Raw genomic sequence first — 55,631 nt, 5'->3', positions numbered from 1 at the left:
AGCCGTCCGCTGCTATCGCTGTGAAGTCGTCGAGGATCTGGGGGAGAGGGGTGGTTTTGAGAACGACGAACGATCGTGCGTGACAAGCCCCTTGCTTCGGAAGCCAGCCGTACGGTTTCAGGCGCTGCCAATAGCCATCGGCCACCACGCGCACAAGTCCGCCCTGAATATGCGGTGCGATGCCACGGGCAATCGTGGCGTCGCTTACGATGAGCTTGAGCTCCCGATCACGATAGTCGCGCAGGTAAAGGTGCGTGACTTCATCAGAGACAACGAGCCGTGTGACCACGCCGTCGACCTCGGCAGATGTGCGGATGTCGGGAAGCACATCGTCGGCGTATGGTGCTTCGGAAAGATTGGCGACCATTTTCTTATCAGGACCCATGTTCGAGTGAACGTGGCACCGATCGTCGCTGATTGCGTCGTTCATGCGACGCAGGGCCTTTCTCGACGTTGCGTAGGTCTTTGACGATTCTTGTGTAGGCGCGACGATCCGCGAGAATCTAGCTGCGCTCGTCGTTACGCAAGCGCGGCGGAATCGATTTCTGCTTGTGCTGGGCTTCGCACTCGCGCTCGGCCGCCTTGTGGCGACGCCACCACAGTATGCCGACGACGATCACGGCACCGGCGATCGCCAGCCAGAGTCCTGCCTGGCCGCGGTGGATCCACATGGCCAGCCATTCGTGGTTATGCGCGCCCAGGTAACCCAGGTACACCCAGATCGGCACGCTGATGGCGGCGGCCATGCCATCGAGCAGCAGGAAGCGGAGGAAGCCTACGCGGTGGGTGGCGCCGGCGGTGATGAAGACGGCGGTGCGCATGCCGGGCAGGAACCGGGCCACGAACATGAGCCGGTTGCCGTAACGCTCGAACTTTTCCTGGACCTTGGCGTAGCGCTCGGGGGTGAGCAGGCGGGCGACGAAGCGCCAGCGCATGATCCGCCCGCCAAAGTGGCGGCCGAGCAGGAACATGGTCGAATCGCCCACCAGTACGCCGGCCATGCCCACGCCCACCATGGTGTGCACATCGCCATAACCCAGCCCGGTGATGATGCCGCCGGCGACCAGGGTGATGTCCTCGGGCAGCGGCAAACCCGCGCCACAGAGCATCAGGGCGAGGAAGACGGCGATGTAGCCGTTCCGCCCGAAGACGTCGACGAGGCTATTGAGCAGTTCCATCAGGCTTTGGCACGTCCGGTCCGGGCCGGGTCCTTCGGGGTACGAAGACCGGATGATCCCATGGATCGCATGACATCGCAGGTGCAGCGCATCATTCGGCCGCCGCCTCGCCGGAAATCACGCGGGCGGCCAGCAGGACGCGCAGTTCCGCCTTTTCGGTGTCATCCAGCACGCCTTCACGGCTGCGGGCGATCAGGAACTCGCGGCGTTGTGTCGTGGCCTGGCGCTGCATCTGGCCCAGCGCATCAAGGAACTCCACCCGCTGCATGTCCGCCTCGCCGACCACATCGGCCTGCATGAGCTTCTGCAGCGAGGCGTACTCCGCACGCTCCATGAAGTGCTCGACCAGCACCGCCGGCCGGATATCCGGCCGCGAACGGACGATATCGATCAGTTCGGCGAGCAGGTCCACCCCCGGCCGGTCCAGGCGCAAGAACGGGTAGGGCGGCTCCACCTCCAGCGCCAGCGCGGGCTGGGCTAGCAGCAGGGTGATGGCGCTGCGGACCAGGCTGCGCTGCACGTTGGCGGGGCGGTTGGGCGAGGCGGCGCGCTGCGGGGGAGCCTCGGGCTCGAACGTCGCCCCGGCGCCCGTGCGGCGCTTCAGCTCGTCGGCCATCAGGTCACGGAAGGCGCCATCGGGCAGCTTGGCGATGAGCGGGCGGGCCCGTTCCGCCAGGCGTGCGCGGCCATCCAGGCGGGTGGTATCCACGTCGCGGCCCAGTTCCTCGAAGAAGTACTCGGACAGCGGCATGGCTTCCTTCATGCGCTTCTCGAAACCGTCCTTGCCCTCCTTGCGCACCAGGGTGTCCGGATCTTCCCCATCGGGCAGGAACAGGAAGTGCGCCTGGCGGCCATCGCGCATGCGCGGCAGGATCGATTCGACGGCGCGCCAGGCGGCCTGGCGGCCGGCACGGTCGCCGTCAAAGCAGAAGAAGACGTCGGGGGCGGCGCGGAACAGGACTTCCGCGTGGTCGGGCGTGGTGGCGGTACCGAGGGTGGCCACCGCGATGGGCAGGCCAGCCTGGTGCAGGGCGATCACATCCATATAGCCCTCGACCACCATGATCCGGGTGACGGTCTGGTGGGCCTGCTTCACCTGCCACAGGGCGAACAGCTCGCGCCCCTTGTGGAACAGGGGTGTTTCTGGCGAGTTGAGGTATTTCGGGCCCTGGTCGGACGAAAGTACCCGCCCGCCAAAGGCGATGACGCGGCCGCGGCGGTCCAGGATGGGGAACATGACCCGTTCGCGGAACCGGTCGTAGCGGTTGCCGCGCTCGTTGCTTGCGACCATGCCGGCATCGTTGAGCAGCTTGCGGCGGGCATCGCTCGTGCCGAGGGCCTTCAGGACGCCGTCGAAGCCAGCGGGCGCCCAGCCAATCCGGAAGCGTTTGAGAGTTTCCTCATCCAGGCCGCGCTTTTCGACGTAGGCCCGGGCCTCGTCGCTCGTGCCCAGTTCCCGCTGGTAGAAGCTCGCCGCCTCGTCCAGCAGGGTGTAAAGATCGGTGCGGTCTTCGCGCGGCTTGTCGTCACGGCCACCCTCGTAGGGCACCTTCATGCCAACGGACTGGGCCAGTTCCTCGATAGCGTCGGGGAATTCCAGTCGGTCGTAGTCCATGAGGAAGCGGACGGCGCTGCCGTGGGCCCCGCAGCCAAAGCAGTGGTAGAACTGCTTGGTGGGGCTCACATAGAACGAGGGCGAGCGCTCGTTGTGGAACGGGCAGCAGGCCGTCCACTCCCGTCCCGCCTTCTTCAGGGGCACACGCTTCTCGATCACGTCGACGATGTCGACACGAGTCAGGAGGTCGTCAATGAAGTTGTCGGGAATACGGCCGCGCATCAGTCGCCTAGGATGCCACGCAACCGTTTCCGCGAGGAGCTTGACGAAACGATCAGAACGCCAATTTGAACCCGATGACGAGCGCCAGGATGGCGAGAACGAACAGGATCAGGAAGATGGCGAAACAGACCTTGGCGATGGTGGCAGCCACGCCCGAGATCTTGCTGAAGCCCAGGGCGCCCGTGACCAGGGCGATGAGGCCAAAAATGATGGCGTACTTGAGCATGGGATTCCCTCCAAAAGAGCCGGAGGACGCTCCCCCTGCCGCGGCGGGAAGGATGCGGCGGGCCGTGTGGGCCGTTTGTGAAACCGGAAGGGGCGCGTTCGCGCCCCCTCCCATCAGGCCAGTTTGGCTTTGACCTTGCCTGCCACGGCGCCCATGTCGGCGCGGCCGGCAGCCTTTTCCTTCACCAGGGCCACGACCTTGCCCATGTCGCGGGCGGTGGTGGCGCCGGATTCGGCGATGGCGGCATCGACCAGGGCATCCAGCTCGGCATCGCTGAGCTTGGTCGGCAGGTAGGCGTCGATCACGGTCATCTCGTAGCGCTCGACCGATGCAAGGTCGTCACGCCCGGCCTTGTCATACTGCTCGATCGAGTCGCGGCGCTGCTTCTGCATCTTTTCGAGGACGGCCAGGACCTGGGTATCGTCCAGCTCAATGCGCTCATCCACCTCGCGCTGCTTGATCTGGGCCTGGATCAGGCGGATCACCGCCAGGCGGTCCTTCTCGCCGCCCTTCATGGCGGCCTTCATGTCGTCAGTGATCTTTGCCTTGAGGGTCATCGCATTTTCTCCAGAACGACGAAAAGCCGGCTCCACCTTTCGGCGGAGCCGGCTCGGGATTTCCGCCTGATTGCGGCGGCAGCGGGCGAACGCGCCAGCCGCGGGTCCAGCACCGGCCTTGACAGGCCGGCGAGGCAATCAGTACATGCGGGTCCGGCGCGTCGTGTCGCGGGACAGACGGCGCAGGTGGCGCTTCACCGCAGCAGCGCGCTTGCGCTTACGCTCCTGGGTCGGCTTTTCGTAAAATTCGCGCTTGCGCGTTTCGGCCAGCACGCCAGCCTTTTCGCACGTACGCTTGAAGCGGCGGAGGGCAAGCTCAAACGGCTCGTTCTCGCGGACTTTAACGCTCGGCATGGAAACTCCACTTGATTAAACTGCCCGGGCTACCCGGGTGAGCCGCGGATTATAACGTGATCGAAAAGCAAATTTCAAAGCCTGTGTTAGGCGTCGAGACCTCCTGTGATGAAACAGGGGTGGCCCTGCTGCGCTGGGACCCGGAAAATCCGGGCCGTGGCCTGCTTTCCCACGCCCTGTTCAGCCAGATCAAGCTGCACGCGGAATACGGCGGCGTGGTGCCCGAGCTGGCCAGCCGCGACCACGTGCGCAAGCTGGTACCCCTTGTGCGCCAAGCCCTGAAGGATGCCGGCCTGACCCCGGCCGACCTGGGCGGCGTGGCCTATACGGCGGGCCCAGGCCTGGTCGGCGCCCTTTTGGTGGGTGCCTCGGCGGCTCGCGCCATGGCCTGGGCCCTCGGGGTCCCGGCCATTGGCGTGCACCACATGGAGGGCCACCTGCTGGCGCCACTATTAGAAGATGACCCGCCGGAGCCGCCGTTCGTGGCCCTGTTGGTCTCGGGTGGCCACTCCATGCTGGTGGAAGTGAAGGCCATTGGTGACTACCGGATCCTGGGCGATACCCTGGATGACGCCGCGGGCGAGGCCTTCGACAAGACGGCCAAGCTGATGGGCCTGCCGTACCCCGGCGGTCCCGCCCTGGCGAAGCTGGCGGAGCAGGGCACGCCTGGCAAATTCCGCTTCTCCCGCCCCATGGTGGATAGGCCGGGCCTGGATTTCAGCTTCTCCGGCCTCAAGACCCAGGTGCTCCTGGCCTGGCAGGCCTCAGATAAGTCTGAGCAGACCCGGGCCGATATCGCCCGTGGGTTCGAAGAGGCGATCGTCGATACCCTGGCGATCAAGTGTCGCCGTGCCCTCGAGGCCACCGGGGCGAAGCGACTGGTGATCGCTGGCGGCGTTGGCGCCAACAAGCGCCTGCGCGAACAGCTCGCCGAAGCAGGGGCGAAGGACGGATTCCGCGTGTACTTCCCACGCTTGCAATTCTGCACCGACAACGGGGCCATGATCGCGCTCGCCGGCGCCATCCGCCTGGCTGCGGGCCAGCACCAGGACGACACCATTGAGGTGTTTCCGCGGTGGAGCCTCGAAACCCTCCCGCCAGCCGCGTAATCAAAGCAACGTAGGAGCGCCCAGGCGCGCTCCTACAAGAGCATGGCGGTAACGGGTACCCTGTAAGGCCCTCTTCTCGCACCACGGGCCTCATGGATATCGTCTTCATCGAAGACCTGCGCATCGAAGCGGTCATCGGCATTTACGACTGGGAGCGCCGGATCCGGCAGACCCTCTCGTTCGACCTGGAGATGGCGTTCGATAACCGCCGCCCGGCCGCCACCGACGACATCAACGACACCCTGAACTACAAGTCGATCTCCAAGCGGCTGCAGGCGTATGTCGAAGCCTCCAGTTTCGGCCTGGTCGAAACGCTGGCCGAACGCTGCGCCGAGATCATCCGCGATGAGTTCGGTGTCTCGTGGGTGCGCCTGAAACTTTCCAAGCCGGGTGCCGTGCGTGGCGCCCGCGCGGTCGGCGTGCGCATCGAACGCGGCACGAGGCCGGCCTGATGTACCCCCGGAGCAGTAACCACCATGGATGACATGTTCACCGTTATTGAATTGAAGCGGATCGGCGCGATCGCCGGCCTTTTCGTCGTTGCGTGGCTCGTTGGCCTCATCGGCCGCGTGTTCCTGCACCGCGTGGTGCGTGTCGCTACGCGCCACACCGCGTGGCGCTGGGACGATGCGTTATATGAGTTCGGCGCGTTCCGCTGGCTGGCACGCATGCTGCCGGCCATCGTCGTGTACTACGGCATTGCCTTGTTCCTTGAGGTGAAGGACGAGGACAGCCTCGCGGGGTTTATCCGCGATGTGGCCGTGTGCTGGATGATCGTCTGCGTCATCGCCGCCATTGGCCGCGCATTGATCGCCTTCGAATCGCTGTACAGTGCGACGCCCGCTGGTAAGCGCTCGATCAAGGGCGTGGTACAGCTGTTGCAGCTGGTGCTGTGGATCGTGGCCGTGGTGGTGGTCATCACCCGGCTTACCCATCAGAACGTCGCCCTGCTGCTCTCTGGCATCGGTGCCATGTCCGCGGTGTTGCTGCTGGTGTTCAAGGACACGATCCTCGGCTTCGTCGCAGGGATCCAGCTAAGCACCAACGACATGCTGCGCGTGGGCGACTGGATCACCATGAGCTCGGCGGGCGTGGATGGCGATGTCATCGATATCACGTTGCATACGGTGAAAGTGCGCAACTTCGATCGCACCATCGTTACCGTTCCCACGTGGCGCCTGATCTCCGAGTCGTTCCAGAACTGGCGTGGCATGTCGGATTCGGGTGGGCGCCGGATCAAGCGCGAGCTGTTCGTGGATGCCGCGTGCGTACGTTTCCTGGAAGAGGGCGAGATCGAGCGCTTCGCCAGGATCTACCTGCTGGCGGCCTACCTGAAGCAGAAACGCGAAGATATCCAGCGTTGGAATGATGCACTGGGCGAGCCGGGCAAACTCCCCGCGAACCGCCGGCGGCAGACGAACATCGGCGCTTACCGCGCGTACGCGGAGGCCTATATCAAGGCGCACCCCGATGTGCACGACACGATGACCCGCATGGTGCGCATGCGCGATCCCGGCCCGCAGGGCATTCCCCTTGAGGTCTACTGCTTCACCAACACCGTGGTGTGGCTGGATTACGAACGGATCCAGGCCGACATCTTCGATCACCTTATCGCCATCCTGCCGGAGTTCGGCCTGCGGCCGTTCCAGCAGCCCTCGGGCGGCGATGTGCGCGAAGGGTTCGGTGCGCTGCGTGGCATCCCCGCACTGGAGCACTGAATGGGCCGCGCTTACCTCAGCCTGGGTTCCAATATCGATGCGCCCCGCTGGCTGGCGGCGGCCGTGGCCGAGTTGCGCACCCGCTTCGGCGAACTGGCCGTATCGCCGGTGTATCGCAGTGCCGCCGTCGGCTTCGACGGCCCCGACTTCTTCAACCTGGCCGTTGGGCTGAATAGCGACCTTGGCCCGGAAGCACTCAACGACTGGCTCCATGCCCTGGAAGATCGCCACGGCCGGGTCCGCGGTTCCGATCGCTATGCCAGTCGCACGCTGGACGTGGATATCGTGCTTTACGACGACCTGGTGCTGAGCGGGAAGGGGCACCTCCAGCTTCCGCGCGGCGAACTGCGCCACGCCTTCGTGCTCAAGCCCATGGCCGATATTGCCCCGGAAACCCGCCATCCGGTGACCGGCCAGACCATGGCCGCCCTGTGGGCGGCGTTCCCGGCCGGCAAAGAACCCCTCACTGAGGAACCGATGCCCCTGTAGGAGCGGGGGGGGGGGGGGGGGGGGGGGGGGGGGGGCGCCCCCGCCCCCCCCCCCCCCCGCCCCCCCCCCCCCGCGGCGGGCGCGGGGGGGGCGGGGGGGCCCCCCCCCCCCCCCCCCCCCCCCCCCCCCCCGCTCCTACACCGGCCCTATTGCGTCAGCGACGACGGATCGGTGGGCGTGACCTATCGCGGTGGCGCCGGCCCCGCTCCGGGTGCTAAAACACCGCCACAAACGCCAACCCCAGGGGGTATGCAAGGACATGGGCAAGTTCGCACGCAGTTGGGCGCTGATGAAATCCAGCGCCAACATCCTCCGCCAGGACAAGGAGCTGATGCTGTTTCCGCTCTTTGCGGGCCTCGCATCGCTGATCGTCATCGCCTCGTTCGCGTGGCCGGTGTTCTCGCTGTACCACGGCCACCGCACTGGCCTGGAAGATGGCGGCCGCCACGTATCACCGGTGTTCCTCGCCGTGTCGTTCCTGTTCTATTTCGTACAGTACGGCGTGGTGATCTTCTTCAACACGGCGCTCGCCTCGGCCGCGTTCATTCGCCTGGATGGCGGTAATCCCACGCTCAATGACGGTCTGCGCTCGGCATGGAGCAAGCTCCCGGCGATCATCGGCTACGCGCTGATTTCGGCGACGGTCGGCATGATCCTCCGTGCGATCCAGGAACGCGCCGGCTTCATCGGCCGCATTGTCGCCGGCCTGCTTGGCGTGGGCTGGACGGTCGCCACGTTCCTCGTGGTCCCGGTACTCGCCGCGCAGAACGTCGGCCCCGTGGATGCCGTGAAGGACAGCGCCTCGCTGGTGAAACGCACCTGGGGTGAGAACATCATCGGTAACGCGGGTATCGGCCTTGCGGGCGGCATCCTCACCTTCTGCGTCATGCTGGTCAGCATCCTGCTCTTCGTCGGCGCGGCTTCCACCGGTTCGGTGGCGCTGATGGTTGCCGTAGGTGCCGTGGGCGTCATTGCCCTGGTCGCCCTGAGCCTGTTCCAGAACGCGATGCATGGCGTTTACGCCGCCGCCCTCTATCGCTACGCAGAGTACGGCGACCCGGGCGAAGGCTTCGATCGCGCGCTGCTCGAAAGCGCCTTCCGCCAGAAGAAGTAAAACCAGAAGACGTAAACACAAAGGCCCGGCAGACATGCCGGGCCTTTGTGGTTGCAGGATGCGTGTAGGAGCGCGCTTGCGCGCGATCCGCGCCTTTGGCGCGGCACGTGTCCTGACGGCATTAAATAGTCAGCACCCGCCCACCATCCACATGGATAACCTGCCCCGTGGTGTAGTGCGCATCGAGCATCAGCCATCGCACGGCCTCTGCCACATCGTCAGGCTCGCCTTTGCGCGCCAGCGGCGTCTTCGCGATCAACGCTTCCGCTGCTTCCTCCGGTTTGCCTGATTCAGGCCAGAGGATGGCGCCCGGCGCCACGGCGTTCACCCGCACTTCGGGCGCCAGTTCCTTCGCGAGCGACTGCGTAAGCATCGCCAGCGCCGCCTTGGCCATTACGTAAACCGTATGCCCCGCAAGCGGGCGCTCAGCGTAGATATCCACGATATTGACAATCGCGCCTTTCGCTTCGCGCAGTGCAGGCGCCGCAGCCTGCGACAGGAAAAACGGTGCACGTGCATTAGCCGCGAACAGGTCATCCCACTGTGCCTGCGTGGTCTGACCGATGGGCGTGGGATAGAACGCCGAGGCATTGTTCACCAGCCCACTTAGTCGCCCGAACACGGCAAGCACGTCACCGATCAGGTGATCGGGCGTGGCGGGGTTATCGAGCGCGCCAGAAAACAACGCCACACTGTCTGCTCGTGCGGCGTTCAGTTCCTTCGCCAGATTTTCGGCATCGTCGGCCGAGCTGCGGTAATGCAGCGCGATATTGCAACCCGCGGCATGCAGGCGCCGGCAGATGACGGCGCCGACGCGGCGTGCGCCGCCCGTGACGAGGATGACCGGTGGCTGGCTCATGGTTTATTCCCTTGGCGGTGCGCGGGCAGCTTGCCGGAAAGTGCGGCGGGCGTCACGTCGCGGAGGGGGATTTGCGGGTGGGCTTCTTCGTGGCGGGGCGGCGGGCGGTCGTCTTTTTGGTGGCTTTCTTCGGGGCGGCTTTCGCGGCGGCGGTCTTTCGCGCGGACGTCTTTTTCACCGTTGCGCGCTTGCGGGAGGCTGTCTTCTTCACCGCTTTTCGGGCCGCCGGCTTTGGCACCGGATCGCGCGAAAGGCGTGCCGCTACAGGGCCGTCAGCGGCCTTGGGCGCTTTCGTTGCGTTGCGCGCGGGCGCGGCCTCGACGTCCGGTTTCCTTGTTTTTGCGCCCTTCTTTCCAGGCGTGTCGCCGTCACCCTTACCGTCGTCGATGTGGATGTCGCCGCTGAAGAGGTCGATGGCGGTCTTCGCGACCTGGCCGGTGTCGTAGTAGGCGTAGGCGCCAACGCCGAGGGCACCCACCACCGGCAGCCAGCGCGAGATGCCTTTGCCGACGGCCCGCTTGGTGACACTGACGCCGATGCGGCCGGCCAGGCGCTGGAGCACGCTGGTAGCGGTGGTGCGGAAGACCAGGCGGTCGCCGACGCGGATGGCGATGTCGCGGAAGGCCTGGGCGGCGGTGTGCCGGAACAGGCACCACAGCATCTGTTCGCGGCCGAGCTTGGCTGTTTTGCCGTAAGCGGCGGCGATATCGCTGACCAGCTGGCCCTGGATACGCCAGATGGCGACCAGTTCGGGCAGCACCGTGAGCCAGCCCAGCGGACCCGGGGGCAGGGCGAGCGAGCCGGCGGTCAGCGCCGCCTTGTTGGCCGCCGCACTGGCCAGGCGACGGCATTCCTCGTCCGCAGAGCCCTTGGCCGCCTTGGGTACCTCGCTCTCGGGAATGCGGCTGACGAATTCCAGGATGGCTTTTGCCACCGGGCTCTCACCGCGTTCGATGCCTTCGGTGGGCACGATTTCTTTGGAGCTGGAGGCGGGGTCGCGTTTCGCCATCGTTTTCTCCCGGAAGGTTGGCGGAAAGGGTGAAGGCCCTATCGTGAAGCGCGCGTGGCCTTCCCCCTCTGGCAGCCCTAAGCCGGCTCCCACTGCCCGCCAGCGCGCCGCCCGCCACCTGAACGCCGGTGGGTGACTAACGGCACGGTCCCCTGCGATGAAAGTTTCCGGAAAGATTCGCGGTCGAGACTGTTGAAACAATATAACATTCTATGGCCCCGTCCCCATGAAGCCTGTGCGTCTTGCGATTGCTATCGCGTTTGCTCTTTCTGCCTTTGCCGCCCACGCCGCCGATGATGCGGATACCCCGCAAAAAGCTACGAACCTTGGTGCCGTCGATGTCACCGCCAAGCTGGACGAGGCGCGCAACAGCCTTTCCCCGGACACCGGCAGCAGCCAGTACGTGATGGATCGCCAGACGATCCAGGCCCTCCCCCTCGGCGACTCCACCCCGCTCAACCAGGTGATCCTGCAGGCGCCGGGCGTGGTCCAGGACAGCTTTGGCCAGTTACACGTGCGCGGCGACCACGCGAACTTGCAGTACCGTGTGAACGGCGTGGTGATCCCGGAAAGCATCGGCGGCTTCGGCCAGACCCTCGACGCGCGCATGATCGAGAACGTGAAGCTGCTGACCGGCGCGCTGCCGGCGCAGTACGGCGACCGCACCGCGGCCGTGGTGGATATCACCACGCGTTCGCAGAAGCAGGATGGCATCGGCGGCAGCGTCGGTATCACCGGCGGGCAGTTCGGCACGCTGAACCCGAATGCCACGCTGTTCGGGCGTGAAGGCAAGTGGAGCTTCTTCCTCACCGCCAATTACCTCGAGAACGATGTTGGCATCGAAAACCCGACCTCGAGCCGCAAGGCGATCCACGACCACACCAACCAGGTGAAGACGTTCGGCGACCTGTCGTACCTGATCAACGACGATACCCGCCTGAGCTTCATGTTCGGTGCCACGAACAACCGCTTCGAGATTCCGAATAACCCGGGCCAGGAGGCGCAGTTCGGTTACCTGGATGTCACCAACTTCGATTCGGCCCAGCTCAACGAACGCCAGCAGGAAAAGACCCGTTTCGGCATCCTGAGCCTGCAGGGCAAGGTGGGCAGCACGGCGTACCAGGTCTCGGCCGGCCAGCGTTACAGCGGCCTGGATTTCACCCCCGATGATATCGGCGACCTGATGTTCAACGGCGTGGCCTCGGACGTGCGCCGCTCCAACCGCGCCGATACGCTGCAGGCGGATTTCTCCACGCCGCTCGGTGATAACCACACGCTGCGCTACGGCATCTACGGCTCGTTCGAGCGCGCCAATGCCACCAATAATTCGCTGGTCTTCCCGGCCGATGCCGACGGCAACCAGACCTCGACGACGCCGCTGAATATCCTGGACACCAGCCGCATCCTTGCCCGCACGTACGCCGCGTACCTGCAGGATGAATGGAGCATCGGCTCGCAGTGGACCGTGAACTACGGGCTGCGCGCCGACAAGTTCAACGCGTTCAAGCCCGAGAGCCAGCTGAGCCCGCGCCTTGGCGTGGTGTATCAGCCCACCGACAGCACCACCATCCACGCCGGCTACTCGCGCTACTTCACGCCGCCGGCGACCGAATCGATCACGCCTACCGCGATCGCGAAGTTCGTGGGTACCACCAATGCGCTGGCCGATAACGGCAACGACCTGCCGCTGGCCGAGCGTTCGAGCTACTACGACGTGGGCATCTCGCAGAAGTTCGGCGATGCCTGGACGGTGGGTCTGGATAGCTACCGCCGCAACGTGCAGCGCCTGCAGGATGAAGGCCAGTTCGGCGCCGCCGTCGTGTACTCCACGTTTAACTACGACCAGGGCAAGATCAAGGGCGACGAGCTGACCGTGAACTACGACGGGGGTGCGCTCACCGCGTACTTCAACTTCTCGTACAACCGCGCCGTGGGCAAGCGCGTGATCACCAGCCAGTACAACTTTTCGCCCGATGACCTGGCGTACATCTACGACCACTACATCCACCTCGATCACGACCAGAAATACACCTCGTCGGGCGGTGTGAGCTACGCGTTTGGCGAAGGCACGCGGGTGGGTGCGGATTACCTGTTCGGATCGGGCCTGCGCAGCGACGGCATCGTGCCCAATGGCGACCACCTGCCGGCGTATTTCCAGCTGAACCTGAGTGTGGCGCACGACTTCAACCTGACCCCGATCGGCGCGACCCACGCCCAACTGGCGCTGGTCAATGCGCTGGACCGCACGTACGAGATCCGCGACGGCTCCGGCATCGGCGTGGGCGCCCCGCAGTTCGGCCCGCGCCGCGGCGTGTTCCTCTCGCTCCAGCAGGATTTCTAAGGCCGCCGATGCCCACGGCGCGAGGGTTCGTGTAGGAGCGGTGCGGCGCAAGCCCATGGCGGAGCGGGCTGGTATCCTAGCCCGCATGACTGACCGCCTACCCGAACCCGGCGCGGACGAGCGCGCCCACTCCGAACACCTGACAGGTCTCCTGCGCGAAGAGATCGCCGCGCATGGCCCCATGCCTTTCTCGCGCTTCATGGAGCGCTGCCTGTACACGCCCGGGTTGGGCTACTACAGCGCGGGCAAAGCGAAGTTCGGCGCCGAAGGTGATTTCGTCACGGCGCCGGAGCTGGGCACGCTGTTCGCCCGTTGCGTCGTGCGCGCCTTCCAGCCCGTGCTTGCCTCGCTCGGCCCGGACGCCGATTTCCTCGAGATTGGCGGAGGTAGTGGCGCCTTCGCCGAAGCGGCGTTGCGTGCGCTGGATGCCGCGGGTACGTTGCCACGTCGTTTCATGATCCTGGAGCCCAGCGCCGACCTGCGCGAGCGCCAGCGCACTCGCTTGCATGCGAACCTGCCGCCTGAGGTGGCCAGGCGTGCGGTGTGGCTGGATGCGCCGCTGGAAGAGTCGTGGGATGGCGTGATTTTCGCAAACGAAGTGATCGATGCACTGCCGACCACGCGCTTCACCACGCGCGATGGCGAGGTGTACGAAGAGTACGTGGTGCTCGACGGGGAAGGGCGCTTCATGCGTACCGATCGCCCGGCCGATGTGCTGGTGAACGGTGCCGTACGGCACCTGGAGCGCGACCTCGGCCGCGAGTTCGAGGCCGGCTACCGTACTGAGGTGCTGCCACAGCTGCCCTACTGGATGCAGGCCGTGGCGGGCACGTTGCGCCGTGGTGCCATGCTTTTCGCTGACTATGGGTACGTGCGCAGCGAGTACTACCAGCCCGACCGCAGCGACGGTACGCTTCGTGCGTTCTATCGCCACCGGGCACATGGCGATGCGTTCTTCCTGCCGGGCCTGCAGGACCTCACCGCGTCGGTGGATTTCACCGCGCTGGCCGAGGCAGGCAACAGCGCTGGTTTCGGCGTCGCGGCGTACATGCCACAGGCACAGTTCCTGATCGCCGCGGGCATGCAGGAGTTCTTCGAAGACGATTACCTGGCACTCACCGACGAGGCCGCGCGTTACCGCCTGGCCCAGGAAGTGAAGAAGCTCACGCTGCCCGACCAGATGGGCGAGCGATTCCAGGTCATGTTGTTCGCGAAGGAGGTTGATCCATCGGCCTTGCCCGAGGGGGTGATGGCGGCGGATCAGGGGGCGCGGCTGTAGGCAGCCTGGGTCTCGCCTGGGTGTTAGCCGGGCTTCGCCCTATCGCGCGCAAGCGCGCTCCTACATGTCTTTTGCGACAGCGGCGATGGCGGCGGTCTGGGCTTTCTTCATGGCCTCGCCGATCGCCGGGCCTTGCAGGCCCTTGTCGACGAAAGGCTTTGAGGTGATCGCTGCGGCGGCGGCGCGGCATGCGCGCAGGTAATCCGCCTGCGGGTACGCCGCGTCCTCGTGGCCAAGCCTTCCGCGCTTGTCGGCCATGCACGCCAGCAGGAAGGTTTCCAGCCGTTCGGGCCGGCGCAGGGCACCCAACGATTCCAGCAGGCGCAGCAATGTTGAGGCCTTAAGCTCAAACGCCATGTGCGCGTTGAGGTGGTGCTTGCAGACCATCTCCGCCATGAAGGCATATTCCGCCGGCACCTTCAGCCGCGCGGACATCTCGCGAACGGGTTCGATGCCGCGCTGCTCATGCATGATGTGCCGCGGGAGGACATCCTCGGGAGTCAGTGCCTTGCCCAGGTCGTGCGTGAGCGCGCAGTAGCCCACCAGGGCATCGCCCGGCGCCAGCACAGCCGCCGCGTGCAGCACCATTTCGATGTGGATGCCGGTATCGACCTCAGGGTGGAACTCCGGCCGTTGGGGTACGCCGTACAGTGCATCGACTTCGGGAAACAGGACGCGTAGCGCACCGGATTCGCGAAGCACGCGCACAAACACCTCAGGCGCCAGCTCGGCGAGCGCCTTGCGCGTTTCGGCCCACACGCGTTCGGGAACGAGATGATCGACCTCGCCGTTCGCGACCATGTGCCGCATGAGCGCCATCGTCTCATCCGCGACCGTGAACCCGAGCGGCGCATAGCGCGCGGCAAAGCGTGCCACGCGCAGCAGGCGCACCGGGTCTTCGACGAACGCATCGGAGACATGGCGCAACAGGCGTGCCTCGATATCGGCGACACCACCGTACGGATCGACCAGCCGGCCGTCTTCGTGTTGCGCAATGGCGTTGATCGTCAGGTCGCGGCGCTCCAGGTCCTGCTCGACGGTTACCGTAGGATCGGCATGAAACGCGAACCCGTGGTAGCCGCGGCCTGTCTTGCGTTCCGTGCGGGCGAGCGCGTACTCCTCCTTGCTGTCGCCGTGCAGGAACACCGGGAAATCCTTGCCTACGGCACGGTAGCCCGCCGCCAGCATCTGCTCAGGCGTGGCGCCAACCACGACCCAATCGCGATCGACGACCGCGCGGCCGAGCAGGTGGTCGCGGACGGCGCCGCCGACGAGGTAAATCTGCATGGGTGCCTTGGCTTGCTGTGATCAGGGGCGCCGGCGGCTGCGCGCTTCGTCGAGGCGGCGCTGGCGTACCGGCTGGCTCAGCAGGCGAGGAAGCCAGGCCGAGAGCGATTGGGGCACGATACCGAGCCGGGCGAGGCCGTCAACCGTACCGACGGAATCCGTGCGCAAGCTCAGGAAGTTATCGGGCGTGAAAGGCTTGCCCGGTACGAACTGCGCCACGGCCGCCTGCAGCCTGCCGAGCGCATCGGGCATGGGCAACACCAGCCGGCGGCGGCTGCGTGCATCACGGATGGCGCGCACGATGCCGATGAGCGTCCACACTTCGCGCCCGTACAGCTCGAAGGTCTGCAGGGCGGAAACCAGGGGGTTCGCCACGCAGCGCGCGATCGCCTCGGCGACGTCGCCGACATACACCGGGGCCATCTTTGAATCCGGGCGTGGCAGCGGCATGGCGGGGGCCATGCGCAGCAGCGCATCGAAGCGGGTGACCAGGCCATCGCCGGGACCGAACAGCGTGCTCGGTTCGTAGATCGTCCAATCCAACGTGGATGCCCGCACCAGGGCCTCGGCCTCGCCGCGCGTCGTCAGGTATTTCGATTCCCCTTTGCCCGCTTTCAGTGAGCTCATCTGGTGCAACCGGTCCACGCCGGTGTCCCGGCAGGCTTCGATCACCTTGCGGGTCAGCTCCACGTGCACGCGCTCGAATGTGTTGCGGCCCTTCTCGTTGAGAATGCCCACAAGGTTGATCACGGCATCGGCGCCTGCGAAATGCCTGCGCAGTACGGCAGGGTCGTGCACATCCGCCGTCGCCACGGTCACGTTGCGCCCGACGGTGGCGTGCCGTTGCGCCTGACGGTTGCGGGACAGGAGCAGCAACGCATGCCCATCGGCCGACAGCCGCGGGACGAGCGTGTTGCCGACAAAGCCGGTGCCGCCAAGGATCACGATGCGCTGCGTGTTCATGGCGGCCTCCCGGCGGTCAGCGTTGGGGTTCGGTAGCGGAAGGTGCGGACGATGCCGCGGCGGGCGCGGGCTCCAGTACCGCAGGCGTCGTCTGCGGTGCGGGTTTGGCCGCGGCGGGCGCGGGGCAGGTAACGGCCTTGCGCACGGCGCCCTGCGCAGGCAGCGTGTAAGGCGAGCCGATACGGGTCATACGCGAGCTGATCGGCAGCGCATTGCCGTTGAGGCGCCAGTCGTAGATCACGGCGAACGCCATGACCCGCGCAACGTATTCGCGGGTTTCCTTGAACGGGATGCTGACCACGAACAGGTCGGGATCGAGCGTGCCACGCGCATCCACCCACTGATCGACCTTGTACGGGCCCGCGTTGTACGCGGCGCTGGCCAGCCAGGGCGCACCATTGAAGCGCTGTGCCATCTCCGAGAGGTAGCGCGTGCCGAGCACGATGTTGGTGGTGGGCTCATACAGGCTATCGCCGCCGGACCAGCCCAGCCCGTTCTTCTTCGCGACGTTGGCGGCGGTACCCGGCAACAGCTGCATGAGGCCGCGCGCGTCGGCGCCCGAACGGGCATCGCTCATCCAGGCGCTCTCGGCGCGGATGATGGCGTAGGCCCAGGGCGCCTCGATACCGGCCTGGCTGGCCTGCTCGACCACCCCATCCTGGCGTGCCAGCGGGAAGCGTTGCTCGTACAGGCGCAGCGCCTCGCCCGAGGACAGGGTGAATACCGCGCGGTCGTACCAGCCCTTGCGGAATGCCAGGTCGGCTGCCAGGCGCTGTGTCTCGGCGTCGCGGCCGTTCAACACGGCACTCCACTCGCGCCGCGCCAGCTTCTGCAGGCCCACGGCATAAAGCTCGAACGCGCGATCCATGCCCGGTTCGGCGAGCAATGCGGTTTCGCGTGTTTCGTCGGTCGCCATGCTGGACGGGCAGATGGCATACGACGTGTTGACCCGGTCAGCGGCCATGAAGCCGAAGTAAGTGGCTTCCTGCGCCACCGAGCGGAACAGGTTGGCCGCTTCAGTCTGTCGCCCCAGCCGGTTCAGTACAAGCGCGCGGAAGTAGCGCCATTCGCCGTCGTCCTTCTGCGCGGTGCCCAGCGCATCCAGCGCAGCGAGCGCAGCAGTCCAGTCCTGCCGGGCCAGGGCGACGCGGACACGCCACTCGCGCGTTGCATCGGTCTGCGCACCGGGCGGAAGGGCGGCAAGGCGTTCCAGCGCGGTTTCATCGAAATCGGTGGCATGGAACAGCGCAATGGCGTTCTCGATGCTGCCGCGCTGCTGTTCGGTCAGCGCGAAGCGCGAGCCCAGCTGCGCCCAGGCCGCATCCGCCGCCGTGGATTGTTTACGCGCCAAGCGCTGCAGGGCGAAGGTCACGGCCTGGCGGTTGCGTGGCGTATCGGGCCACGTGGCCGCGTCGCGTGCGGCGGTAGCCGGATCGTTCAGTGCCTGGCCCAGGTGCTGGCCGGCGGGCATGTCATCCGCGGAAAGCCACTGCGCCAGCGAAGCGACGGTGCCGCCCTTGCCTGCATCAGCGGCCACATCGATCCGCGACCACAGCCGGTCGTTCGTGAGCAGGCCCTGGTCGTGCGCCGCGGCGATCACCGGATCGCAGCTGTTGGGCAGGCTGGCCTTGCGCCACAGGTCGGCCATGTCCGTTTCAAACACCAGCTTCTCGCCGCGTGCCAGCTTCGCCTGCAGGTTGTAGCAGGTGAGCGAATCGCCCAGGCCCGGTTGGTACATGGCGGTGAACGAGGCCCAATCCTTGCGCCGCGCAAGTTCGCCCAGGAAATCACGGCGCAGGTCGGCGGCAGGGATCATCCCCGGGTAGCGGCGCAGGTAATCCTGTACACGGGCGCTATCGAGCGTGCGCAGGTCGTGCGTCAGTGCGGCGGCCTCGATATACGGGTAGATCGAGTAGTTCTCGAGGCCGGTGGCCTGGGCGCGCCATGCATCACCGCCCTGTTGCGAGGCGGTCGCGTAGGCCTGGCGGAAGCGCGTGCGCTGGGCATCGGTTCCCTCGGCCTGGGCGACCAGGCTGGCGCCAAGGGCGCAGGCTGCGATGGCGAGGCCGGCCAGGCGGCGAAACACGGGGACCATCGGGATTCCTTCACGAAGACGTCTGCATCATTGTAAGGGAAGGACATGCGCAAGCCGGATGAACGGCCGGTGGCGCCACTCATCGCGTGGAAGCGTCCAGCCCGCTAAGCTTGCGGGGTTTCCCTCGCGTTACCTGGAACGGCATGCCGCCCCAAACCGCCCTTGCGCGAATCGCGCGCCTGCTCGCATGGATCGTCCTCATCGCCGCCGCGGTGTTTGGCGCCGGCTACTGGTACCTGCTCGGCCGCCCCGTGGCCTTGCCGGATTCGCCTACGGCGAAGATCGCCTGCGTTTCGTATGCCCCCTTCCGCCTGAAAGGCGAAACGCCGTTCGACCTGCACGCGTTCATCCCGCCCGAGCGCATTGAGGCAGATCTGAAAGCGCTCTCGCAGCGCTTCGATTGCGTCCGTACCTACTCGATGAGCCAGGGCCTGGGCGCCGTGCCCGATATCGCCGGCCGCTACGGCATGAAGGTGCTGATGGGCATCTGGCTGGGCCGTGACCCCGTGGCGAACGATCGCGAGGTTGAGCTGGGCATTGCCGCGGCGAAGCGCGACCACGACAGCCTGCGTGGCATCATCGTCGGCAATGAGGTCATGCTGCGTGGCGAGCTCTCGGAGAAGGCGCTGGCCGCGTACATCGCGAAAGTGAATGCCGCGACCGATGTGCCGGTCACTTACGCCGATGTGTGGGAGTTCTGGGAAAAACACCCGGGACTGGCAAAGGTCACCGATTACCTGACCATCCACATTCTCCCTTACTGGGAAGATGAGCCCGTAGCGCCCGAAAAAGCGGTGCACCACGTGGCCGATGTGTACCAGCACATGAAGAACGAATTCGCCGGCAAGCAGATCATGATCGGCGAAACGGGCTGGCCCAGCCAGGGCCGCACCCGCCGCGATGCGAGCGCGAGCCTGGTGAACGAAGCGCGCTATGTCCGCGAGTTCCTCAACTATGCGGCCACGGTGGATATGCCCTACAACGTGATCGAAGCGTTCGACCAGCCGTGGAAACGCGACCTGGAAGGCACGGTCGGCGGCTATTGGGGCATCTTCGATGTGGATGCCAAGCCGAAGTTCGCCATGACCGGGCCGGTCGTCGAAGAGCCACGCTGGACGTGGGCACTCGCCGCAGGCGGGGCGGGCGCCTTGCTGTTCCTGCTCGCTGGCGCGTTTGCCCGCACGTGGCGTGGAGCGCAGGGCTGGCTTGCCCTGGCCCTTGCCGGCTTTGCCACGGGCACCGCGCTGGCCGCACATGTACGCCTGTTGCTCTTCTCCTGCCGTAACACGCTGGAATGGGCCGCGGGCATCGTGATCGGCGCCATCGCGCTGTTCACCGCGCTTTCGCTGGCGCGCGCCGTCGCGTCGCGCCTGGCATCCACCGCGAACGTTACGGCCGCCGTTGCGCCGTCGGTGGAGCGCCGCCGGCTCGGTATCGCGTGGTCGGATGGGTTCACGCCGCAGCGGTTCTTCTGGATGTTCGTGCTGGGCCTTTACGCCATTCTCATGGTGTTCAACGGCCGCTACCGCGATTTCCCGATCGGCCTGTTCGCACTGCCGTGCATCGGCTTCCTGCTGCTGGCGCTGTTGCGCACGCGCGAGGATGTGCTGATGCCGCTGGTGGAAGAGCGCCTGCTCGCTATCATCATCGCCGTGCTGGGCGTGGCGGTCGTGGTACAGGAGCTGGGGGCCAACGCGGTGTCGTGGGGCTGGATGATCCTCAGCCTGGCGCTGTCGGTGCCCGTGCTCGCCGCATGGCGGCGAGCGTCGCGTTAGCCCTTCAGGCGTGCGACGGGGTATCCGCCAGCAGTTCCGCCTGCTGCCGGTCGTACTGCACGCGCACCAGGCGGAGCATGCCGATCAGCAGTGCGAGCGCACCGCCTTCGTAGCAGTAGAGCTGCAGCGCGAGCACGCCAATGCATGCGGCGAGCGTGGCGATACCGATGCTGCGCCAAACGAGCGCGAGCAGCGCCACCACGATGGCGGCATAGCCGTAGCCGTACGAAAGGAAACCCTGCACCACGAGCTCGCGCGTACTGCACCACCACAGGCGGGTGTCACCCTCGCAGGCGTGCTGCATGTGCTGGGGCTCGATGAACGCGTAGCGCAGCACGGCAGCCGCGATGGCGGCGAGGATGATGATGGCCCAGGGCAGGGCAGCGCGCAGGCTGGGTTTCATGGAGCGGTTTACCTTGGTTGCGTCGCGCCGGCCGCCGCGGCCAGGGCGAGCGGCAGGCGAATTTCGGCGGCGAGCGGCAGATGATCGGAGAAGGCACGGGGCAATGTCCACGTGCGATCGAGCTGGATATCGGCTGAGGTCAGGATGTGGTCCAGCGCGCGGCGCGGCTTCCAGCTGGGGAAGGTCGGCGTGAGGATCTTAGGCGGCTGCAGTGACGTCTTGTCGAACAGGTGGCGCATCTCCGGGCTGCCCGGCTCGGTGTTCAGATCGCCCATCAGCACCGCGTGCGGGTAGGGCGCGAGCAGTTCGGCGATGAAGGCGAGCTGGCCCATGCGGGCGGCGGCACCCAGCGAGAGGTGCGCGATGACGACCACGAGCCCGTCCGTGCCGTGGCCGAAGCGGACGAACAGTGCCCCACGGCCCTTGATGCGGCCTGGCAGCGGGTAGTCGACTACTTCCGTGGGCTCGATGCGGCTGAGCAGCCCGTTGGCGGAATGGGCGACGCGCACCATGGGCCGGTTCGGCTGGTGGCTCCAGAAGGGCATGCCCGCGGCTTCAGCGATGTACCGGGTCTGGTTGAGGAAGCCCGAGCGCAGGCTTCCCGCGTCGGCTTCCTGCAGGCCCACCACATCGAACTCATGCAGCAATTCGGCCAGCGAATCGAGGTTCGCCAGTTTCGAAGGGCCCGGCAGTACGGCGTTGACGCTGCGGGTGAAGTAATCGCTGTACCGCTGCACGCTGGCGCCGGCAAGGATGTTGCAGCTCAGCAGGCGCAGGGTGCGCTGGGGAGCGGGCGAGGCGTTGGGGGCGCGGTTCATGGGAATAAGGAGTTACTCATGCGGCCACTGGGGCCAGAGGATGCCCCCCGTCGCGTGAACGGGGGGCATCCGTCGCAGGCGCTTACTTGGTGCCCTTGAGCTCGCGGTTGACGAGGAATTTCGCCACATCGTTGAGCTGGTCGAAGCTCTTGATCTGATTGCTGCGGTACTTGCCATTCACCACGATGGTCGGCGTGCCATCGATGCCCCAGCCCTGGAACAGCTTCACGTCAGCGAGGATCTGGTCGCGGACTTCGGGGCTCTTGGCAATCGCCAGGAACTTCGCGGTGTCGACACCGGCGGTCGTGTGGTACCAGTCGGCCAGTTCCTCGATCGTGCCCAAGGGGTAGTGGTCCGTGTGGATCGCCTTGAACAGCGCCGCGTGGGTCTGCGGCAGCACGTTGAGCTTCTGCGCGGCGTAGAACGCCTGCGCATACGGCAGCCATGCATCGTTGAAGGCGGCGGGCACGGCGTGGAAGGTCACGCCCTTGGGCAGTTCCTTCTGCAGCTTCTCAACGTACTCCTCGTAATGGGCGCAATGGATGCAGCCATACGAGAACACCTCCACCACTTCCACCTTGTCCTTGGGCGCGTAGCGGCCGGGGGTGGTGGTGGCGATGTATTCCGTGCCCTCGGTAAGGCTGCTGGCCGGGGCTGCCGCGGCGGCGGCCGGATCAGCCGCCGGCGCACCATTGCCGTTGCCGCCTGCCGAGCAGGCGGTGGCCATGGCCAGGCCAAGGAACAGGAACGAAAGACGCTTGATCATCGAAATCTCCGTAATAGGGGACGCGGGTTACTTGCCCGCGGCCTCCTTGCTGATGAGCCACTGGACGAGTTCCACCGACTGGGCATAACCACCGGCGCTGTTCGGCGTAAGGCGGTACTTGCCGTTCACCACGATGGTCGGCGTGCTATCGACCTCGTAGGCGCGGATCAGTTCATCGGCGCGCTTCATCTTGGTGTTGATGGTGAAGGAGTTGGCCGTGGCGGCGAATTCTTCCGGTTTCACGCCGAACTTCGCGTAGAACTTCGCCACGTCATCGATGGTCGGCCACGCCGACTGGGCCTTGGGCTTGTTGGTCTGCAGATCGATGATGCCCAGCTCGCCGCTCTTAAATACGGCATCGAACATCGCATCGTGGCTCTGCTTGTCCACGCCGAAGGCCTGTGCGGTGAGGTAGGCGCGCTGCAGCAGCGGCCAGTTCTCGTCGGGGCGGAACGAGGCCGGGGTGTAGGTCATGACCGTGCCGCGGGGCAGGTTCTTGGCCAGGTCATCGACCACGCCGTGGTACTGGAAGCATGCCGGGCAACCGTAGGAGAACACCTCGGTGACTTCGATCTTGCCGGGGCTGCTGGTCGGCTGTGCCGGGTCGATGCGGAAGTAGTGCTTACCTTCCACCCACTTGCCTTCATCCACGAAGGGCTTGGGTGCGGGGCGGGTGTCGTTGGCGTCATCGGCCGGTGCAGCGGCGGCTGTCGCCGCGGTGCCGCTGGCGGCCGGGGCACTGGCGGCGGGCGTGGTGCTGGCCGGTGCCGGAGTGGCTGCCGGGGCTGCCGCAGGTGCGGTCGCTGCCGGGGCCGGCGTGCTGGCCGGGGTGGCGTCGTTGTTACCACCGCCACAGGCGGCAAGGCCGATCAGGGCGGCGCAAAGAAGGGGAAGGCGCAGTCGCATCGTGGGTCCTTTTCTCGCGTTCTTAAAAGACAAACGGGCCCGAAGGCCCGTTCGATCCATCCAACTTTAACGCCTTCACGGGCTCGCGGGTGCGGCCTGCGACGGATCGTTCGTATGCAAGCCTTCCAGGTAGCTGGCGACGGCCGCGATGTCCTTGTCATCGAGCTTCTGCGCGATGGGCATCATGATCTTGGTATGCGGGTCGTCGGAAGGCGCGGTGGCTTCCTTCCAGGCCTTGAGGCGCGATTCGACGTACTTGCTGTGCTGGCTGGTCAGGCGCGGGTACTGCGCCCCCGGGTTACCGGCGCCATCCGGGCCGTGGCAGGCCATGCAGGCCGGGATGCCACGATCGGTATCACCCTGGCGGTAGAGCGTTTCACCCTGGGCCACGAGGGCCTGGTCGGCGACACCGGGTAGCGGCTTCTGGGTGGCGAAGTAGGCGCCAATATCGTGCATATCCTGCTCGGACAGCGCCGAGGCGAAGCCCTGCATGATCGGGTTCATGCGCTTGCCCGACTTGAACTGGGTGAGCTGGTTGGCGATGTACTGCTCGCTCTGGCCGGCAAGGCGCGGGTTGGCCGGATCGGTGGAGTTGCCATCCATGCCGTGGCAGGCGCCACAGACAGCGGCCTTGCCCTGGCCGGCGGTCGCATCGCCTGGCTTGGCCGGGCCAGCCGGGGAGACATTGGCGGCGACCGTGGGTTGTGTGGCCTGGGGCATGCCCGGGGTGGCCGGGTCGGTGGATGCGTTCGCACCGGCCTTGGCGGCGGTGGACGCGGGAGCCGGCGCGGAGGCCGGCTTGGCGGGACTGGCGGTCTGGGCGTACGCGACGCTCATGAAAAGAGTCGCAGTGATGGCAGCGGCGGCGTGCCGAAACGTCATGGGTTTCTCCACAAAGGAATACTTCCGGACCGGGCGCGCACCCTGCCGCGCCTCATTCAAACGATTATGAATGTCCCGCTCACGGTCGGTCAAACCATCGCCGTGGGCGGCATGGCGCCACATCGCATACACTGCCGGGCCAACGATTCTTCAGCCCGCGGGCTGCCCAGGTCCCATGTCGTCCAATGTCCTGAACGGTGCGCGCTTCGCCCTCGCCGCCAACGAAATCACCCAGCTGCCGTTCGACGATGGCGCCGAAGTCGCCTTCGCCGGCCGTTCAAACGCCGGTAAATCGAGCGCGCTCAACGCACTGACCGGGCACAACGGCCTGGCCCGTACCTCGAAGACGCCGGGCCGCACCCAGTTGATGGTGGTGTTCGACCTGCCGCCGTTGAAGCGGGAAGGCGAAGAGCCGCTGGTCGCTCGCCTGGTCGATCTGCCCGGCTATGGCTACGCCAAGGTGCCGGACGCCATGCGCGACCACTGGCGCCGCGAGATCGATGCTTACCTGAAGATGCGTCGCAGCCTGCGCGGCGTCGTGCTCATCGTGGATATCCGCCATGAGCTGAAGGATTTCGATCGCACGATGATCCAGTTCTGCGCGGACACCGACCTGCCCTGCCACGTGCTGATGACCAAGGCCGACAAGGTCTCGCGCGGCGAGGGATCCAAGGCACTGGAAACGATGAAGAAGATGTTCCGGACCCAGAACGTGCCCGGCACCGTCCAGGTGTTCTCGTCGCTGGCGAAGACGGGCGTGGAAGAAGCCCGCACGCGGATTATCGAGCTGCTGCACACGCCGCGAGCGCACGAACTCTGACCCCTGGCCCGTAGCGCCTTCGAACACCTGTCGGAGCGGGGGGGGGGGGGGGGGGGGGCCCCCCCGCGGGGGGGGGGGGGGGGGGGCCCCCCCCCGCCCCCCCCGCCCCCGCGCGGCGGGGGGGGCCCCCGGGGGGGGGGGTGGGGGGGGGTGGGGGGGGGGCCGCCGGCGCCGGGGGGGGGCGGGGCGGGGGGGGGGGGGGGGCGGGGGGGGGGCGGGCCCCCCCCCCCCCCCCCCCCCCCCCCCCCCCCCCGCCCCCCCCGGGGGCGGGGCGGCGCCCCCCCCCCCCCCCCCCCCCCCCGCTCCGACAGGGTCTCGGCCAGCCCGGGTGCGCTGGCCGACCGCGAAGCGATTTAGCCGATCGCCTTCATGAAGGCAGCGCACAGCGCCTCCATGCCGCGGGCGTCTTCTTCATCGAAGCGGCCCACCAGCGGGCTATCCACGTCCCACACGCCGAACAGGCTGCCATCGGCACGGAACAGCGGCACGACCACCTCCGAGTTCGAGGCGGCGTCGCAGGCGATATGGCCGTCGAACGCGTGCACATCGTGCACCAGCTGGGTCTGGCCGGTCTGCGCGGCGGTGCCGCACACCCCGCGGCCCAGCGCAATGCGGATGCAGGCTGGCTTGCCCTGGAAGGGGCCGACGACCAGCTCATCGCCGTCGAACAGGTAGAAGCCCGCCCAGTTCAGGTCGGGCAGCACGTCGTAAACCAGCGCCGCGAAGTTGGCCGCGTTGGCGATCATGTTGGTCTCGCCGTGCATCAGGCCCTGCGCCTGCTCCACCAGTTCGGCGTAGAGCGTGGCCTTGTTGTCGGTGGCGATAGCCTGGGCTTGGTACATGGCGGGTCCTGCATTCATCGGGGGAGGCAAGCCGTGTATGGTGCCACGTCCCCGCTTCCGCAAGGCTGCTTTCCCCATGCCGCGACACCTCTTCGTGACCGGAACCGATACCGGGATCGGCAAGACCCATGGCGCCCAGACCCTGGTCCACGCCTTCCGCCAGGCCGGTGAGCGCGTGGCCGGCATGAAGCCGGTGGCCAGTGGCTCGGCGCGCCTGCGCGAGGGCCTGCGTAACCAGGATGCGCTGGACCTGCAGGGTGCCAGCGCGCCACGGCCGCCGTATGAACTGGTGAACCCTATCGCGCTGGAGGAGGCGGTATCGCCCCATCTGGCCGCCGCGCGCGAGGGCGTCGCGGTGGGCTGGGAACCACTGGATCGCGCCTTTTCCGCCCTGGCCGACAGCTACGATCGCGTGATCGTGGAGGGCGTGGGCGGCTGGATGGTGCCGCTATCGGAGACGATCTCCGCCGAAGAGCTGCCTATCCGCTGGAAGCTGCCCGTGGTGATGGTCGTAGGCGTGCGGCTGGGCTGCATTAGCCACGCCCGCCTTACCGCAAGGGCGGTCCAGGCCGATGGCTGCCACCTGGCCGGCTGGATTGCCAACCTGGTGGAGCCCGACATGTTGCTTCGGGACGAGAACGTGGAGACCTTGCGGCGGCTGATTCCCGCCCCGTGCCTGGGCGTGCTGCCCTGGCGCGTCGCGCCGGCCGATGCGGCCATGCTGCTGGACCTCGCCCCGCTGGGCTGACGGGGCGTTCACGGGCCCCGGCTTAAGAGAAACCCATGACCACGTACTTTCTTTCCGTAAAAGACATGGCGAAGGCGAAGGGGCCCGACCCGGAGCTTTCGTTCGAGGGCATTGGCCCGGATGCGCTGGCCGCGGCACTGGCTGACGCGATGCGCAGTGACAGCCTGTTCCAGCGCTGGCGCGCCAAGCAGCCTGACCCGGATGAGGTGGACCCCAGCCTCGGGGTCACCGATCCCGGCGCAAGCGCCAAGGGCGAGCTCTCTCCGAACGATCGTAACGATGTGGCGCTGACGACCAGCCTGCCCATGCGGATCGTGAAGCACCGGCTGAATCTTCTGATCGGCAGCAGTTGGGAACTGCGCGATACGAAGTAACCCCCGCAGCGCAACAATCAGCGTAGTACCTGTGGCGGTTGTCCCCTGTGCCCCGCCACCGCTAGAGTCCTCGCTTTCGAACACGCTAGGGGACCGCCTGTCCATGAAGGTACGCACGCTCGTGATCGCCACTTCGATCGCCCTCACCACCGCCTGCTCGTCGTCGAACGATGCGGATAAGGCCGCCGCCCCTGCGCCGGCTTCCACCGCACCGGCACCAGCCTCCGCAGGTACGGCCGCAGCCGCCCCTGCCGCTCACGAGAACCCGCTGCTCACCGCCAGCACGCTGCCGTTCCAGGCACCGGCCTTCGACAAGATCACCGATGCCGATTTCCAGCCGGCGATCGAAGAGGGCATGAAGCAGGAGCTCGCCGAAGTCGAGGCCATCGCGAATTCGGCTGACGAGCCGACCTTCGATAACACGGTCGTGGCACTGGAGAAGTCGGGCGTGCTGCTTACCCGCGCGCAGATGGTGTTTGGTGCCCTTACCGGCGCGAACACGAACGACACCCTGCAGAAGGTGGAAGAAGACGAAGCGCCGAAGCTCGCCGAGCACAGCGACGCCATCTACCTTAACGACAAGCTGTTCAAGCGGATCGAGACGCTCTACAACAAGCGCGACTCGCTGAACCTCGATCCGGAATCGAAGCGCCTGCTCGAAGTGAAGTATCAGGACTTCGTGCACGCCGGCGCGAAGCTCTCCGAGGCGGACAAGACCCGCCTGAAGGAGATCAACAAGGAAGAATCCACGCTCAGCACGCAGTTCACCAACAAGCTGCTGGCCGCGACCAAGGCCGCCGCGCTGGTCGTTGATGACAAGAAGGCCCTGGACGGCCTGTCCGATTCGGATATCGCCGCTGCCGCCGATGCCGCCAAGGGCCGCGGCCTGGAAGGCAAGTATGTATTCCCGCTGCAGAACACCACGCAGCAGCCCGAACTGCAGCCAATGAACGACCGCGATACCCGCGAGAAGCTGTTCAAGGCTTCGTGGGAGCGGGCCGAGCACAACGACGCCAACGATACGCGCGACACCGCCTCGCGCATCGCGCAGCTGCGCGCCGAGCGCGCCAAGCTGTTGGGCTTCAAGAACTACGCCGCGTGGAAGCTCGACGACCAGATGGCGAAGACGCCGGAAGCCGCCGAGAAGTTCATGGAGCGCCTGGTGCCGGCCGCGGTCGCGCGGGCCAAGTCCGAGTCGAAGGACATCCAGGACGTGATCGACCAGGAGAAGGGTGGTTTCCAGGTGCAGGCGTGGGATTGGGATCACTACGCCGAAAAGGTCCGCAAGGCCAAGTACGACCTGGACGAAGCACAGGTTCGCCCGTACTTCGAGCTGGATAACGTGCTGCAGAACGGCGTGTTCTACGCGGCCAACCAGCTGTATGGCATCACCTTCAAGGAGCGCAAGGATATCCCGGTGTACCAGCCGGATGTCCGCGTGTTCGAAGTGTTCGACAAGGATGGCACCTCCATGGCGCTGTTCTATTGCGATTACTTCAAGCGCGACAACAAGAACGGCGGCGCCTGGATGGATAACCTGGTGGGCCAGTCGCACCTGATGGGCACTAAGCCGGTCGTGTTCAACGTGGCCAACTTCACCAAGCCCGTCGCCGGCCAGCCCGCGCTGCTGTCGTGGGATGACGTGACCACCATGTTCCACGAGTTCGGCCACGCGCTGCACGGCATGTTCTCCGATGCGAAGTACCCGTCGCTGTCGGGCGCCAATACCGCGCGTGATTTCGTCGAGTTCCCGTCGCAGTTCAACGAGCAGTGGGCATCGGATCCCAAGGTGTTCGCGAACTTCGCCAAGAACTATAAGACCGGCGAGCCGATGCCGGATGAACTCGTCGCCAAGATCAAGAAGGCTTCGAAGTTCAACCAGGGCTATGCGATGAGCGAGCTCATCTCCGCGGCGTTGCTCGATATGCAGTGGCACATGCTGCCGGCCGATGCGCCCAAGCAGGACGTGGACAAGTTCGAAGCCGATGCGCTGAAGAAGGTGGGCTTCACCCTGCCGCAGGTGCCGCCGCGCTACCGTTCCAGCTACTTCCAGCACATCTGGGGTAATGGCTACGCCGCCGGCTACTACGCCTACCTGTGGACGCAGATGCTCGATTCCGACGCGTTCGAGTGGTTCAAGGAGCACGGCGGCCTGACTCGTGAAAACGGCCAGATCTTCCGCGACAAGATCCTCTCGCGTGGCAATACGGTGGAGCTGGGCAAGCTGTACCGCGATTTCCGCGGCAAGGAGCCGAGCATTGAGCCGATGCTTAAGGATCGCGGCTTGAAGTAAGCCTAAGGGGCCCCGCAAGGGGCCCTTTTTTTTGCGTGCGTTTCCTCAAGGCTCGAGGGTGATTCGCTCAATACACAACGTGCCGCCTCGCCACACGATGCCCTGCAGCTCATTCAGCTCCGTCTGCGAGCATTGCAGCGAGCTCCAGTCGTCGCGTCCCGGCATGCGGGGGGCGGGTTGCTTCGCGAAGTCCGCGTACCACGCTTCCTTGAAGGTGCCATGCGTGAGGAAACCCACGTGCGTATCGGCACCGAGGTGGGTGGTACTCAGGTCGCAGGTGACCTTGCCGTACGCGTGCCGGAAGAGAATCGCGCAGTCATTCCGGTAACCCTTGATCCCCGTAAGAAAACATCGCTCGTCCGTACTATGGACCAGCAAGCCGCTGCTCCCGGTGACGATGACCAGTTCCTCGAACGCTACGAAGGACTCAGCAGCAATGCTGGTGAATGGCGCCCGGGAAAATGGCACGCTGACGGACATCGAGCCCAGGTCGTGCCCATCGATGAGGGCCAGGATCTCTCCGATTCGCTTGTGTTCTGCAAGCAGGCGTAGCGCCAGCCGCCGCGGCGGGTCAGGCCGCCGGGAGATGGAAGGATGGTTGAACTTCAGGGATGCGTGCGCGGTACCGGGCGACATCATGTCGCTGTCCTCCAGCCAGGGGTGGTGGACGCCGGGTACCGGCCGGCGTGTTGGTTCGCGCAGCGTCCGCCGGGTTTGCCGTTTGCGCAATAGGCCTTTTGTTGTAGGCGCATGAAAAAGGCCGCGCCTGTTGCCAGGCGCGGCCTTTCCGTTGCCGATACGGCGCGGGTTACTCGCCGATCGTCAGCAGCGAAGCGTTGCCGCCGGCTGCCGTGGTGTTGATGGTGAGCGTGCGCTCGCCGGCAAAGCGGAGCAGGTAGTGCGGGCCGCCGGCCTTCGGGCCGGTGCCGCTGAGGCCTTCGCCGCCGAACGGCTGTACGCCGACCACCGCACCGATCTGGTTGCGGTTGACGTAGCAGTTGCCGACCTTTGCACGCGACGAGATGTACTCGATCGTGTCGTCGATGCGGCTGTGGATGCCCAGCGTCAGGCCGAAGCCGGTGTCGTTGATCTGCTCGACCACCTTGGCCAGGTCGGAACCCTTCCAGCGGATGACGTGCAGCACCGGGCCGAAGATCTCGCGGGTCAGCGTTTCCAGCGACGGGATTTCGTACGCGCGCGGCGCGAAGAACGTGCCGTTCGTGGTGCCTTCCGGCAGGGCCACTTCGCCAATCTTCTTCGCTTCACGATCCATGCGGGCGGCGTGGTCGACAAGGATCTGGCGGGCGTCTTCGTCGATCACCGGACCGACGTCGGTCGAGAGCAGGCCGGGGTCACCGACCTTCAGCTCCGCCATGGCACCGGCGAGCATGCCGATCACCTTATCGGCGATATCTTCCTGCACGAACAGGATGCGAGCGGCCGAGCAGCGCTGGCCAGCCGACTGGAACGCCGAGTTGATCACATCCTTCACGATCTGCTCGGGCAGCGCCGACGAGTCAGCGATCATCGCGTTCTGGCCGCCGGTTTCGGCGATCAAGGCGGCGATGGGAGCGTTGCGGGCGGCCAGGGCGCGGTTGATCGCCCAGGCGGTATCGGTGGAGCCGGTGAAGGCCACGCCGGCCACGCGCTTGTCGCGGGTGAGGGCGGCACCGACCGTGGCGCCATCGCCCGGCAGGAACTGCAGCACATCGGTGGGCACGCCGGCGGCGTGCAGCAGCTTCACCGCGGCGTAGCCGATCAGCGCGGTCTGCTCGGCCGGCTTGGCGATGACGGCGTTACCGGCCGCGAGGGCGGCAGCCACCTGGCCCAGGAAGATGGCCAGCGGGAAGTTCCACGGGCTGATGCAGACGAATACGCCGCGGCCGTTGAGGAACAGCTGGTTGCTCTCGCCGGTGGGGCCCGGCAGCTGTTCGGGCTGGCCGAACAGGCGGCGCGCCATGGTGGCGTAGTAGCGCAGGAAATCGGCGGCTTCGCGGATCTCGGCGATCGCATCGGGCAGGCTCTTGCCGGCTTCGCGCACGCACATGGCGATGAACTCGGCGCGGTTGTGCTCGAGCTGCTCGGCGGCGTGCTCCAGGATGGCAGCGCGGCTGGCGGCCGGCAGGCGGTCCCAGCCCGGCTGGGCGGCGACGCCGGCGCGCAGCGCGGCATCCACCATGCCTTCGTTCGCGTTCTCAACCGTGCCGATGATGCGGCGGCGATCCGACGGATCGGTCACTTCCTGCTTGGTACCACCGGTGGCGCCACCGGCGACGAGCGGGGCGGCCGACCACGGGCCGGAGTGACGGTTGACGGCGTCGGCGAGCTCGTTCAGCTCGTTATCGTTTGCGAAGTTCATGCCCATGGAGTTCTTCCGGAGTTCGCCGTAGAGATTGACCGGCAGGGGAATACGGGGGTGGGGGATGGAGGCGAAGGCGCGCACCGTTTCACACGGATCGGCGACCAGGTCGCGCACCGGCACGCTTTCGTCGACCACGCGGTTGACGAAGCTGGTGTTGGCGCCGTTCTCAAGCAGGCGGCGTACGAGGTACGGCAGCAGGTCTTCATGCGTGCCGACCGGGGCGTAGACGCGGCACGGGACATTGAGCTTGTCCTTGCCGATCACTTCCGCGTACAGGTCGGCGCCCATGCCGTGCAGGCGCTGGTTCTCGTACGGGCGACCCTTGGCGATGTGGTGGATCGCGGCAATGGTGTGCGCGTTGTGCGTGGCGAACTGCGGGTACACCAGGTCGCTGCCCGCGTTGAACAGGCGGTGCGCGCAGGCCAGGTAGCTCACATCGGTGTTGGGCTTGCGCGTGTACACCGGGTAGCCAGACAGGCCGTTTTCCTGGGCGCGCTTGATCTCGGCATCCCAGTAGGCACCCTTCACCAGGCGCACGAACCAGCGACGGCCGGTGGCGCGGGCCTTCTCGACCACCCAGTCGATCACGAACGGGGCGCGCTTCTGGTAGCCCTGGATCACGATGCCCAGGCCATTCCAGCCTTCCAGCGAGGGATGCGCGAACACATCGCCGATGATGTCCAGCGACAGCTCAAGGCGATCGGTTTCTTCCGCATCCACGGAAAGCGCGATGCCGTTCTTGAACGCCAGCTGCGACAGCTCGAGCAGCTTGGCGCCCAGCTCCGCGCGGGCGCGGGCGCGGTTGCCGATCTCGTAGCGCGGGTGCAGGGCGGAAAGCTTCACCGAGATCGACGGGGCTTCCACGTTGCTCTTGAACGGGCCACGGGCGCCCAGCGCGTTGATCGCGTCGCGGTAATCCTGCTGGTAGCGTTCGGCGGTGGCCTGGGTGAGCGCCGATTCGCCGAGCATGTCGTACGAATAGCGGTACACCGAGTGTTCCTTCTCCTCGGAGCGGTCCAGGGCTTCCTTGATCGTGCGTCCCATCACGAACTGGTGGCCCATGATGCGCATGGCCTGGCGAACGGCAAGGCGCACCACCGGCTCGCCCGCGCGGCCCACCAGGCGGCGCAGGGCGGAGGTGAAGTCGTGGCGGGTTTCTTCCGCCAGGTTCACCAGGTGGCCGGTGAGCATCAGGCCCCAGGTAGAGGCGTTGACGAACACCGATTCGCTCTGGCCCAGGTGCTTCTTCCAGTCGGCATCGCCCAGCTTGTCGCGGATGAGCTTGTCGGCGGTGGCCTTGTCGGGGATGCGCAGCAGCGCTTCCGCCACGCACATCAGCAGTACGCCCTCCTCCGAGGAGAGGTCGTACTGGCGCATGAAGGATTCGACGGCGCTCTGGTCCTTGGCGCGGGCACGGACGCGGGTCACCAGGCCGGCGGCCACGTCGATGACGTGCTCGCGCTCGGTCGCGGGCAGCGTGGCCTGGGCCAGGAGGTCGTTGACGGCCTCGGTTTCGTCGCGCAGCCACGCGGCGGTAATGCGCGCGCGCGCCGGCTCGGCACCGGTGGGGAGTTCGGGACTGAGAATGGAGGGATTCACGGAGGGCTATGGGGGACGGGGAGACCGCCTATTGTAAGGGAGCGCGGGGCGGAGTGCGTGGTGCGTTGCGGGGTGCCACGCGCGGGCCCCATGTTGCGGGGCCGCGCGGGCTCCGGCGCGGCTGCCGCACCACCGCGGTCCAGCACCGTCAAGCACTTACGACAGGCGCGCGTCGCTGGAGCGGCGCCGGCATCGCATGCGGCACCCGTCCTTGCCGCATCTTCGCCGCCGCCCTATGATCCCAATGTTCCAGGCACGCCGGATTCCCATGTTCGTGCTTCGACCGACCGTCGCGGGTCATCCGCGCGTAGTGTGGCTTCGGCCTAACCGCGCGCTGGATAAACGCGGCCTGCGTCGGCTGATCACCGGGCTTTCGGCGTTGGCCCTGGCGACCGCGGCGTTCGGCGCGTGGCAGGGGAATGTGTTCGCCCCCCTGTTCGCCCTGATCGAGGCGTTCGTCGTGGGGTTTGCGCTTGGCGCGGCCTGGCGGGCCGGCGACAGGGGTGAACGCATTGCCATTGGCCCGGACACACTGGAGATTCGGCAGCTACCCGGTCGACGGGTGCGCCATTTCCAGACATATTGGGTACGCATCGGGCTGGCGCCGGGGGAAGGTCGCCAGCGGCTCTTGATCAGATCGCACGGCAACGAGCTCGAAATCGGCGCTTTTCTTGGGGAAGAGGAAAGGGTCGAGGTGTCAAGGAAACTCATGGTGCTTCTGTCCGAAGTCATGGATCAGTCGCGCAGGTAGGTTCAACAAAGGTGCAAACATGACATCTGGCGGCATCGGACGTTGGTTTTCGGCGTGGACGGCAGGCGTGGTACTAGCCCTTTCGGGCGGGGCGGCAATGGCCAACCCCGAACCCGACCAGCTCAACATGACCAAGGGTGCCGCGGAGTGGTCCCCTTACGGCATGCACATGGTGGCGCTGTGGGTCTGCGTCGTCATCGGCATCGTGGTGTTCGGCGCCATGTTCGTGGCGATGTTCCGCTTCCGTAAGTCACGCGGTGCCGTGGCCGAAAAGTGGACACACAGCACGAAGCTGGAAATCGTCTGGACGGTCATTCCCGTCATCATCCTCATTTTCCTGGCCAAGCTCGCCACTGGCGGCCTCACCAGCTTCGCCGACACCACGGGCTCGGAGATGACCATCAAGGTCACCGGCTACCAGTGGAAGTGGCGCTATGACTACGTCGAGTACAAGGGCAAGCCGGTCGACCGCGTGGGCTTCATGTCCAAGCTGGAAGAAACCTCCGACCGCACCCGCCAGCTCAAGTCCAACCTTGATCCGGACAAGATCCAGGTCGACGGGTACAAAACCTACCTGCTCGACGTGGACAAGCCGCTCGTGGTGCCCGTGGGCGTCAAGATCCGCTTCATCATCGTCGGCGGCGACGTCATCCACTCCTGGTGGGTGCCGGCGCTGGGCTGGAAGATGGATGCCATCCCGGGCATCGCCAACTCGGCGTGGACGAACCTGAAGGAGCCTGGCGTGTACCGCGGCCAGTGCGCCGAGCTTTGCGGCCAGGACCACGGCTTCATGCCGATCGTGGTGAAGGCCGTGCCCAAGGCTGAATTCGAACAGTGGCTGGCCACCCAGGAAGACGAGGCGAAGGTGCAGAAGGCCGCACAGACAGCCCAGGCAACCCCCGTCACGGCCCCCCAGGGCTGAATCCTCCCACGTCCCAGTCCGTTTACGTCCAAGGTAGAGGTGCAAGGCCCATGGCGCACGATGCCACCCACGACCACCACGATCACCACGGAGCCCCGCAGGGATTCTTCCAGCGCTGGGTGATGTCCACGAACCACAAGGACATCGGCACGCTTTATCTGGTTTTCGCCCTGCTGATGTTCTTCATCGGCGGCGCTTTCGCGATGGTGATCCGCGCGGAACTGTTCAAGCCGGGCATGCAGCTCGTGCAGCCGTATTTCTTCAATGAAATGACGACGATGCATGCGCTGGTGATGATCTTCGGCGCCATCATGCCCTCGTTCGTGGGCCTGGCGAACTGGATGATCCCGCTCATGGTCGGCGCGCCGGACATGGCGCTGCCGCGCATGAACAACCTGTCGTTCTGGATCATGCCGTTCGCGTTCACGCTGCTGCTCAGCACGCTGTTCATGCCGGGTGGCGGCCCCGCCGGTGGCTGGACCATGTACCCGCCGCTGTCGCTGCAGGGTGAGTCCATCGCCTACGTGGTGTTCGCGGTCCACCTGATGGGTATCAGCTCGATCATGGGCGCGATCAACATCATCGCCACCATCCTCAACATGCGTGCCCCGGGCATGGACCTGCTGAAGATGCCGGTGTTCGTGTGGAGCTGGCTGATCACGGCGTTCCTGCTGATCGCGGTGATGCCGGTGCTGGCCGGTGCGGTGACCATGTTGCTCACCGACAAGTACTTCCACACCAACTTCTTCAACGCCGCCGGTGGCGGTGACCCGGTGCTGTACCAGCACATCTTCTGGTTCTTCGGGCACCCCGAGGTGTACATCATGATCCTGCCGGCGTTCGGGATCATCTCGGAGATCATCCCCACCTTCGCCCGCAAGCCGATCTTCGGCTACAAGGCCATGGTGTTCGCCATCGCATCGATCGCCTTCCTCTCGTTCATTGTCTGGGCCCACCACATGTTCGCCGTGGGCCTGCCGATGGGCGCGGAAATCTTCTTCATGTACGCCACCATGCTCATCGCGGTGCCGACGGGCGTGAAGGTGTTCAACTGGGTGAGCACGATGTGGGGCGGCTCGATGACGTTCGAGACGCCGATGCTGTTCTCCATCGCGTTCGTCATCCTGTTTACGATCGGCGGCTTCTCCGGCCTGATGCTGGCGCTGGCCCCGGCGGATTTCCAGTACCACGATACGTACTTCGTGGTCGCGCACTTCCATTACGTGCTGGTCACCGGTGCCGCCTTCTCGATCATGGCCGCCGCGTACTACTGGCTGCCGAAGTGGTCGGGCAACATGTACAGCGAGACCTGGGGCAAGATCCATTTCTGGTCCAGCGTCATCTCGGTCAACGTGCTGTTCTTCCCGCAGCACTTCCTGGGCCTGGCCGGAATGCCGCGCCGTATCCCGGACTACAACGTGGCCTTCGCCAACTTCAACATGATCAGCTCGATCGGCGGCTTCTGGTTCGGCGCCTCGCAGCTGATCTTCCTGGGCGTCATCGTGCACTGCGTGTACTTCTCGAAGAAGAAGGCCGCGGATCGCTCGTGGGAAGGCGCGAAGGGCCTGGAGTGGACGGTGCCGTCGCCGGCGCCGCATCACACCTTCGATGTGCCGCCGGTCATCCATGATGACGAGCTGGCGCACGGCCACACGGATCATTGATCGATGAATGCCATGGTCGACAACGCAATGGATGAACGGCGCAAGCGCGCCCGCCGCACCGCGTGGATCGCGGGCGGCGTGGCGCTGGGCATCTTCGTCCTGTCGATCGTGCAGATGTTGAAGCTGTAACGGCCAACAAGCGACTTCCACGGGAAACCAGCATGGGTCACCAGCAACACGACGCTTATTACGTACCGAGCAAGAGCCAGTGGCCCATCGTGGCCGCCGTGTCCATGTTCGTCACCGTGTTCGGTGCCGCGCACTGGCTCAATGCGGAACCCGGTGAATCCGGCTTTGGCAAGACCGTGTTCTGGGTCGGCCTGGTCATGATCCTGGGCATGTTCTTCGGCTGGTTCCGCTCGGTCATCAACGAATCGATGGCGGGCAACTACAACGGCCAGGTGGACCGCTCGTTCCGCATGGGCATGATGTGGTTCATCTTCTCCGAGGTCATGTTCTTCGGCGCCTTCTTCGGCGCCCTGTTCTACGCCCGCATCTTCTCCGTGCCCTGGCTGGGTGGCGAAGGCCACGGCGTGCTCACCCACCAGTTCGTGTGGGAGAACTACAGCGCGGCCTGGGGTGCTTCCGGCGGTGGCGGCCCCGACAAGATCGGTGGTTCGTTCCACACCATCGCGGCATGGGGCCTGCCCCTGCTGAACACGCTCATCCTGCTGTCGTCGGGCGTGACCATCACCATCGCGCACCACGCGCTGAAGGCGGGGCACCGCAAGGCGCTGCTGATCGGCCTGGGCGCCACCGTGCTGTTGGGCGCCACCTTCCTGTTCTGCCAGGCGCACGAATACGCGGAGGCGTACGAGCACTTCAACCTGACGCTGGGCAGTGGTGTCTACGGCGCTACGTTCTTCATGCTCACGGGTTTCCACGGCATGCACGTGACGCTGGGCACGATCATGCTGGCGATCATCTGGGTGCGCTGCGCCAAGGGCCATTTCACGAAGGATGACCACTTCGGCTTCGAGGCCGTGGCGTGGTACTGGCACTTCGTCGACGTGGTGTGGCTGGCGTTGTTCTTGTTCGTCTACGTGCTCTGATCGAGCGTTGATATTCGTTACCAGAGAAACCCGCCGTTTGGCGGGTTTTCTTTTCTGAGCGCGGTTACTCCGTAGTGAGTCATTGACGTACGTAAGTCATTGGCGCACTATGCGTCTTTCGTGTCGTGACGACGAACCACGACTGACGTGCAGAGGAGTTTCTATGAACACTTTCTTCGATGAGCTTCTCGAAAGCGTCCAGCAGATGGACGAGATCCACCGCGGAAAGCGCGCGCCGTCCCGCGAGTTCCACGTCGACCCGGCCACCATCAAGGCCATTCGTGAGAGCACCGGGCTTTCGCAGCCCAACTTCGCCAAGGTGCTCGATGTGGATGTGGGCACGTTGCGCAACTGGGAGCAGGGGCGGCGCGAGCCTACCGGGCCGGCGCGGGCGTTGCTGCGGGCTATTCGGAACGATCCGCAGCATGTGATGGCTGCGTTGGTCGGCTAGGCCCGATCGCGCGCAAGCGCGCTCCTACAGGCCAGGGGGCCGGGGCATGGGGCCGATTGCCGCACTTTGCCGCACCGCGCCTTGGTGCGGGAAGGGGGCGGGTTAGAATTGGCCCACGTCGTGCGGGTGCAGCCACCCCATGAAGATGCCCAGCGCCACCATGGCGATGAGCAGCAGGGAAAGGCCGATTCGGCGGGTAAGGGCCCATACGGTGCGCTTGCTCTGGCCCTTGTCGGTCATCATGAAGAACAGCGCCTGGCCCAGGTTGAACAGCACCACCAGGAGCAGGACCACCAGCGCGTATTTGTAGATGGTTTCCACGTGACCGTTCCGCTTCATTGCGACAATCCGAGTATAGCGGTGGGCACGCGGGGCTTTGCATGAGCTTTCTGCGCCGTCCGACGTGGTTCGCTGTCGCACTTACCGTGGCGGGAGTGCTGGTTTTCGTGCGCCTGGGCATCTGGCAGCTGGACCGGGCGGCCGAGAAAGATGAACTGCTGCGGCGCTACGCCGCAGCCAGCGAGGCGCCTGCCGAGGTCTTTGGCCATGTGGCGGCCAACCCGCCTGCGGATCGGTACCCGCGCGTGGATGTCTCGGGCGTTTTCATCCCGGGTCACCGCTACGTCCTGGACGACCAGACCCGCGCCGGTCAGGTGGGTGTGCACGTCTATGCCGCGTTCTTGCCGCACGGCGATAACCACGCCGTACTGGTCGATCTCGGGTTTCTTCCGCGCGAAGCCGGTGCCTCGCCGCGGCTACCGCCGGTCCCCGAGGCACCACTGACACTGCGCGGGCTGTACGTGCCGCCGCCGGGTGTGGGCATCCGGTTGGGGGGCGATCGCCTCCCGGAGCAGAAGGGGCCGGATAAATCGGTCGTCTACGTGGACCTGACCGAGGTCGCCGCTGACCTGCACCGCTCGCTGTATCCTCGCGTGCTGCTGCTCGATGCCGATCCGGCCACGATCTATGCGCGCGAGTGGACGCCGGCGGTCATGCCCCCCGCGCGCCACCGTGCCTACGCTTTCCAATGGTTCACCTTCGCGTTTGCCGCGGTCGTGATCTTCCTTCTTCTCCACCGCAACCGGCGGCCCCGCCCGCGCAACGAGAACCCATGAACCAACCGCAAGCCCAACCCGCCCGTTCGGGCCGCCTGAAGCTGGTGCTGATCATGCTGGTGTTCCTTGCGCCGATCGTGGCCGCGGGCATCCTGACGCTGACTGGCTGGCAGCCGACCGGCAAGGGCAATGGCCAGCCGATCCTGCCACAGCGTTCGTTTGAGGGCGTGCGCGTCGATGTCGGCGGCAAGCCGTGGGCGTGGCGTGACATCGAGCCGCGACTTACCCTCGTCGTGCTGCCGGGCCCTGGTTGCGCGGCCGAATGCCTGAAAACGCTGGGGCTCGTGCGCAATGCGCGCATCGTACTCAACCGTAATGCCGATCGCCTGCGCCTGCTCTATATCGGCGCTGCGCCCGCGTCCACGGATGCGCAGGCCGTCATGTCCGATTATGCGCTCGGCATCGAGCCGGCCAACACGTTTGCCCCGTTCCGTCCCAGCACGCCCGATACCGTCGCGGTTGTGCTGGTGGAATCCAATGCCACCGCGCTGGCGTGGTACCCGGCGGGTTTCGACCCGAACGGCCTGCGCAAGGATCTGCAGAAGGTGATCCGCTGATGTCCCCCCGCGCCTTGAAAGCCCTGCGCACCCTGGCCCTGCTGGCCGCGATCTTCGCGTTCTGCGTGGTGATGTTCGGCGCGTTCGTGCGCCTGTCCAACGCCGGCCTGTCCTGCCCGGATTGGCCTACCTGTTACGGCAAGGTCACCTGGCCCGGCCACGCCCATGACATCGCGCAGGCGAACGAAGCGTTCCCCGATCGTCCGTACGAAGATCACAAGGCGTGGCGTGAACAGGTCCACCGCTTCCTTGCGGGCAGCCTGGGCTTCATGGTGCTGGCCATCGCGCTGATCGCCGCATGGCGCCGCAAAATGGCCGTAGCTGCCGTGATCGTCGCGGCGGTGTTCGCCGCCATCGGCGTCGTGTTGTACATGCGTGGCGCGTACGTGGTGTCGTCCATTCTTTCGGCGCTGGCGATCGCGTTGCCGCTCATCGCCGCAGCGACACTCGATCGCCCGGGCGCCTGGCGCGTGGGCATCGCCGCACTGGCGGTCATCATCTTCCAGGCCATGCTTGGCATGTGGACGGTGACGTTGCTGGTGAAGCCGATCATCGTCACCGCGCACCTGCTTGGCGGCCTGGCGACGTTTGCACTGCTCGCCTGGGCGGCGTTGCGCTGGTGGGGCGTGGGCACGCGTGACGAGCGCTTCGCCGCGCTGCGCCTGCCGGTCACCGTCGGCATCGTGGTCCTTGTATGCCAGATCACCCTGGGCGGCTGGACCAGCACGAACTATGCGGCACTCGCCTGCGGCACCGATTTCCCCAAGTGCCTGGGCCAGTGGTGGCCAGATACCGATTTCCACGAGGCCTTTATCCTCTGGCGCGGCATCGGCGTGAACTATGAAGGCGGCGTGCTAGATATGGCCGCGCGCAGCGCTATCCAGATGGCGCACCGCATTGGTGCCGGCGTCACCTTCCTCTACCTGGCGTGGCTTTCGCACAAGCTCGCGCGCGCCGGCCTGCGTAAGGTGGGTATCGCCGTGGCGGTGGTGCTGATCGCGCAGGTACTGCTGGGCATCGGCAATGTGCATCTGGGCCTGCCGCTGCCGATGGCCACGGCGCACAATGGCGTAGCCGCGCTGCTCCTGTTTACCCTGCTCGCGGCCCTTGCCAGCACGCAACGCCTGCCGTCGGAGTCCCTGTGACCAAGTTCAAGCAATACCTGGAACTGACCAAGCCGCGCGTCGTCGCGCTGCTGGTCTTCTGCGCGGTCATCGGCATGTTCCTGGCGGTGGATTCGGATGGGAACCGCGTGCTGCCCACGTGGCAATCGGGCATCTTCGGCACGCTGGGCATCTGGCTGGCCTCGGCGTCGGCCGCCGCGTTCAATCACCTGATCGACCAGCGCATCGACAAGATCATGGCGCGCACCTCGCACCGGCCGCTGGCCACGGGTGAGCTCACGCCCATGAAGGTGTTCGTCTTCGCGATGACCCTGGGCATCATTTCGATGCTGATCCTGGTGTTCCTCGTGAACACGCTTACCGCGGTGCTGACGTTCTTCTCGCTGATCGGCTATGCGGTCATCTATACCGCTTACCTGAAGCGCGCGACCCCGCAGAACATCGTGATTGGCGGCCTCGCTGGTGCCGCGCCGCCCGTGCTGGGTTGGACGGCGGTGACCGGTTCGCTGCACCCGTATGCGCTACAGCTTTTGCTGATCATCTTCGTGTGGACCCCGCCGCACTTCTGGGCGCTGGCGATCTTCCGCGTGGATGACTATTCGCGTGCGCAGGTGCCGATGTTGCCGGTGACCCACGGGGTGAAGTTCACCCGCTGGCACATCTTCTTCTACACCGTGCTGTTGTTCCTCGTGACGCTGCTGCCGTTCCTTACCGGCATGAACGGCCTTATCTACCTGTTCGGCGCGGTGGTGCTCGGCATTGGCTTCCTCTGGTACGCGGTGCGGTTGTTCAGCTCTACCGACGACTTCTTCCCGATGAAGATGTTCAACTACTCCATCATTTACCTGATGGTGTTGTTCGCGTTCCTGCTGGCCGATCACTGGCTGGTGGAGCCGATGGTGCATTTGCCGGTGCGTTTCGAGCCGATTGTCTGACGGCGTGCCCCCTGCCGCACGACTTGCCGCGGCATCCCTGTAGGAGCGGGGGGGGGGGGGGGGGGGGGGGGGGGGGGGGGGCGGGGGGGGGGGGCGGCCCCCCCCCCCCCCCCCCCCCGCCCCCCCCGCCCCCCCCCCCCCCCCCCGCCCCCCCCCGCCCCCGCGGGGGGGGGGGGGGGCCCGCGCCCCCCCCCCCCCCCCCCCCCCCGCTCCTACAGGGCTTTCGACGTCAAAACGCAGCGTGCACCCAGTTGGCGACGGCGTCGGGGTGCTCAAGATGCAGGTGGTGCCCGCCATCCATATGCGTGACGCGGATGTTCTCCACGCAATCGATGCGCACCTGCAGCGAATCCGGCTCGAGGTACGGCGGGTGCGGATTCGCGAGCAGTAGTGAGGTGGGGGCCGCAAGACCCAGCAGCAGCGCCATCACCTGCGTTTCCGCCAGCCGCACGGCGGTCGGCCGCGACAGTCGCGCATCGCTGCGCCAGCTGTAGCCGCCATTGACGGCGTTCATACCGCGCTCGACGATATAGCGGCCGAGCTCCGGCGCCAGGCCGCTTGCCAGGGCGCGCGCTTCGGCAGCGGATTCGATGGTCGGGAACACACGGAGTGGCCGGTTGCCCGTGGCCTTCAACGCCATCGCCTCACGGAAGCGATCGAGCGTGCGTGAATCGTCATCACCGAGCGGGCCGAGGCCTTCGATCAACGCCAATCCGCGCACCCGCTCCGGGGCCGCGATGGCCAGCATCGTCGCCACACCGGCGCCGAGCGAATGGCCAAGCAGGTGGAAACGGGGCAGGGCGAGCGCATCGGCCGCGGCGAGCATGGCGCGCACGTAATCCACGTGCTGATAGATGGTGGACTCGGGCAAGTGTGAGGAATGGCCGTGCCCTGGGAGGTCCAGTGCAATGACGTGGAAGCGGTCGGCAAGCTTCGGTGCCAGCAGGGCGAAGCTCGCGGCGTTATCCAGCCAGCCGTGGACCATGAGCAAAGGCTGCGCATCGGGTTCACCCCACGCAAGGCCGCCGAGCTCGAGCCCTGGGATAGATACCTTCAGCTCACGCACCGGCGCCTGCCTTCCGCGCGCGCTCACGCGCGGCGGCCAGCTTTACGGCCTCGGCGGCTGCGTCATAGGCGGGATCGAATTCCGGCCAGCCCTGCGTGTGCTTGAGGACCAGATCGGCCAGGGCATCGACGTGGGCCGGTGCCGAGTTAAGGCAGGGGATGTAGCTCAACGTTTCGCCCCCCGCCTCGCGGAAGAACTCCGCGTTCTGCATGGCGATCTCTTCCAGCGTTTCAAGGCAATCGACGGCGAAGCCCGGGCTGATCACGTCCAGTCGTTTGATGCCCTTCGCACCCAGCGCTTTCACCGTTTCATCCGTGTAGGGGTGCAGCCAGCGCTCACGCCCCACGCGCGACTGGAAGCTGAAGATGGCTTCGTCTTCCGAAAGACCGAGCGCCTCGCGCAGCAGGCGTGCGGTGGCGTGGCACTGGCAGTAATACGGATCTCCCGCGCGGGTATAGCGCTCGGGGATGCCGTGGAAGCTCATCAACAGCTTGTCGCCGCGGCCGTGGGTTTCCCAATGGGCGCGCACGCTAGCGGTCAGCGCAGCGATGTACGCCGGATCGTCGTGGTAATCGTTGACCTGGCGCAATTCGGGCGGCCAGCGCAGGCCCTTCACCGTATCGGCCACGGCATCGAACACGCTGCCGGTGCTGGTGGCGGAGTACTGCGGGTAGAGGGGGAGCACGAGCAGCCGGCGGACGCCCTCGCGTTGCAGTTTGGCGACGGTATCGGCGACGGAGGGCTTCCCGTAGCGCATGGCCAGGGCCACGGTCACCGGGCCGGGGCGCCGCCGGGCCAGCTCAGCACCCAACGAGGCGGCCAGCGCCTCGCTGCCCACACGCAATGGCGAACCTTCGGCGGTCCAGATGCGCTGGTAGGCGTGGGCCGAGCGCTTTGGGCGAATCCTCAGGATGATCCCGTGGAGGATCAGCTTCCAGAGCAGCCGCGGGTACTCGATGACCCGGGGATCGCCAAGGAATTCAGCAAGGTAAGGCCGCACCGCGGCCGCGGTGGGCGCGTCAGGTGTACCAAGATTAACCAGGAGCACCGCTGACCTGGCTGGGAGGTCATGGGAATGCTCGTTCAGGCCGGTATAGTTCGGGGTACCTGGCATCGGATTCGGTATTTCGCTGGGGATCCGCTGAGTCTGCCATACGCAGGCGTGCGGCTCCTGCGGCAGCATGTCCCGGATCCTGCCTAAAGCGTTCAAAAGGAGCCACCCATGACCTCACGCGTTTCCCTGCTTGCCCTTGGCCTCGCCGCGCTGCTGCCCTCCATGGCCGCCCAGGCCGCCGATCCGCCGCGCAAGCAGGCCACCGAAGCCGTGCGTGTGCTGGATGAAATGATCAACGACGCCCCGGACAAGTCGCTTCCGACCGACCTGCTGAAGAACGCCTGCGCCGTGGCCATCATCCCGGGCATGGTGAAGGGTGGTTTCGTGTTTTCCGGCGCCAAGGGCGAAGGCCTGATCGCCGAACGCAAGGACTGCACGGGTGAGTGGTCCAACCCGAACTTCATCTCCACGGCCGCCGCCGGCGTGGGTTTCCAGGCCGGTATCCAGTCGATCGACGTGATCCTGGTGTTCCGCACCCACAAGGGCGTGGACCAGATCATCGATGGCCAGTTCACCATGGGCGCCAGCGCCTCCGCGGCCGCCGGCCCGGTGGGTCGCTCGGCCATGGCGGCCACGAACGGCAAGATGAACGCGGAAATTTATACCTATTCGCGCGCCAAGGGCCTGTTTGCCGGCATCTCGCTGGATGGCTCGCGGATCAGCATCGATGACGACTCGAACGAGGAGATTTATGGCTCGGGCATCACGCCGCGCCGGATCTTTGAGGGCGGCGTCACGAATGTTCCAAGCGAGGTGAACGCATTCCGGGATAAACTCGAGGAGTACACTCAGAAGTGAGTCCCCTCCCGGGCGGGTCCCCCAACGGGTCCCGCCTTCGTCCCACCGGTGCCCCAGGGGGTGCCCAGAGGTTCCCATGAGCATTACCCATATCGTCCTCCTGCTGCTTGTCGTCGTGTTGATCTTCGGCACGAAGAAGCTGCGTAACATCGGCTCGGACCTGGGCGGTGCCATGCGCGACTTCAAGAAGGGCATGGATGGCGGCGACGAGGAAGAGCAGCGCCGCCGCGATGCCGAGAAGCTGCGTGCCGAAAGCACGTCCACGCAGGAAAACGTCCGGCGCGACAGCACCGAGACCCACGACCGCAATCCGTAAGCCCCGGCTCGCCCCATGATCGAGATCAGCTTCGGCAAGCTGCTGCTGCTCGCACTGGTGGCGCTGATTGTCCTTGGCCCCGAGCGCCTGCCGCACGCCGCCCGTACGGCGGGCGCGCTGCTGCGCCGTGTGCGCAACGGCTGGGATAGCGTCCGCTCCGAGGTGGAGCGCGAGATCCAGGCCGAGGAGATCAAGCGTACGCTGCGGGAAACGGCCGAAAGTGCCAAGGCCGCCCAGGAAGACGTCCAGAAGGGTTTTCGCGACGCCAGCAGCACCGTGGCCGATCCCTTCAAGGACACCAGCGCCCAGGTGCGCGATGCCTACACCGATGCCCAGTCCGCCCACGCGGGCCGGCGCGAGCCCGACCCGGAGCGCGACATGCTCCCGCTGAACCAGGGCGATGCGCCCGGCCGGAACGAACCGAATGACCGCACGTGATCCGTCGGCCGAAGATGAGCTCGAGCAAGGCCTGTTTTCCCACCTGATCGAACTGCGCAGCCGCCTGATGCGGGCGATCGTGGTGCTGCTTGTGGTGTTGCTGGCCCTGGTGCCCATGGCCAACCACCTGTACGCCGAGCTGGCCAAGCCGCTGGTCGAAAAGATGCCGAACGGTGCGCATCTGATTGCCACCGAGGTCGCCAGCCCGTTCGTCACGCCGCTAAAGCTCGCCTTCTACGTCGCGCTGTTCATCAGCATGCCGATGATCCTGTACCAGCTGTGGTCGTTCGTGAGCCCCGGCCTGTACAAGCATGAAAAGCGCCTGGCGCGGCCGCTGCTGGTCGCGTCGCTGGTGCTGTTCTACGCAGGCTGTGCGTTTGCCTATTTCGTCGTGATGCCCGCGGCGTTCAAGTTCCTCAACGCGGTCACCCCCGAGGGCGTGGCCATGATGACGGACATCACGCATTACCTCGATTTCGTGACCCTGATGTTCTTCGCGTTCGGGCTTTGTTTCGAGGTGCCCGTCGCCGTCGTGATCCTCGCCGCCATCGGCGTGGTGGATGCCGAGAAGCTCAGCAAGGGACGTGGTTACGCCATCGTCGGCGCATTTGCCATCGCCGCCTTCATCACCCCGCCCGACCTGCTTTCCATGGTCATGCTTGCGGTCCCGATGTGCCTGCTCTATGAAGTAGGCCTGCTTTCCGTACGATTCCTGCTGAAGACCCCCACACGGGAGTAAGCGCGATGGCCGGGAGCCGCGGCTGGCTGGCGGTGAAGGGTAAGGATGGCCCGGCGGTGCTCGCCGAGCTCGAACTCGTGCGCACCGAAGACACGGCCTCCCATCCCCAGCGCGGCATGTCCATCGCATTGCCCAGCGGCTGGTTCGTGGTCATTACCCGCTTTGCGTCACCGCTGCTTACCGAAGACTCGCTGTTGCCGCTATCGCAGGGCTGCAAGGTCATCGGCGTGCAGTGGGACGAAGCCTCGGTGAGCGTCGCGACCGCGTACGAAAACGGCAAGCCAGCCTGGCATGTCGAACACAATGCCGAAAGCGCGGTGCGCGTGCTGGTCACCAGCGGCGAGCTGCCGCCACCGTTCGATGTATTGCATGCCCGCTTTGAATCTGAACAGGACGCAGCGGACGAAGCCGGCGAAGATGTGGACTGCTTCCACGCCTTGCCCGTCGAACTAGCTGAAACCGTGACAGGGTTCGAGTACGAGTTCGGCGCGGGCGCTTACGGCGTGCCGGCTTTCGAGGGCTGGAAGATCGGCCAGGAGCCGATCCCCCGCGCCACCTCACGCCGGCTGCGCCGGCGCATGGCCCGCTCCGCGCGGCCCTGGTGGAAGTTCTGGTAGCTGGGATCGCGCGCAAGCGCGCTCCTACACGAGACCTGCGCAGGCATTGTAGGAGCGCGCTTGCGCGCGAAAAGCCAACAGAGCGGTGTAGCCGCTACCGCCGATTGAGCGAAAGACCCTTCAGCACATTCAACGCCTGCGACAGCGCGTAATCCTCCAGCGCCAGCTTTCCGTCATCATCGCTGGACGCCTTGTCGTCAGCCGAGGCCTTCTCATTTGCCAGGTGGTTCGGTAGATCCGCCTCGGAGCCGATCAGCGACGGTGCCGTGTCGCTCTTGTTTACCGCGAGGTCGGCCAGCGCGATATCCGGCTTGATGCCTTCGGCCTGGATGGACGTGCCGTTCGGCGTGTAATAGCGCGCCGTGGTGATCTTCACCGCGCTGTCCTGGTCCAGCGGCAGCACGGTCTGCACCACGCCCTTGCCGAATGTGCGGCGGCCCATGATCAGCGCGCGATGGTTGTCCTTCAGTGCGCCCGAAACGATTTCCGCCGCCGAGGCCGTGCCGTTATCGGCAAGGATCACCATGGGTGCGCCGTTGAGCATATCGCCGGGGTGCGCATCAAAGTGCAGGTTTGCATCGGGCAGGCGGCCCTTCGTGGTCACGATCGTGCCGGAATCCAGGAACGCATCGGCCACGCCAACGGCGGTGGTGAGCAAGCCGCCCGGGTTCGAGCGCAAGTCGAGCACCGCGCCGCGCGGCGCGCCGTTCTTTTTGATGTAGTCGCCGAGCTTCTTCTCCAGATCCGTGGCCGTGTCCTCCTGGAACTGGCTCAGGCGGATATACACGTAGCCCGGATCGAGCTGGCGCACCTTCACCGAGGTGACATTGATGCGCTCGCGCACCAGCGGCATGTCGATCGGCTTATCGGATTTTTCGTGAAGGATGGTGAGGACCACCTTCGAGCCCGGATCGCCACGGAGCTTCTTGAACGCATCATCGATGTTCTGCTGGTCGACGACCATGCCATCGACTTTGAGGATCGTATCGCCGGGTTTGATGCCGGCGCGCGACGCGGGCGTATCGTCGATGGGCGATACGATCTTCAGCAGGCCATCCACCTGGAGCACCTCGATGCCGAGGCCGCCGTACTGGCCGGTGGTGTCCTCGTCCAGCTCGTCCAGGCCCTCCTTGTCCAGGTACTCGCTGTGCGGGTCCAGGTTCTGCAGCATGCCGCTGATGGCGGCCTTCATGATCGTCTTGTTATCCAGCTTTTCCACGTAGGCCTGCTGGATGATGTGGTACACCCGGGTGAAGTTGCGGATGTCATCCAGGTCGACGCTATCGTCGGCCTTCGCGGCCACGGCCGCCGCCGAACTGCTGGAGGCAGCGGGCGCATCGGGTTGCTTCACCGGGGCCTTTTTCTGCTGGGCCTGTGCCGGGAGCGCCAGCACACCGGCAAGAGCCAGTGCGAGGGCGATGCGAAGGGGGTGCTGGCGCATGCCTTTCTCCGTGGTCAATGCTTTTTTGCTAGCCAGCCGCGCGCATCGATGGGTTTGCCACCCTGGCGCAGCTCAAAATAGGCGCCGTTGTCGCCGGCAGGCGCCGCGGCGGTGCCGACGGCTTCGCCGGCCTCCACCATGTCGCCCACGCCGTGCAGCAGCGTTTCGTTGTTGCCGTACATGCTCATGAATCCGTTGCCGTGGTTCACGATGATCATCATGCCGTAGCCACGCAGGAAGTTGGCGAACACCACCCGCCCACGCGCCACCGCCTTCACCTCGCTGCCCCGCGGCGCCACGATGATCACGCCGTTGCCGAACGCGTGCACCGGGCCGTTGGCGGGCCAGGGCAGGTTGCCGCGCAGGTTGCCCAGCGCCGGGCCGGCCGGTACACCCTTCGGCGCGGGGGCCGGCTCCGCCGCCTTCGCGGCATCATCGATCACCTTTTGCAGCTTGCCCACCAGGGCGTTCATGTCCTGCTCGTTCTGTTTCAGGGCGGCCATGCGCTGGCCCTGGTCCTTGTATTGCGCGTCGGCGGCGGCGGCCAGCTTTTGCTGGTCGGCGCGCTGTCGTTCCAACTCACCCGTACGCTTTTCACGCTCGGCCTTGGTCGCCTCCAGCTTCTGCTGCTCGGCACTGATCGCGTTTTCGACATCCTGCAGCCGGGAAAGATCCGCGAGCAGGCCTTTGATCCGCTCGACCCGGTTTTCCTGGAAGTACCGTGAATACGCCAGCGCACGGGAAATCCGGTCGATATCCTCATCGCCCAGCAGCAGTTGCAGGTCGGAACCGCGGCCCAGGGTGTAGGTGGCACGGAGCAAGTCGCCCAGGGCGCCCTTGTGCTTCTCCAGCTCCGCCTGCATGCCCGCGCGCTGCTCGTTCAGCTGGGCCAGGTCCTGCTGGCGCTGGGCCAGCTCGCCGTCGGTTTCACGGACCGCTTTCGCGGCGGCCGAGACCTCTTCGGCCTTTTTCGCCAGGCTGGCGTTCGCGCTGTCGCGGGCGTTCGCGGTCTCTCGCTGGTCTTTCGTCAGGCTTTCGATCTGCTGGCGCACCCCCTGCAGCTTCTGCCGGGCCTCGTCCTGCTCGGCGCGCGCCTTGGCATCCTGGGCGGCGTGGGCCGACGGGATGGGGGCGAGGCTGGCGGTGGCGAGGGCAAGGCAGAGGGCGGGCAGGCGGAAGTATGGGCGCATCAGCCGATTATGACCCATCCCGTGGCCGGGCCGCCGTGACCGGGGAATCGATCTCGTGCCGTGGGGCGTGAGACGTAAGGTTTTCGTTCGGACGTCCAAACGCTTTGACGCAGCGCGGCAAATGTGTGTACCTTCGGGGGCATGCCCTTCGCGTGCATGTGATGGTCGGCCGGTCCACGGCCCCGGGGCCACGTGTACGCATCTGAAATTCCCAGCACAACCGTATGCCACAGGAGGCGTTAGGTGAAGCAAGGCACACCGCGCCTATACGACGAGGCGTTTGAACACGACAGCTGCGGCTTCGGTATCGTCGCGCAGATCGATGGGCACGCGAGCGCGAAGCTCGTAAACACCGCTTTTGATGCACTGGCGAAGCTTTCCCACCGTGGCGGCGTGAACGCCGATGGCATCAGCGGCGACGGTTGCGGCGTACTTATCCGCCGCCCGGTCGAGTGGCTGCGTGCGCTGGCATCCGATGCGGGCATCACCGTTTCCACGCAGTTCGCCGCGGGCGTCGTCTTCCTCGATGCCGAAACACAGGCGACTGCAGTAGTTACATTTGAAACCGAACTGGCCGCCGCCGGGCTGCGTGTCGCTGGATGGCGCGATGTCGCCGTGAACAAGGATGCCTGCGGTCCGCTCGCCGCATCCTCCATGCCGCTCGTGCGCCAGGTGTTCGTCGATGCGCCAGGCGATATGCCACCCGCGACGTTCGAGGCCGCGCTGTTCCGTGCGCGCCGCCGCACCGAGCAGGCACTGAAGGGCGATCGCCAGTTCTACGTGGTGTCGCTGTCGGGCGAGGTCATTGGCTACAAGGCCATGGCGGCCCCAGGACACCTGCGCGATGTGTATCCCGATCTGAAGCACCCGGCGCTGGTCGCCGATTGCGTGGTGTTCCACCAGCGCTTCTCCACCAATACCTCGCCCAAGTGGCGCCTGGCGCAGCCATTCCGTTTCCTCGCCCATAACGGCGAGATCAACACGATTCGCGCGAACCGCCGCTGGATGCAGGCGCGCGGCACGGTCATGCGTTCGGACAAGGTCGATCTCTCCGATATCGGCCCGCTGGTTACGCAGGATGGTTCGGATTCGGAGAGCCTGGATAACGCGCTGGAAGTGCTGCTCATGGGTGGCATGGACCTGCTCACGGCCATGCGCGTGCTCGTGCCGCCGGCGTACACCGCGCGCGAAGATATCGATGAGGACCTGGCCGCGTTCTACGAGTACTACGCGCTGCACAGCGAACCATGGGATGGCCCGGCGGGCCTGGTGATGTGCGATGGCCGCTATGCGGCGTGCACGCTCGACCGCAATGGCCTGCGCCCGGCGCGCTGGGCGCTGTCGGACGATAACCACCTCATCGTCGCCTCGGAGGCGGGCCTGTGGGATGTGCCCTCGTCGCGCATCGTTGCGAAGGGCCGCCTTGCACCGGGCGAAATGATCGCGGTGGATTTCCGTGAGCACCGCTTGCTACGCGATGCCGATATCGATGCGATCAACCGCGCACGCGCGCCGTTCCGCGATTGGCTGCGCGAAGGCGTGACCTACCTCGAATCCGACCTGATCGATCCCAGCCTGGCCGCCGAGCCGCTGCCCGCGGAAGAGCTGCGCCGCTACCAGAAGCTGTACGGGCTTTCGCGCGAAGAGAGCGAATCCGTGCTCAAGATCATCGCGGAAACCGAGGCGGAAGCAACGGGATCGATGGGCGACGACACGCCCATGGCCGTGCTCTCGCGCCAGGTGCGCCCGCTGTTCGATCGCTTCCGCCAGGCCTTCGCCCAGGTCACCAACCCGCCCATCGATCCGCTGCGCGAGCGGCTGGTCATGTCGCTGGTGACCCAGATAGGCCAGGAGCGCAACATTTTCGACCTGGGGCCGGAGAACGCGAAGCAGATCCTGCTGAACTCGCCGATTCTCTCGCAGCGGAAGCTGCGCCAGATCCTGGCCAACCCCTCGTACGCGAATACGCCGCGCTTCGATCTGATGTATGGCGGGGATGAAACGCTCGAGCAGGCGATCCACCGCATCTGCGATGACGTGGAAGCCGCCGTGCGCGGTGGTGTCGAGGTCGTGTTCCTCAGCGACCGCTACCCACGCCGCGACCTGTTGCCCATTCATTCGCTGCTCGCCACGGGCGCGGTGCATGCGCGCCTGGTGGAAACGGGTCTGCGATGTCAGTGCAACATCATGGTCGAGACCGCCACGCCGCGCGATCCGCACCAGTTCGCCTGCCTGCTCGGTTTCGGCGCCACCGCCATCTACCCCTGGCTCGCTTACCAGAGCCTGTTCGACATGGGCCGCAGCGGCCACCTGCGCAAGGGCGAAGGCGCCCCGCGCGAGATTGGCCGCAACTACCGCCGTGGTATCCGCAAGGGTCTGCTGAAGATCCTCTCCAAGATGGGCATCTCCACCGTCGCCGGCTATCGCGGTGCACAGCTGTTCGAGATCGTGGGCCTGTCGAAGGAAGTGGTCTCGCTTTGCTTCCCGGGCACGCCTTCGCGCGTGGGCGGCAGCACGTTCGCCGACCTTGAGCAGGAGCAGCGCCTGCTTGCCGCGGAAGCATGGGATGAAGCACAGGCCCTGCGTGCCGGCGGCCTGTACAAGTACGTGCATGGCGGCGAGTACCACATGTACAACCCCGATGTGATCGCCAGCCTGCAGGTGGCAGTGCGCACGGGCGACTGGAAGGATTACGAGAAGTACGCGCACTACGTGGATTCGCGCCCGGCCTCGGCGCTGCGCGACCTGCTCGTGCCGCGCGACGCCACGCCCATTCCGCTGGAGGAAGTCGAGCCGGCTGAAGCGATCCTCAAGCGCTTCGATTCGGCAGGCATGTCGCTTGGCGCGCTCTCGCCCGAAGCACACGAAGCGCTCGCCATCGCGATGAACCGCCTCGGTGCACGTAGCAACTCCGGTGAAGGCGGTGAAGATCCTTCGCGCTACGGCACCGATCGCCAGTCGAAGATCAAGCAGGTGGCGTCCGGCCGCTTCGGCGTCACGCCGGCTTACCTCGTCAACGCCGAAGTCCTGCAGATCAAGATCGCGCAGGGTGCAAAACCGGGCGAGGGCGGCCAGCTGCCTGGCCACAAGGTGGATCAGACCATCGCACGGCTGCGTTATGCCAAGCCCGGCATCGGCCTTATCTCGCCGCCGCCGCATCACGACATCTATTCGATCGAAGACCTCGCCCAGCTGATCCACGACCTGAAGGAAGTGAACCCGCAGGCGCTGGTCTCGGTGAAGCTCGTGTCGCACGCGGGCGTCGGCACCGTCGCCGCGGGCGTGGTGAAGGCGGGTGCGGATCTCATCACCGTGTCCGGCCACGACGGCGGCACCGGCGCGAGCCCGCTCACGTCGATCAAGTACGCCGGCACGCCGTGGGAACTTGGCCTGGCCGAAACCCAGCAGACGCTTCGCCTGAACGACCTGCGTGGCCGCGTGCGCCTGCAGACCGATGGCGGCCTGAAGACCGGTCTTGATGTGATCAAGGCGGCGATGCTCGGCGCGGAGAGCTTTGGCTTCGGCACCGGCCCCATGGTAGCGCTGGGCTGCAAGTACCTGCGCATCTGCCATCTGAACAACTGCGCGACCGGCGTGGCCACGCAGCACCCCGTGCTGCGCCAGAAGCACTTCCTCGGCCTGCCCGACATGGTGATGAACTACTTCCGCTTTATCGCGGAAGATGTGCGCCGCCATCTCGCGCGCCTGGGCGTGCGCTCGCTGGCGGAACTCATCGGTCAGTCCGATCGGCTGGAACAGCGCGGCGGCGTGACCGCCGTGCAGGAGCGCCTGGACCTTTCCGCGCTCATTGGCGAAGACGGCCTGGGCGAGAAGGTCGACTTCGCCTGCACGCTCGCGCGTAACCCGATGCGCGATCCGGCTGCGCTGGCCTCGCGTATTTCCGCCGATGTGCGCGACCTGGTGAAGGACGGCCTTGGTGGCACCTTCAGCTACCCCATCGTCAACACGGATCGCGCCATTGGCGCGCGCCTGTCGGGTGACGTGGCACGGCGCTGGGGCGATGCCGGCATGGCCGAGCGTCCCATCAACCTGCACCTCACCGGCGCCGCGGGCCAGAGCCTCGGCGCGTGGAACGCGGCCGGCGTGCACATCGATCTGATCGGTGAAGCGAACGACGGCGTGGGCAAGGGCATGGCCGGTGGCCGCCTGGTGATTCGTCCGCCGGCGGATTCGCCGTTCGCGAGCCAGGATGCATCGATCATCGGCAACACGTGCCTGTATGGCGCGACCGGCGGCGAGCTGTTCGCGGCCGGCCAGGCTGGTGAGCGCTTCGCGGTGCGTAACTCCGGTGCGCTGGCCGTGGTGGAAGGTGCCGGCGATCACTGCTGTGAGTACATGACCGGCGGTGTCGTCGCCGTGCTGGGCCGCACCGGCCTGAACTTTGGCGCGGGCATGACCGGTGGTTTCGCGTACGTGCTCGATATCGAGCGCAACTTCGTCGATTGCTACAACCATGAACTCGTCGACATCGTGCGCATCTCGCACGAAGGCATGGAACATTACATGCAGCACCTGCGCCAGCTGATCGCCCGCCACGCCGAGCTCACCGATAGCGCGTGGGGCCGCCGCGTGCTGGGCGATTTCCGCGGCATGCTCCAGCGCTTCTGGCTGGTGAAACCCAAGGCTGCCAGCCTCGATGCCCTGGCCGAAGAACTGCGGAGCGCGGCATGAGTGCGAAGGACTTCCGTTTCCTCGATATCCCGCGGCAGACGCCGCGCACGGTACCCGTTGCCGTCCGCGTGCTCGGCTACGGCGAGATCTCCGGCGATTTCGCCTCCACCGAGGCGTCGTCGCAGTCGGGTCGCTGCATCGATTGCGGCAACCCGTATTGCGAGCATGCGTGCCCGGTGCACAACTACATCCCCAACTGGCTGAAGCTGGTGCAGGATGGCCGGCTGTTTGAAGCCGCGGCGCTCATGCATGAGACCAATCCGTTGCCGGAGATCTGCGGCCGCGTGTGCCCGCAGGATCGCCTGTGCGAAGGCGCGTGTACCCTGGAGCAGGGCGATTTTGGCGCGGTCACCATCGGTAGCGTCGAACGCTGGGTCACCGATGAGGCCTTCCGCCAGGGCTGGCGCCCGGATCTTTCCCGGGTGAAGGAAACCGGTGCGCGCGTGGCCATCGTGGGCGCCGGTCCCGCCGGCCTCGCTTGTGCTGACCGCCTGCGCCGCGCCGGCATCGCCGCCGACGTGTTCGATCGCCAGCATGAAATCGGCGGCTTGCTCACCTTCGGCATTCCGCCGTTCAAGCTGGACAAGAACATCGTGAAGACGCGCCGCGGCGTGCTGGAAGGCATGGGCGTGCGTTTCCATCTCGGCGTCGAGATTGGCCGCGATATCGAGTTCGACGAGTTGCTCAACGATTACGACGCGGTGTTCGTCGGTACCGGTGCTTACACCTACGTCGATGGCCAGCTCGAAGGCCGCGAACTGGGTGGCGTGCACGATGCGTTGCCGTTCCTTATCGCCAACACCGAACGCCTGCTGCGCGAGCAGCCGCCAGCGCCGGAATACGACCTGGCTGGCAAGCACGTGGTGGTGCTCGGCGGCGGCGATACCGGCATGGACTGCAACCGCACCGCTATCCGCCTTGGCGCCGCCTCAGTCACCTGCGTGTACCGTCGCGACGAACCCAGCATGCCTGGCTCGCGTCGCGAGGTGGGCTACAGCCGCGAGGAAGGCGTGCGCTTCCTGTTCCAGCGCCAGCCGATGGCGCTGGTCGGCGAGGGTGGCAAGGTCAAGGCCGTACGCGTCGTGGAAACCCAGCTGGTGGATGATGGCGATGGCCGCCCGCGCCCGCGCAACGTGGAAGGCAGCGAAACCGACCTGCGTGCGGACGTGGTCATCCAGGCCTTTGGCTTCCAGCCGAGCCCGCCGGATTGGTGCGATGCCTTTGGTATCGCACGCGATCGCAGTGGCCGCATCGTGACCGGCGCGGAAGGCAGCCTGCCGCACCAGACCAGCCACGCAAAAATTTTCGCCGGTGGCGATAACGTTCGCGGCGCGGATCTGGTGGTGCGCGCGGTGTACGACGGCCGCGAAGCCGCTGCATCCATCGTGCGCATGCTGGCCGGCAAGAAGGCCGCCACCACCGTCGCTGCGTAACCAACCTGCGACGGCGTGCCCGACTCGTGGCGACGCGATCGTGCCGACGTGACCTGCTCTCGTAGGAGCGGGGGGGGGGGGGGGGGGGGGGGGGGGGGGGGGGGGCGGCCGCGCCCCGCCGCCCCCCCCCCCCCCCCGCTCCTACAAAAGGGCTGGCCGGGGGTGGGGCGCCCCCCCCCCATTAGGCCACGCCACACACCAACACCCCAGGGG

53 protein-coding genes (1 of these 53 running past the window's edge) are annotated in these 55,631 nt (G+C 66.0%); 29 read left to right on the top strand and 24 right to left on the bottom strand.

Going from position 1 to position 55,631, the window contains the following annotated elements:
- From ABIE56_RS17835 to rpsU, 6 genes are all read right to left on the bottom strand, one after another.
- Positions 1-430: the 5' portion of a hypothetical protein gene (locus ABIE56_RS17835; protein WP_429245141.1), read on the bottom strand. Its footprint begins 50 nt before the window's first position; the window shows 430 of its 480 coding nt (coding positions 1-430); its start codon is at positions 428-430; its stop codon lies beyond the left edge, outside the window.
- A 73-nt stretch (positions 431-503) separates the two neighbouring features.
- Positions 504-1,178, bottom strand: a complete 675-nt coding sequence (locus tag ABIE56_RS17830; protein WP_429245140.1) for a DedA family protein — start codon at positions 1,176-1,178, stop codon at positions 504-506.
- Positions 1,179-1,269: 91 nt separating this feature from the next.
- On the bottom strand, positions 1,270-3,015 hold the full coding sequence (gene dnaG, locus ABIE56_RS17825; RefSeq protein WP_429245139.1) for a DNA primase: 1,746 nt from the start codon (positions 3,013-3,015) through the stop codon (positions 1,270-1,272).
- A gap of 52 nt (positions 3,016-3,067) precedes the next feature.
- Positions 3,068-3,241 carry a DUF1328 domain-containing protein gene (locus ABIE56_RS17820; protein WP_429245138.1) on the bottom strand — a complete coding sequence of 58 codons (174 nt, stop codon included), beginning with the start codon at positions 3,239-3,241 and terminating at the stop codon, positions 3,068-3,070.
- Positions 3,242-3,354: 113 nt separating this feature from the next.
- Positions 3,355-3,798, bottom strand: a complete 444-nt coding sequence (locus ABIE56_RS17815) for a GatB/YqeY domain-containing protein (protein WP_429245137.1) — start codon at positions 3,796-3,798, stop codon at positions 3,355-3,357.
- 138 nt (positions 3,799-3,936) lie between these two features.
- The gene (gene rpsU / locus ABIE56_RS17810) at positions 3,937-4,152 is read right to left on the bottom strand and encodes a 30S ribosomal protein S21 (protein ID WP_029213735.1); all 216 of its coding nucleotides are present in this window, start codon (positions 4,150-4,152) and stop codon (positions 3,937-3,939) included.
- 83 nt (positions 4,153-4,235) lie between these two features.
- Here rpsU and tsaD point away from each other — a divergent pair, with 83 nt between their 5' ends.
- The 5 genes from tsaD to ABIE56_RS17785 all read left to right on the top strand — a co-directional run bounded on the left by tsaD (position 4,236) and on the right by ABIE56_RS17785 (position 8,582).
- On the top strand, positions 4,236-5,261 hold the full coding sequence (gene tsaD, locus ABIE56_RS17805; RefSeq protein ID WP_429245189.1) for a tRNA (adenosine(37)-N6)-threonylcarbamoyltransferase complex transferase subunit TsaD: 1,026 nt from the start codon (positions 4,236-4,238) through the stop codon (positions 5,259-5,261).
- A 92-nt stretch (positions 5,262-5,353) separates the two neighbouring features.
- Positions 5,354-5,713, top strand: a complete 360-nt coding sequence (folB, locus tag ABIE56_RS17800) for a dihydroneopterin aldolase (RefSeq protein WP_429245136.1) — start codon at positions 5,354-5,356, stop codon at positions 5,711-5,713.
- A 24-nt stretch (positions 5,714-5,737) separates the two neighbouring features.
- The gene (locus ABIE56_RS17795) at positions 5,738-6,979 is read left to right on the top strand and encodes a mechanosensitive ion channel family protein (protein ID WP_429245135.1); all 1,242 of its coding nucleotides are present in this window, start codon (positions 5,738-5,740) and stop codon (positions 6,977-6,979) included.
- Positions 6,980-7,468 (top strand): 2-amino-4-hydroxy-6-hydroxymethyldihydropteridine diphosphokinase, encoded by a 489-nt coding sequence (folK, locus tag ABIE56_RS17790; RefSeq protein WP_429245134.1) that lies wholly within the window; start codon positions 6,980-6,982, stop codon positions 7,466-7,468.
- Positions 7,469-7,727: 259 nt separating this feature from the next.
- On the top strand, positions 7,728-8,582 hold the full coding sequence (locus ABIE56_RS17785) for a DUF6159 family protein (protein ID WP_429245133.1): 855 nt from the start codon (positions 7,728-7,730) through the stop codon (positions 8,580-8,582).
- Positions 8,583-8,703: 121 nt separating this feature from the next.
- Here ABIE56_RS17785 and ABIE56_RS17780 read toward each other — a convergent pair whose 3' ends face one another.
- Positions 8,704-9,441, bottom strand: a complete 738-nt coding sequence (locus tag ABIE56_RS17780) for a pteridine reductase (protein ID WP_429245132.1) — start codon at positions 9,439-9,441, stop codon at positions 8,704-8,706.
- Positions 9,442-9,493: 52 nt separating this feature from the next.
- The gene (locus ABIE56_RS17775; RefSeq protein WP_429245131.1) at positions 9,494-10,450 is read right to left on the bottom strand and encodes a hypothetical protein; all 957 of its coding nucleotides are present in this window, start codon (positions 10,448-10,450) and stop codon (positions 9,494-9,496) included.
- A 226-nt stretch (positions 10,451-10,676) separates the two neighbouring features.
- On the opposite strand from ABIE56_RS17775, the gene ABIE56_RS17770 reads away from it, so the two are divergent.
- Both ABIE56_RS17770 and ABIE56_RS17765 read left to right on the top strand, forming a co-directional pair.
- The gene (locus ABIE56_RS17770) at positions 10,677-12,791 is read left to right on the top strand and encodes a TonB-dependent receptor (protein WP_429245130.1); all 2,115 of its coding nucleotides are present in this window, start codon (positions 10,677-10,679) and stop codon (positions 12,789-12,791) included.
- A gap of 85 nt (positions 12,792-12,876) precedes the next feature.
- Positions 12,877-14,070 carry a class I SAM-dependent methyltransferase gene (locus ABIE56_RS17765; protein ID WP_429245129.1) on the top strand — a complete coding sequence of 398 codons (1,194 nt, stop codon included), beginning with the start codon at positions 12,877-12,879 and terminating at the stop codon, positions 14,068-14,070.
- A gap of 60 nt (positions 14,071-14,130) precedes the next feature.
- Here the strand turns inward: ABIE56_RS17765 and ABIE56_RS17760 are convergent, their stop codons facing one another.
- The 3 genes from ABIE56_RS17760 to ABIE56_RS17750 are packed head-to-tail and all read right to left on the bottom strand — an operon-like array spanning position 14,131 to position 18,415.
- On the bottom strand, positions 14,131-15,357 hold the full coding sequence (locus tag ABIE56_RS17760; protein ID WP_429245128.1) for a multifunctional CCA addition/repair protein: 1,227 nt from the start codon (positions 15,355-15,357) through the stop codon (positions 14,131-14,133).
- A 21-nt stretch (positions 15,358-15,378) separates the two neighbouring features.
- Entirely contained in the window at positions 15,379-16,320 is a 942-nt protein-coding gene (locus ABIE56_RS17755; RefSeq protein ID WP_429245127.1) for a complex I NDUFA9 subunit family protein, read from the bottom strand.
- A 16-nt stretch (positions 16,321-16,336) separates the two neighbouring features.
- Positions 16,337-18,415 (bottom strand): transglycosylase SLT domain-containing protein, encoded by a 2,079-nt coding sequence (locus ABIE56_RS17750; RefSeq protein ID WP_429245126.1) that lies wholly within the window; start codon positions 18,413-18,415, stop codon positions 16,337-16,339.
- A 143-nt stretch (positions 18,416-18,558) separates the two neighbouring features.
- Between ABIE56_RS17750 and ABIE56_RS17745 the strand changes: the two genes are divergently transcribed.
- Positions 18,559-20,190, top strand: coding sequence for a glycosyl hydrolase family 17 protein (locus ABIE56_RS17745; RefSeq protein WP_429245125.1), 1,632 nt, complete (start codon positions 18,559-18,561; stop codon positions 20,188-20,190).
- Positions 20,191-20,194: 4 nt separating this feature from the next.
- Here ABIE56_RS17745 and ABIE56_RS17740 read toward each other — a convergent pair whose 3' ends face one another.
- The 5 genes from ABIE56_RS17740 to ABIE56_RS17720 form a co-directional block, all read right to left on the bottom strand.
- Positions 20,195-20,593: a hypothetical protein gene (locus ABIE56_RS17740; RefSeq protein WP_429245124.1), complete on the bottom strand. Its 399-nt coding sequence runs from the start codon at positions 20,591-20,593 to the stop codon at positions 20,195-20,197.
- Positions 20,594-20,601: 8 nt separating this feature from the next.
- Complete coding sequence (locus tag ABIE56_RS17735; RefSeq protein WP_429245123.1) at positions 20,602-21,411, bottom strand: endonuclease/exonuclease/phosphatase family protein; 810 nt, start codon at positions 21,409-21,411, stop codon at positions 20,602-20,604.
- Between the two features lie 82 nt (positions 21,412-21,493).
- Entirely contained in the window at positions 21,494-22,177 is a 684-nt protein-coding gene (locus ABIE56_RS17730) for a thiol:disulfide interchange protein DsbA/DsbL (protein ID WP_429245122.1), read from the bottom strand.
- A 27-nt stretch (positions 22,178-22,204) separates the two neighbouring features.
- Complete coding sequence (locus ABIE56_RS17725; RefSeq protein ID WP_429245121.1) at positions 22,205-23,083, bottom strand: thiol:disulfide interchange protein DsbA/DsbL; 879 nt, start codon at positions 23,081-23,083, stop codon at positions 22,205-22,207.
- A gap of 75 nt (positions 23,084-23,158) precedes the next feature.
- Positions 23,159-23,965 (bottom strand): c-type cytochrome, encoded by an 807-nt coding sequence (locus tag ABIE56_RS17720; RefSeq protein ID WP_429245120.1) that lies wholly within the window; start codon positions 23,963-23,965, stop codon positions 23,159-23,161.
- Positions 23,966-24,140: 175 nt separating this feature from the next.
- Here ABIE56_RS17720 and yihA point away from each other — a divergent pair, with 175 nt between their 5' ends.
- On the top strand, positions 24,141-24,785 hold the full coding sequence (yihA, locus tag ABIE56_RS17715; protein ID WP_429245119.1) for a ribosome biogenesis GTP-binding protein YihA/YsxC: 645 nt from the start codon (positions 24,141-24,143) through the stop codon (positions 24,783-24,785).
- A gap of 353 nt (positions 24,786-25,138) precedes the next feature.
- Here yihA and ABIE56_RS17710 read toward each other — a convergent pair whose 3' ends face one another.
- Positions 25,139-25,627, bottom strand: a complete 489-nt coding sequence (locus tag ABIE56_RS17710) for a GAF domain-containing protein (RefSeq protein WP_429245118.1) — start codon at positions 25,625-25,627, stop codon at positions 25,139-25,141.
- A 76-nt stretch (positions 25,628-25,703) separates the two neighbouring features.
- Between ABIE56_RS17710 and bioD the strand changes: the two genes are divergently transcribed.
- The 3 genes from bioD (at position 25,704) to dcp (ending at position 29,042) form a co-directional block, all read left to right on the top strand.
- Complete coding sequence (bioD, locus tag ABIE56_RS17705) at positions 25,704-26,375, top strand: dethiobiotin synthase (protein WP_429245117.1); 672 nt, start codon at positions 25,704-25,706, stop codon at positions 26,373-26,375.
- 35 nt (positions 26,376-26,410) lie between these two features.
- Positions 26,411-26,749, top strand: coding sequence for a hypothetical protein (locus ABIE56_RS17700; protein ID WP_429245116.1), 339 nt, complete (start codon positions 26,411-26,413; stop codon positions 26,747-26,749).
- Between the two features lie 103 nt (positions 26,750-26,852).
- Entirely contained in the window at positions 26,853-29,042 is a 2,190-nt protein-coding gene (dcp, locus tag ABIE56_RS17695) for a peptidyl-dipeptidase Dcp (RefSeq protein ID WP_429245115.1), read from the top strand.
- Positions 29,043-29,087: 45 nt separating this feature from the next.
- Here the strand turns inward: dcp and ABIE56_RS17690 are convergent, their stop codons facing one another.
- Positions 29,088-29,681 (bottom strand): hypothetical protein, encoded by a 594-nt coding sequence (locus ABIE56_RS17690; protein WP_429245114.1) that lies wholly within the window; start codon positions 29,679-29,681, stop codon positions 29,088-29,090.
- Positions 29,682-29,850: 169 nt separating this feature from the next.
- The gene (putA, locus tag ABIE56_RS17685; protein WP_429245113.1) at positions 29,851-33,003 is read right to left on the bottom strand and encodes a bifunctional proline dehydrogenase/L-glutamate gamma-semialdehyde dehydrogenase PutA; all 3,153 of its coding nucleotides are present in this window, start codon (positions 33,001-33,003) and stop codon (positions 29,851-29,853) included.
- A gap of 268 nt (positions 33,004-33,271) precedes the next feature.
- Between putA and ABIE56_RS17680 the strand changes: the two genes are divergently transcribed.
- The 6 genes from ABIE56_RS17680 (at position 33,272) to nadS (ending at position 37,843) form a co-directional block, all read left to right on the top strand.
- The gene (locus tag ABIE56_RS17680; protein WP_429245112.1) at positions 33,272-33,754 is read left to right on the top strand and encodes a DUF2244 domain-containing protein; all 483 of its coding nucleotides are present in this window, start codon (positions 33,272-33,274) and stop codon (positions 33,752-33,754) included.
- A gap of 97 nt (positions 33,755-33,851) precedes the next feature.
- Positions 33,852-34,676: a cytochrome c oxidase subunit II gene (gene coxB, locus ABIE56_RS17675; RefSeq protein ID WP_429245111.1), complete on the top strand. Its 825-nt coding sequence runs from the start codon at positions 33,852-33,854 to the stop codon at positions 34,674-34,676.
- Between the two features lie 50 nt (positions 34,677-34,726).
- Positions 34,727-36,340, top strand: a complete 1,614-nt coding sequence (gene ctaD / locus ABIE56_RS17670) for a cytochrome c oxidase subunit I (RefSeq protein WP_429245110.1) — start codon at positions 34,727-34,729, stop codon at positions 36,338-36,340.
- A 3-nt stretch (positions 36,341-36,343) separates the two neighbouring features.
- On the top strand, positions 36,344-36,469 hold the full coding sequence (locus ABIE56_RS17665; RefSeq protein WP_429245109.1) for a hypothetical protein: 126 nt from the start codon (positions 36,344-36,346) through the stop codon (positions 36,467-36,469).
- Between the two features lie 32 nt (positions 36,470-36,501).
- Positions 36,502-37,392 carry a cytochrome c oxidase subunit 3 gene (locus ABIE56_RS17660; RefSeq protein ID WP_429245108.1) on the top strand — a complete coding sequence of 297 codons (891 nt, stop codon included), beginning with the start codon at positions 36,502-36,504 and terminating at the stop codon, positions 37,390-37,392.
- 163 nt (positions 37,393-37,555) lie between these two features.
- Positions 37,556-37,843: a NadS family protein gene (gene nadS / locus ABIE56_RS17655; RefSeq protein ID WP_429245107.1), complete on the top strand. Its 288-nt coding sequence runs from the start codon at positions 37,556-37,558 to the stop codon at positions 37,841-37,843.
- A gap of 102 nt (positions 37,844-37,945) precedes the next feature.
- Here the strand turns inward: nadS and ABIE56_RS17650 are convergent, their stop codons facing one another.
- Positions 37,946-38,182, bottom strand: a complete 237-nt coding sequence (locus ABIE56_RS17650) for a twin transmembrane helix small protein (protein WP_211352661.1) — start codon at positions 38,180-38,182, stop codon at positions 37,946-37,948.
- Positions 38,183-38,223: 41 nt separating this feature from the next.
- On the opposite strand from ABIE56_RS17650, the gene ABIE56_RS17645 reads away from it, so the two are divergent.
- From ABIE56_RS17645 to cyoE, 4 genes are read left to right on the top strand one after another with little or no spacing between them, the layout of a single operon-like run.
- Entirely contained in the window at positions 38,224-38,958 is a 735-nt protein-coding gene (locus tag ABIE56_RS17645) for an SURF1 family protein (RefSeq protein ID WP_429245106.1), read from the top strand.
- Complete coding sequence (locus tag ABIE56_RS17640; RefSeq protein WP_429245105.1) at positions 38,955-39,515, top strand: hypothetical protein; 561 nt, start codon at positions 38,955-38,957, stop codon at positions 39,513-39,515. The genes ABIE56_RS17645 and ABIE56_RS17640 overlap by 4 nt, the downstream gene beginning before the upstream one ends.
- Positions 39,515-40,660: a COX15/CtaA family protein gene (locus tag ABIE56_RS17635; RefSeq protein ID WP_429245104.1), complete on the top strand. Its 1,146-nt coding sequence runs from the start codon at positions 39,515-39,517 to the stop codon at positions 40,658-40,660. The genes ABIE56_RS17640 and ABIE56_RS17635 overlap by 1 nt, the downstream gene beginning before the upstream one ends.
- The gene (gene cyoE / locus ABIE56_RS17630; protein WP_429245103.1) at positions 40,657-41,574 is read left to right on the top strand and encodes a heme o synthase; all 918 of its coding nucleotides are present in this window, start codon (positions 40,657-40,659) and stop codon (positions 41,572-41,574) included. The genes ABIE56_RS17635 and cyoE overlap by 4 nt, the downstream gene beginning before the upstream one ends.
- Positions 41,575-41,803: 229 nt before the next feature.
- On the opposite strand, the gene ABIE56_RS17625 is transcribed toward cyoE, so the two are convergent.
- Together ABIE56_RS17625 and hemH are read right to left on the bottom strand one after the other, a co-directional pair.
- Complete coding sequence (locus ABIE56_RS17625; RefSeq protein ID WP_429245102.1) at positions 41,804-42,640, bottom strand: alpha/beta fold hydrolase; 837 nt, start codon at positions 42,638-42,640, stop codon at positions 41,804-41,806.
- Entirely contained in the window at positions 42,633-43,754 is a 1,122-nt protein-coding gene (gene hemH, locus ABIE56_RS17620; RefSeq protein WP_429245101.1) for a ferrochelatase, read from the bottom strand. Before hemH ends, ABIE56_RS17625 begins: the two co-directional genes overlap by 8 nt.
- A 108-nt stretch (positions 43,755-43,862) precedes the next feature.
- Between hemH and ABIE56_RS17615 the strand changes: the two genes are divergently transcribed.
- The 5 genes from ABIE56_RS17615 (at position 43,863) to ABIE56_RS17595 (ending at position 46,662) form a co-directional block, all read left to right on the top strand.
- On the top strand, positions 43,863-44,552 hold the full coding sequence (locus ABIE56_RS17615; RefSeq protein WP_429245100.1) for a lipid-binding SYLF domain-containing protein: 690 nt from the start codon (positions 43,863-43,865) through the stop codon (positions 44,550-44,552).
- Positions 44,553-44,628: 76 nt separating this feature from the next.
- Entirely contained in the window at positions 44,629-44,868 is a 240-nt protein-coding gene (gene tatA / locus ABIE56_RS17610; protein WP_429245099.1) for a twin-arginine translocase TatA/TatE family subunit, read from the top strand.
- A 15-nt stretch (positions 44,869-44,883) separates the two neighbouring features.
- The gene (tatB, locus tag ABIE56_RS17605) at positions 44,884-45,306 is read left to right on the top strand and encodes a Sec-independent protein translocase protein TatB (RefSeq protein ID WP_429245098.1); all 423 of its coding nucleotides are present in this window, start codon (positions 44,884-44,886) and stop codon (positions 45,304-45,306) included.
- Positions 45,293-46,045, top strand: coding sequence for a twin-arginine translocase subunit TatC (tatC, locus tag ABIE56_RS17600; protein WP_429245097.1), 753 nt, complete (start codon positions 45,293-45,295; stop codon positions 46,043-46,045). The genes tatB and tatC overlap by 14 nt, the downstream gene beginning before the upstream one ends.
- A gap of 5 nt (positions 46,046-46,050) precedes the next feature.
- The gene (locus ABIE56_RS17595; RefSeq protein WP_429245096.1) at positions 46,051-46,662 is read left to right on the top strand and encodes a hypothetical protein; all 612 of its coding nucleotides are present in this window, start codon (positions 46,051-46,053) and stop codon (positions 46,660-46,662) included.
- Between the two features lie 94 nt (positions 46,663-46,756).
- Here ABIE56_RS17595 and ABIE56_RS17590 read toward each other — a convergent pair whose 3' ends face one another.
- Both ABIE56_RS17590 and ABIE56_RS17585 read right to left on the bottom strand, forming a co-directional pair.
- Positions 46,757-48,103 carry a S41 family peptidase gene (locus tag ABIE56_RS17590; RefSeq protein WP_429245095.1) on the bottom strand — a complete coding sequence of 449 codons (1,347 nt, stop codon included), beginning with the start codon at positions 48,101-48,103 and terminating at the stop codon, positions 46,757-46,759.
- A gap of 14 nt (positions 48,104-48,117) precedes the next feature.
- Positions 48,118-49,293, bottom strand: coding sequence for a murein hydrolase activator EnvC family protein (locus ABIE56_RS17585; protein ID WP_429245094.1), 1,176 nt, complete (start codon positions 49,291-49,293; stop codon positions 48,118-48,120).
- Between the two features lie 243 nt (positions 49,294-49,536).
- Here ABIE56_RS17585 and gltB point away from each other — a divergent pair, with 243 nt between their 5' ends.
- Both gltB and ABIE56_RS17575 read left to right on the top strand, forming a co-directional pair.
- The gene (gene gltB / locus ABIE56_RS17580; RefSeq protein WP_429245093.1) at positions 49,537-53,985 is read left to right on the top strand and encodes a glutamate synthase large subunit; all 4,449 of its coding nucleotides are present in this window, start codon (positions 49,537-49,539) and stop codon (positions 53,983-53,985) included.
- Positions 53,982-55,418 carry an FAD-dependent oxidoreductase gene (locus ABIE56_RS17575; RefSeq protein ID WP_429245092.1) on the top strand — a complete coding sequence of 479 codons (1,437 nt, stop codon included), beginning with the start codon at positions 53,982-53,984 and terminating at the stop codon, positions 55,416-55,418. Before gltB ends, ABIE56_RS17575 begins: the two co-directional genes overlap by 4 nt.
- Positions 55,419-55,631: the final 213 nt, after the last annotated feature.

Source organism: Luteibacter sp. 621 (genome assembly GCF_050435445.1).
Lineage (GTDB): Bacteria > Pseudomonadota > Gammaproteobacteria > Xanthomonadales > Rhodanobacteraceae > Luteibacter.
Note: the sequence above shows the minus strand (reverse complement) of the source record. Positions and strands in the feature narration are given on the sequence as shown.

What these genes read in the sequence shown, in the direction of transcription:
- tatA (WP_429245099.1), top strand. Translation starts at nt 44,629, where the DNA reads ATGAGCATTACCCATATCGTCCTCCTGCTGCTTGTCGTCGTGTTGATC.
- ABIE56_RS17830 (WP_429245140.1), bottom strand. Translation starts at nt 1,178, where the DNA reads ATGGAACTGCTCAATAGCCTCGTCGACGTCTTCGGGCGGAACGGCTAC.
- coxB (WP_429245111.1), top strand. Translation starts at nt 33,852, where the DNA reads ATGGCCAACCCCGAACCCGACCAGCTCAACATGACCAAGGGTGCCGCG.
- ABIE56_RS17755 (WP_429245127.1), bottom strand. Translation starts at nt 16,320, where the DNA reads ATGAACACGCAGCGCATCGTGATCCTTGGCGGCACCGGCTTTGTCGGC.
- ABIE56_RS17665 (WP_429245109.1), top strand. Translation starts at nt 36,344, where the DNA reads ATGAATGCCATGGTCGACAACGCAATGGATGAACGGCGCAAGCGCGCC.
- ABIE56_RS17795 (WP_429245135.1), top strand. Translation starts at nt 5,738, where the DNA reads ATGGATGACATGTTCACCGTTATTGAATTGAAGCGGATCGGCGCGATC.
- ABIE56_RS17645 (WP_429245106.1), top strand. Translation starts at nt 38,224, where the DNA reads ATGAGCTTTCTGCGCCGTCCGACGTGGTTCGCTGTCGCACTTACCGTG.
- ABIE56_RS17590 (WP_429245095.1), bottom strand. Translation starts at nt 48,103, where the DNA reads ATGCGCCAGCACCCCCTTCGCATCGCCCTCGCACTGGCTCTTGCCGGT.
- ABIE56_RS17710 (WP_429245118.1), bottom strand. Translation starts at nt 25,627, where the DNA reads ATGTACCAAGCCCAGGCTATCGCCACCGACAACAAGGCCACGCTCTAC.
- ABIE56_RS17740 (WP_429245124.1), bottom strand. Translation starts at nt 20,593, where the DNA reads ATGAAACCCAGCCTGCGCGCTGCCCTGCCCTGGGCCATCATCATCCTC.
- ABIE56_RS17735 (WP_429245123.1), bottom strand. Translation starts at nt 21,411, where the DNA reads ATGAACCGCGCCCCCAACGCCTCGCCCGCTCCCCAGCGCACCCTGCGC.
- ABIE56_RS17720 (WP_429245120.1), bottom strand. Translation starts at nt 23,965, where the DNA reads ATGACGTTTCGGCACGCCGCCGCTGCCATCACTGCGACTCTTTTCATG.
- hemH (WP_429245101.1), bottom strand. Translation starts at nt 43,754, where the DNA reads ATGCCAGGTACCCCGAACTATACCGGCCTGAACGAGCATTCCCATGAC.
- bioD (WP_429245117.1), top strand. Translation starts at nt 25,704, where the DNA reads ATGCCGCGACACCTCTTCGTGACCGGAACCGATACCGGGATCGGCAAG.
- ABIE56_RS17640 (WP_429245105.1), top strand. Translation starts at nt 38,955, where the DNA reads ATGAACCAACCGCAAGCCCAACCCGCCCGTTCGGGCCGCCTGAAGCTG.
- ABIE56_RS17820 (WP_429245138.1), bottom strand. Translation starts at nt 3,241, where the DNA reads ATGCTCAAGTACGCCATCATTTTTGGCCTCATCGCCCTGGTCACGGGC.
- folK (WP_429245134.1), top strand. Translation starts at nt 6,980, where the DNA reads ATGGGCCGCGCTTACCTCAGCCTGGGTTCCAATATCGATGCGCCCCGC.
- ABIE56_RS17730 (WP_429245122.1), bottom strand. Translation starts at nt 22,177, where the DNA reads ATGATCAAGCGTCTTTCGTTCCTGTTCCTTGGCCTGGCCATGGCCACC.
- folB (WP_429245136.1), top strand. Translation starts at nt 5,354, where the DNA reads ATGGATATCGTCTTCATCGAAGACCTGCGCATCGAAGCGGTCATCGGC.
- rpsU (WP_029213735.1), bottom strand. Translation starts at nt 4,152, where the DNA reads ATGCCGAGCGTTAAAGTCCGCGAGAACGAGCCGTTTGAGCTTGCCCTC.
- ABIE56_RS17760 (WP_429245128.1), bottom strand. Translation starts at nt 15,357, where the DNA reads ATGCAGATTTACCTCGTCGGCGGCGCCGTCCGCGACCACCTGCTCGGC.
- ABIE56_RS17585 (WP_429245094.1), bottom strand. Translation starts at nt 49,293, where the DNA reads ATGCGCCCATACTTCCGCCTGCCCGCCCTCTGCCTTGCCCTCGCCACC.
- dcp (WP_429245115.1), top strand. Translation starts at nt 26,853, where the DNA reads ATGAAGGTACGCACGCTCGTGATCGCCACTTCGATCGCCCTCACCACC.
- ctaD (WP_429245110.1), top strand. Translation starts at nt 34,727, where the DNA reads ATGGCGCACGATGCCACCCACGACCACCACGATCACCACGGAGCCCCG.
- dnaG (WP_429245139.1), bottom strand. Translation starts at nt 3,015, where the DNA reads ATGCGCGGCCGTATTCCCGACAACTTCATTGACGACCTCCTGACTCGT.
- ABIE56_RS17615 (WP_429245100.1), top strand. Translation starts at nt 43,863, where the DNA reads ATGACCTCACGCGTTTCCCTGCTTGCCCTTGGCCTCGCCGCGCTGCTG.
- ABIE56_RS17635 (WP_429245104.1), top strand. Translation starts at nt 39,515, where the DNA reads ATGTCCCCCCGCGCCTTGAAAGCCCTGCGCACCCTGGCCCTGCTGGCC.
- ABIE56_RS17595 (WP_429245096.1), top strand. Translation starts at nt 46,051, where the DNA reads ATGGCCGGGAGCCGCGGCTGGCTGGCGGTGAAGGGTAAGGATGGCCCG.
- ABIE56_RS17750 (WP_429245126.1), bottom strand. Translation starts at nt 18,415, where the DNA reads ATGGTCCCCGTGTTTCGCCGCCTGGCCGGCCTCGCCATCGCAGCCTGC.
- ABIE56_RS17690 (WP_429245114.1), bottom strand. Translation starts at nt 29,681, where the DNA reads ATGATGTCGCCCGGTACCGCGCACGCATCCCTGAAGTTCAACCATCCT.
- ABIE56_RS17700 (WP_429245116.1), top strand. Translation starts at nt 26,411, where the DNA reads ATGACCACGTACTTTCTTTCCGTAAAAGACATGGCGAAGGCGAAGGGG.
- ABIE56_RS17780 (WP_429245132.1), bottom strand. Translation starts at nt 9,441, where the DNA reads ATGAGCCAGCCACCGGTCATCCTCGTCACGGGCGGCGCACGCCGCGTC.
- ABIE56_RS17725 (WP_429245121.1), bottom strand. Translation starts at nt 23,083, where the DNA reads ATGCGACTGCGCCTTCCCCTTCTTTGCGCCGCCCTGATCGGCCTTGCC.
- ABIE56_RS17815 (WP_429245137.1), bottom strand. Translation starts at nt 3,798, where the DNA reads ATGACCCTCAAGGCAAAGATCACTGACGACATGAAGGCCGCCATGAAG.
- yihA (WP_429245119.1), top strand. Translation starts at nt 24,141, where the DNA reads ATGTCGTCCAATGTCCTGAACGGTGCGCGCTTCGCCCTCGCCGCCAAC.
- ABIE56_RS17745 (WP_429245125.1), top strand. Translation starts at nt 18,559, where the DNA reads ATGCCGCCCCAAACCGCCCTTGCGCGAATCGCGCGCCTGCTCGCATGG.
- ABIE56_RS17575 (WP_429245092.1), top strand. Translation starts at nt 53,982, where the DNA reads ATGAGTGCGAAGGACTTCCGTTTCCTCGATATCCCGCGGCAGACGCCG.
- tatB (WP_429245098.1), top strand. Translation starts at nt 44,884, where the DNA reads ATGATCGAGATCAGCTTCGGCAAGCTGCTGCTGCTCGCACTGGTGGCG.
- ABIE56_RS17765 (WP_429245129.1), top strand. Translation starts at nt 12,877, where the DNA reads ATGACTGACCGCCTACCCGAACCCGGCGCGGACGAGCGCGCCCACTCC.
- nadS (WP_429245107.1), top strand. Translation starts at nt 37,556, where the DNA reads ATGAACACTTTCTTCGATGAGCTTCTCGAAAGCGTCCAGCAGATGGAC.
- ABIE56_RS17680 (WP_429245112.1), top strand. Translation starts at nt 33,272, where the DNA reads ATGTTCGTGCTTCGACCGACCGTCGCGGGTCATCCGCGCGTAGTGTGG.
- ABIE56_RS17770 (WP_429245130.1), top strand. Translation starts at nt 10,677, where the DNA reads ATGAAGCCTGTGCGTCTTGCGATTGCTATCGCGTTTGCTCTTTCTGCC.
- tatC (WP_429245097.1), top strand. Translation starts at nt 45,293, where the DNA reads ATGACCGCACGTGATCCGTCGGCCGAAGATGAGCTCGAGCAAGGCCTG.
- ABIE56_RS17785 (WP_429245133.1), top strand. Translation starts at nt 7,728, where the DNA reads ATGGGCAAGTTCGCACGCAGTTGGGCGCTGATGAAATCCAGCGCCAAC.
- ABIE56_RS17650 (WP_211352661.1), bottom strand. Translation starts at nt 38,182, where the DNA reads ATGAAGCGGAACGGTCACGTGGAAACCATCTACAAATACGCGCTGGTG.
- ABIE56_RS17775 (WP_429245131.1), bottom strand. Translation starts at nt 10,450, where the DNA reads ATGGCGAAACGCGACCCCGCCTCCAGCTCCAAAGAAATCGTGCCCACC.
- ABIE56_RS17660 (WP_429245108.1), top strand. Translation starts at nt 36,502, where the DNA reads ATGGGTCACCAGCAACACGACGCTTATTACGTACCGAGCAAGAGCCAG.